41 protein-coding genes are annotated in these 42,088 nt (G+C 62.3%); 15 read left to right on the top strand and 26 right to left on the bottom strand.

Annotated features, from left to right (window positions below):
- From FN835_RS18230 to FN835_RS18275, 10 genes are all read right to left on the bottom strand, one after another.
- The coding region (locus FN835_RS18230) for an electron transfer flavoprotein subunit beta/FixA family protein (protein WP_142664670.1) at positions 1 to 698 on the bottom strand (698 nt) is incomplete at its 3' end.
- Positions 699 to 706: 8 nt separating this feature from the next.
- Positions 707 to 1,453 (bottom strand): amino acid ABC transporter ATP-binding protein, encoded by a 747-nt coding sequence (locus tag FN835_RS18235; RefSeq protein ID WP_142664671.1) that lies wholly within the window; start codon positions 1,451 to 1,453, stop codon positions 707 to 709.
- 24 nt (positions 1,454 to 1,477) lie between these two features.
- Complete coding sequence (locus FN835_RS18240) at positions 1,478 to 2,185, bottom strand: amino acid ABC transporter permease (protein ID WP_142664672.1); 708 nt, start codon at positions 2,183 to 2,185, stop codon at positions 1,478 to 1,480.
- Positions 2,186 to 2,223: 38 nt separating this feature from the next.
- Positions 2,224 to 3,066 (bottom strand): ABC transporter substrate-binding protein, encoded by an 843-nt coding sequence (locus FN835_RS18245; protein ID WP_142664673.1) that lies wholly within the window; start codon positions 3,064 to 3,066, stop codon positions 2,224 to 2,226.
- A gap of 89 nt (positions 3,067 to 3,155) precedes the next feature.
- Entirely contained in the window at positions 3,156 to 3,476 is a 321-nt protein-coding gene (locus tag FN835_RS18250; RefSeq protein ID WP_142664674.1) for a DUF4286 family protein, read from the bottom strand.
- A 3-nt stretch (positions 3,477 to 3,479) separates the two neighbouring features.
- Complete coding sequence (locus FN835_RS18255) at positions 3,480 to 4,424, bottom strand: dihydrodipicolinate synthase family protein (protein WP_142664675.1); 945 nt, start codon at positions 4,422 to 4,424, stop codon at positions 3,480 to 3,482.
- A gap of 12 nt (positions 4,425 to 4,436) precedes the next feature.
- The gene (locus FN835_RS18260) at positions 4,437 to 4,874 is read right to left on the bottom strand and encodes a MaoC family dehydratase (protein ID WP_142664676.1); all 438 of its coding nucleotides are present in this window, start codon (positions 4,872 to 4,874) and stop codon (positions 4,437 to 4,439) included.
- Positions 4,867 to 5,280, bottom strand: a complete 414-nt coding sequence (locus tag FN835_RS18265) for a MaoC/PaaZ C-terminal domain-containing protein (RefSeq protein ID WP_221930476.1) — start codon at positions 5,278 to 5,280, stop codon at positions 4,867 to 4,869. The genes FN835_RS18260 and FN835_RS18265 overlap by 8 nt, the downstream gene beginning before the upstream one ends.
- Positions 5,281 to 5,282: 2 nt before the next feature.
- The gene (locus FN835_RS18270; protein ID WP_142664678.1) at positions 5,283 to 6,455 is read right to left on the bottom strand and encodes an acyl-CoA dehydrogenase family protein; all 1,173 of its coding nucleotides are present in this window, start codon (positions 6,453 to 6,455) and stop codon (positions 5,283 to 5,285) included.
- Between the two features lie 33 nt (positions 6,456 to 6,488).
- On the bottom strand, positions 6,489 to 7,670 hold the full coding sequence (locus FN835_RS18275; protein WP_142664679.1) for a CaiB/BaiF CoA transferase family protein: 1,182 nt from the start codon (positions 7,668 to 7,670) through the stop codon (positions 6,489 to 6,491).
- 202 nt (positions 7,671 to 7,872) lie between these two features.
- Here FN835_RS18275 and FN835_RS18280 point away from each other — a divergent pair, with 202 nt between their 5' ends.
- A complete protein-coding gene (locus FN835_RS18280; protein ID WP_142664680.1) occupies positions 7,873 to 8,793 on the top strand; it encodes a LysR family transcriptional regulator in 921 nt (306 codons plus the stop codon).
- Between the two features lie 3 nt (positions 8,794 to 8,796).
- On the opposite strand, the gene FN835_RS18285 is transcribed toward FN835_RS18280, so the two are convergent.
- The 6 genes from FN835_RS18285 to FN835_RS18310 all read right to left on the bottom strand — a co-directional run bounded on the left by FN835_RS18285 (position 8,797) and on the right by FN835_RS18310 (position 14,565).
- Positions 8,797 to 10,323 (bottom strand): AMP-binding protein, encoded by a 1,527-nt coding sequence (locus tag FN835_RS18285; RefSeq protein WP_142664681.1) that lies wholly within the window; start codon positions 10,321 to 10,323, stop codon positions 8,797 to 8,799.
- Between the two features lie 172 nt (positions 10,324 to 10,495).
- Positions 10,496 to 11,587 carry an LLM class flavin-dependent oxidoreductase gene (locus FN835_RS18290; RefSeq protein ID WP_142664682.1) on the bottom strand — a complete coding sequence of 364 codons (1,092 nt, stop codon included), beginning with the start codon at positions 11,585 to 11,587 and terminating at the stop codon, positions 10,496 to 10,498.
- Positions 11,588 to 11,599: 12 nt separating this feature from the next.
- Entirely contained in the window at positions 11,600 to 12,055 is a 456-nt protein-coding gene (locus FN835_RS18295) for a cupin domain-containing protein (protein ID WP_142664683.1), read from the bottom strand.
- 19 nt (positions 12,056 to 12,074) lie between these two features.
- The gene (locus tag FN835_RS18300; protein ID WP_142664684.1) at positions 12,075 to 12,806 is read right to left on the bottom strand and encodes an ABC transporter ATP-binding protein; all 732 of its coding nucleotides are present in this window, start codon (positions 12,804 to 12,806) and stop codon (positions 12,075 to 12,077) included.
- Entirely contained in the window at positions 12,779 to 13,609 is an 831-nt protein-coding gene (locus tag FN835_RS18305) for an ABC transporter permease subunit (RefSeq protein WP_142664685.1), read from the bottom strand. Before FN835_RS18305 ends, FN835_RS18300 begins: the two co-directional genes overlap by 28 nt.
- Complete coding sequence (locus tag FN835_RS18310; protein WP_142664686.1) at positions 13,606 to 14,565, bottom strand: ABC transporter substrate-binding protein; 960 nt, start codon at positions 14,563 to 14,565, stop codon at positions 13,606 to 13,608. The genes FN835_RS18305 and FN835_RS18310 overlap by 4 nt, the downstream gene beginning before the upstream one ends.
- A 332-nt stretch (positions 14,566 to 14,897) precedes the next feature.
- Here FN835_RS18310 and FN835_RS18315 point away from each other — a divergent pair, with 332 nt between their 5' ends.
- The 6 genes from FN835_RS18315 to FN835_RS18340 all read left to right on the top strand — a co-directional run bounded on the left by FN835_RS18315 (position 14,898) and on the right by FN835_RS18340 (position 21,582).
- Entirely contained in the window at positions 14,898 to 15,734 is an 837-nt protein-coding gene (locus FN835_RS18315; protein WP_221930477.1) for an ABC transporter permease subunit, read from the top strand.
- A 1-nt stretch (position 15,735) separates the two neighbouring features.
- A complete protein-coding gene (locus FN835_RS18320; protein ID WP_142664687.1) occupies positions 15,736 to 16,413 on the top strand; it encodes an ABC transporter ATP-binding protein in 678 nt (225 codons plus the stop codon).
- 71 nt (positions 16,414 to 16,484) lie between these two features.
- Positions 16,485 to 17,462: an NrtA/SsuA/CpmA family ABC transporter substrate-binding protein gene (locus FN835_RS18325; RefSeq protein ID WP_142664688.1), complete on the top strand. Its 978-nt coding sequence runs from the start codon at positions 16,485 to 16,487 to the stop codon at positions 17,460 to 17,462.
- A gap of 3 nt (positions 17,463 to 17,465) precedes the next feature.
- A complete protein-coding gene (locus FN835_RS18330) occupies positions 17,466 to 18,815 on the top strand; it encodes an NtaA/DmoA family FMN-dependent monooxygenase (RefSeq protein WP_142664689.1) in 1,350 nt (449 codons plus the stop codon).
- 3 nt (positions 18,816 to 18,818) lie between these two features.
- A complete protein-coding gene (locus tag FN835_RS18335) occupies positions 18,819 to 20,036 on the top strand; it encodes an acyl-CoA dehydrogenase family protein (RefSeq protein WP_142664690.1) in 1,218 nt (405 codons plus the stop codon).
- Position 20,037: 1 nt separating this feature from the next.
- Positions 20,038 to 21,582: a rhodanese-like domain-containing protein gene (locus tag FN835_RS18340; RefSeq protein WP_142664691.1), complete on the top strand. Its 1,545-nt coding sequence runs from the start codon at positions 20,038 to 20,040 to the stop codon at positions 21,580 to 21,582.
- Positions 21,583 to 21,715: 133 nt separating this feature from the next.
- Here FN835_RS18340 and FN835_RS18345 read toward each other — a convergent pair whose 3' ends face one another.
- The 4 genes from FN835_RS18345 to FN835_RS18360 all read right to left on the bottom strand — a co-directional run bounded on the left by FN835_RS18345 (position 21,716) and on the right by FN835_RS18360 (position 26,174).
- A complete protein-coding gene (locus FN835_RS18345) occupies positions 21,716 to 22,159 on the bottom strand; it encodes a VOC family protein (RefSeq protein ID WP_142664692.1) in 444 nt (147 codons plus the stop codon).
- A gap of 102 nt (positions 22,160 to 22,261) precedes the next feature.
- Positions 22,262 to 23,317 (bottom strand): ABC transporter ATP-binding protein, encoded by a 1,056-nt coding sequence (locus FN835_RS18350; protein WP_142664693.1) that lies wholly within the window; start codon positions 23,315 to 23,317, stop codon positions 22,262 to 22,264.
- Positions 23,318 to 23,329: 12 nt separating this feature from the next.
- Entirely contained in the window at positions 23,330 to 25,060 is a 1,731-nt protein-coding gene (locus FN835_RS18355; RefSeq protein ID WP_142664694.1) for an ABC transporter permease, read from the bottom strand.
- A 67-nt stretch (positions 25,061 to 25,127) separates the two neighbouring features.
- A complete protein-coding gene (locus tag FN835_RS18360) occupies positions 25,128 to 26,174 on the bottom strand; it encodes an ABC transporter substrate-binding protein (RefSeq protein WP_142664695.1) in 1,047 nt (348 codons plus the stop codon).
- A gap of 142 nt (positions 26,175 to 26,316) precedes the next feature.
- On the opposite strand from FN835_RS18360, the gene FN835_RS18365 reads away from it, so the two are divergent.
- From FN835_RS18365 to FN835_RS18385, 5 genes are read left to right on the top strand one after another with little or no spacing between them, the layout of a single operon-like run.
- Positions 26,317 to 27,243, top strand: a complete 927-nt coding sequence (locus FN835_RS18365) for an isocitrate lyase/PEP mutase family protein (RefSeq protein WP_142664696.1) — start codon at positions 26,317 to 26,319, stop codon at positions 27,241 to 27,243.
- A 24-nt stretch (positions 27,244 to 27,267) separates the two neighbouring features.
- The gene (locus FN835_RS18370; protein WP_142664697.1) at positions 27,268 to 28,404 is read left to right on the top strand and encodes a 2-methylaconitate cis-trans isomerase PrpF family protein; all 1,137 of its coding nucleotides are present in this window, start codon (positions 27,268 to 27,270) and stop codon (positions 28,402 to 28,404) included.
- Positions 28,398 to 29,759 (top strand): MmgE/PrpD family protein, encoded by a 1,362-nt coding sequence (locus FN835_RS18375; RefSeq protein WP_185958745.1) that lies wholly within the window; start codon positions 28,398 to 28,400, stop codon positions 29,757 to 29,759. Before FN835_RS18370 ends, FN835_RS18375 begins: the two co-directional genes overlap by 7 nt.
- Positions 29,744 to 30,307 (top strand): chromate transporter, encoded by a 564-nt coding sequence (locus FN835_RS18380; RefSeq protein WP_142664699.1) that lies wholly within the window; start codon positions 29,744 to 29,746, stop codon positions 30,305 to 30,307. The genes FN835_RS18375 and FN835_RS18380 overlap by 16 nt, the downstream gene beginning before the upstream one ends.
- A 2-nt stretch (positions 30,308 to 30,309) precedes the next feature.
- Complete coding sequence (locus FN835_RS18385; protein WP_142664700.1) at positions 30,310 to 30,840, top strand: chromate transporter; 531 nt, start codon at positions 30,310 to 30,312, stop codon at positions 30,838 to 30,840.
- A 6-nt stretch (positions 30,841 to 30,846) separates the two neighbouring features.
- Here the strand turns inward: FN835_RS18385 and FN835_RS18390 are convergent, their stop codons facing one another.
- The 5 genes from FN835_RS18390 to FN835_RS18410 form a co-directional block, all read right to left on the bottom strand.
- Positions 30,847 to 32,307, bottom strand: coding sequence for an MmgE/PrpD family protein (locus FN835_RS18390; protein ID WP_142664701.1), 1,461 nt, complete (start codon positions 32,305 to 32,307; stop codon positions 30,847 to 30,849).
- Between the two features lie 12 nt (positions 32,308 to 32,319).
- Positions 32,320 to 33,816 carry an FAD-dependent tricarballylate dehydrogenase TcuA gene (tcuA, locus tag FN835_RS18395; RefSeq protein WP_142664702.1) on the bottom strand — a complete coding sequence of 499 codons (1,497 nt, stop codon included), beginning with the start codon at positions 33,814 to 33,816 and terminating at the stop codon, positions 32,320 to 32,322.
- A gap of 134 nt (positions 33,817 to 33,950) precedes the next feature.
- On the bottom strand, positions 33,951 to 34,625 hold the full coding sequence (locus FN835_RS18400) for a GntR family transcriptional regulator (protein WP_221930478.1): 675 nt from the start codon (positions 34,623 to 34,625) through the stop codon (positions 33,951 to 33,953).
- A gap of 117 nt (positions 34,626 to 34,742) precedes the next feature.
- Entirely contained in the window at positions 34,743 to 36,239 is a 1,497-nt protein-coding gene (gene tcuA, locus FN835_RS18405; RefSeq protein ID WP_142664703.1) for an FAD-dependent tricarballylate dehydrogenase TcuA, read from the bottom strand.
- 72 nt (positions 36,240 to 36,311) lie between these two features.
- Positions 36,312 to 37,076: an SDR family oxidoreductase gene (locus tag FN835_RS18410; protein ID WP_142664704.1), complete on the bottom strand. Its 765-nt coding sequence runs from the start codon at positions 37,074 to 37,076 to the stop codon at positions 36,312 to 36,314.
- A 317-nt stretch (positions 37,077 to 37,393) separates the two neighbouring features.
- Between FN835_RS18410 and FN835_RS18415 the strand changes: the two genes are divergently transcribed.
- The 3 genes from FN835_RS18415 to FN835_RS18425 are packed head-to-tail and all read left to right on the top strand — an operon-like array spanning position 37,394 to position 40,611.
- Positions 37,394 to 37,894, top strand: coding sequence for a putative pterin-binding protein (locus FN835_RS18415; RefSeq protein WP_142664705.1), 501 nt, complete (start codon positions 37,394 to 37,396; stop codon positions 37,892 to 37,894).
- 7 nt (positions 37,895 to 37,901) lie between these two features.
- Positions 37,902 to 39,869 (top strand): putative bifunctional diguanylate cyclase/phosphodiesterase, encoded by a 1,968-nt coding sequence (locus FN835_RS18420; protein WP_142664706.1) that lies wholly within the window; start codon positions 37,902 to 37,904, stop codon positions 39,867 to 39,869.
- A gap of 52 nt (positions 39,870 to 39,921) precedes the next feature.
- Positions 39,922 to 40,611, top strand: a complete 690-nt coding sequence (locus FN835_RS18425) for an FkbM family methyltransferase (RefSeq protein WP_142664707.1) — start codon at positions 39,922 to 39,924, stop codon at positions 40,609 to 40,611.
- A gap of 46 nt (positions 40,612 to 40,657) precedes the next feature.
- On the opposite strand, the gene folE2 is transcribed toward FN835_RS18425, so the two are convergent.
- Positions 40,658 to 41,689, bottom strand: coding sequence for a GTP cyclohydrolase FolE2 (folE2, locus tag FN835_RS18430; protein WP_425467486.1), 1,032 nt, complete (start codon positions 41,687 to 41,689; stop codon positions 40,658 to 40,660).
- Positions 41,690 to 42,088 lie beyond the last annotated feature (399 nt).

A 42,088-nucleotide genomic window follows, 5' to 3' on the forward strand; every position in this document is an offset into this window, starting at 1 on the left:
CCCGCCTTGCGGCCCTCGGGCTCGCGCGTCGAGACGATTTCCAGCCGCGGCGCGACATCGACGCCGTAATCGCCGGGGGTCTTTTCCTCCAGCGGCTTCTTCTTGGCCTTCATGATGTTGGGCAGCGAGGCATAGCGCGGCTCATTCAGGCGCAGGTCGGCGGTGACCACGGCGGGCAGGCCCACCTCGATCGTCTGCAGACCGCCATCGACTTCGCGCGTGACGCGGACCTTGCCGCCGTCGAGTTCCAGCTTGCTGGCGAAGGTCGCCTGACCCCAGCCCAGCAGCGCCGCCAGCATCTGGCCGGTGGCGTTCATGTCGTTGTCGATGGCCTGCTTGCCCGCGATGACCAGCTGCGCGCCTTCGGCTTTCGCCACGGCGGCCAGGATCTTGGCCACGGCCAGAGGTTCGATATCGGTCGCGGCATCATCGGCGGCGACCACCAGGATCGCGCGGTCGGCACCCATCGCCAGCGCGGTGCGCAGCGTTTCCTGCGCCTGTTTCACGCCGATGCTGACGGCGATCACTTCTTCGGCCTTGCCCGCCTCTTTCAGGCGGATCGCCTCTTCGACCGCGATCTCGTCGAAGGGGTTCATCGACATCTTGACGTTCGCAAGATCAACGCCCGACCCATCCGCCTTCACGCGGGCCTTCACGTTGTAGTCGATCACGCGCTTCACGGGCACGAGGAGTTTCATCAGGGGCCTCAGTGGATGATTTGCGACAGGAATTGGCGGGCGCGGTCAGTCTGGGGATTGCCGAAGAATTCGTCCGGGCGGCCCTGTTCCATGATGCTGCCGCGATCCATGAAGACCACGCGATCCGCGACTTCGCGGGCAAAGCCCATTTCGTGGGTGACGCAGATCATCGTCATGCCTTCGCCCGCCAGCGTCTTCATCGTTTCCAGCACTTCCTTGACCATTTCGGGGTCCAGCGCCGAGGTGGGTTCGTCGAACAGCATGATCCCCGGCTGCATGCAAAGCGACCTTGCGATGGCCGCGCGCTGCTGCTGACCGCCGGACAATTGCGATGGGTATTTCCCGGCCTGATCCCCGATGCGGACCTTGGCCAGCAGTTCCATCGCGCGGGCCTCGGCCTCGGCACGGGACAGTTTCAGCGTGGTGCGCGGCGCGATGGTGCAGTTGTCAAGGATCGTCATATGCGGGAACAGGTTGAAGTTCTGAAACACCATGCCGGTCACCGAACGGACCTGCGCGATGCTGTCGGCGCTGCGGTCCAGCTTGATGCCGTTGACCACGATCTGGCCGCCGTCATGTTGTTCGATATGGTTGATGCAGCGGATCAGGGTCGATTTCCCCGAACCCGAGGGGCCACAGATCACGACCTTTTCGCCTGCCGCAATCTCAAGGTTGACGTCGTTCAGGGCCGCGAAATCACCGAAGCGTTTCATGACGCCAGCCAGTCGGACGGCAGGAACGGGAGGATTGTTCATAGCTATATTCCTTGTCCGGGTGGCTTAGCGGCGCAGAAAGCCAAGACGTTTTGCACTGGCGGCGGCAGGGACCGAGCGACCGAAATGGCTTTCCAGTCGGGCCTGCACAATGTCCCACAGGCTGGTCAGGATCAGATAATAGATGGTCGCTGCGGCATAGACCTCAAGCACTTGGAACTGCTCCTGCATCAGCAGATCGCTGCGGCGCATGATCTCCTCGACCGAGATGACCGAGGCCAGCGAAGTGGCCTTCAGCAGCCCATTGATCGAGTTGCCCAGCGGCGGGACCATCAGGCGGAACGCCTGCGGCAGTGTCACCCGCCAAAAGATCGTGCGGCGGCTGAGGTTCAGTGACCAGCCCGCTTCGGTCTGGCCCTTGGGGACGGCCAGAAAGCCGGTGCGGACGATTTCGGCCATATAGGACGCTTCGTTCAGAATAAGGCCCAGCAGCGCCGATTGCAGAACGCTTAGCTTGATGCCGAACAGCGGCAGCCCCGCATAGATCACCACAAGCTGGATCAGCAGCGGCGTGCCGCGAAAGAACCAGATGTAGAAGCGGGCCGGGAATGCCAGCAGCGGTTTGCCGGACATGCGCATCAGCGCGATGATCATGCCCAGGCAAAGGCCGCCGATGACGGCCGCCACGGTCAGGCCGATCGTGACTCCGACGCCCCCGATCAGGAAGCTGTTGAAAAGATAGTTCACGAAGGCGTCGAAGTTGAAGATCGGCATCTGCAGGGCTTTCGTTCAAAGGTTCCGCGCGTTCGGCATCACTGAGCCGGACCGGGGCCGGCGATTTCCAGCGGTTCGTCTTGTGCCAGCGGCGTCAGGCTGAATTTCTGAAACAGCGCATCATAGCTGCCATCCTTGCGCATGTCGTTCAGCGCGGTGACGATCGCATCGGCCACCGCCTTGTCGCGGAATGCCAGCGTGGCACGGGTCTTGCCCAGTCCCGACAGCACCTCTTTGACCTGACCGCGCCCGACCAGATCGCGGGCCACGCTATCGACCAGCACGGCATTGTCCACCTGACGCGCGCGCAGGGCGGCGACGACATTGCTGGCGGTCGGGAATGAGCGGACCTCGACGGCGGACTTGCCCTCGGCGGCGGCCGCGTCGCTGAATTTCTTCAGCCATGCCATCTGGTAACTGTTCACCTCGACCGCCGAGGATTTGCCAAGCAGGTCCTGATCGCCCGCCATCTGCACATCGCTGTCGGGCAAAACCGCGACCGAGATCGATTGCTGGCTATAGGGCACGGTATACATCAGCTTGGAGCGTTCTTCGTTCCAGAACATGCCGGTGTTCAGCCCGTCGATCCGGCCTGCATTCATCGCCGGGATCATGGCGGGGAAATCCATGCGCACCAGTTCGATCTGGATGCACAGCCGCTTGGCGATCTCGGCGGCCAGTTCGACGTTAAGGCCCTGCAATTCGCCTTTTTCATCGACGAATTGCTGCGGCGGGTTCGTCGGGTTGATCGACAGCATCAGCTTGCCCGGCTCGACCAGATGTTTGTCGGAAATGGCCGGGGTGCAGGTCTGCGCGGCGACAGGCCCCGCGACGGCAAGAAAGGCGGCGGCCAGCACAGCGGCGCCAAGGGTCGGTTTCATCTTCATATCTCCATGTCGGGTCATGCGGCCGTTGTCCGGTCCGTCATCTGCTTTGGAAAACCCTGGCGGTGCGCCCGCCAGGGGGCAGTTCAAACCGCCTCGTCGAATCTTTCCGAGATAGGACGAAGCTGGATCCGGGTGAAGTTCCTTACATGCGGGGTAAAGGGACCAAAGCCCTTTACCCGGTGGAACTCGGGCGTGTCGAAGGCCCATTCGCCATCGACTTCGTAAAGTGCGGCATAGCGCGGCCCGTCACCCAGCGAAAGGAAGCGGCGGGCGCTGCGCCAGCCGGGGCAGGCCAGCAGGTCCGGGAAATGCTGTTCGACATACCAGCGGCTGAAGGCGTCTTCGTGTTCGGGATCGATGTCGACCCGGACGATATGCCAGAAGCTTTCATCATCGGCATCCATCGCCTACGCCTCCTGCCGCAGCAGACCGGCCTGTTCCAGACCGGCAAGGATGCGGGCCTCGACCTCGGGCAGGATCGGCATCAGGGGTGCGCGGGGGTGGTCATGCGCGATGATGCCCATGGCCTTCAGGCCGGTCTTCATGCGGGTGTGCATGTCCATGACGGGCGCTTCGTGATAGATCGCGCGGACTACCGGATACAGCCGGTCATTGGCTTGGCGCAGCGCCGCCAGATCGCCCGCGCGATGGGCCGCCCACAGATCCGCGAACAGGCCCGGCACAAGGCTGATCAGCCCCGACAGGATACCCTGACACCCGATCGCCAGTTGCGGCAGGAACCAGTTGTAGTTCGAGGCCAGCACCGCCACATCTGGCGCGGCCTTGGCCAGCGCGCGGACGTTTTCGTCATAGGCCAGGATCGTGTCGCTGCCTTCCTTGACCGCGATGACCTGCGGAATGGTGGCAAGTTCGGCCAGCACCTGCGTGCCATAGCCCAGCCCCGAGGTTACCGGATACTCGAACAGCGACACCGGGATCGAGATCGCGTCGGCAATCGCCCGGATATAGGCGCTGGGGGCGCGGGCCGTCAGCGACGCGCCGCCGCCCAGCGGAATGGCCGGGAAGATCACGGCGCAATCCGCGCCCTCGGCCTCGGCCAGCTTGGCCTGCGCGATGGCGTCGGTGGTGCAATGGGCGATGACGCCTGCCAGCAGGGGTTTGGCACCGATGCGGGCGCGGGTGCGGCGGATGACCTCGCGCCGTTCGTCGTCAGACAGCGCGCCGCCTTCGCCCGCATGTCCGTTCACCAGAACCGCCGCGATGCTGTCGGGGGTGGCGCAGTAATCCAGCACGGCATCGTAGCCGTCCCAGTCGATGGAAAGATCCTGGTGAAACGGCAGCACGGTCGCGACCGTCAGCCCGTGCAGATCCTTGCCTGTCAGTTTCGTCATCGGCTTTTCCTTTCAGGCAGCAGCAGGTTTGCGGCGGGGGAATTTCAGGGTGGCGCGCGCCTTCAACACCTCGGTGCCCTGTTCGTTCGTGGCGCTGGCTTCCCAGATGATGGTGCGGTTTTCCTCGATCTTTTCGGCGATCCAGACCGAAAAGCTGATCGTGTCGCCGTAAAAGACCGGACCGGTGAACCAGAAGCGGTCCTCGATGGACACGCCGATGGTGCCGACCAGTTCCGCCGTCAGGATCGAGGTGCAGATGCCCGCGACCATGATCCCCGGCGCCAGCCGCTGGCCGAAACGGGTGGCACCCGCATAGGCCTGATCGACATGGACCGGACCGAAATCGCCGGTGGCTGCGATGTACAGCGCGCCGTCCGCCTCGGTTACGGTCTTGGCCAGCACCACCCGATCGCCGACCGACAGATCGTCGAAGGAAATCGGGTCATACATCGGCACGGTCCCCGGCAAAGGGCACCAGCACCGCCTCGCCGGTGGCGACGATTTGGGCGTCGGGATTGCGGCGGATCTCGATGCTGCAGGTCGCGGTCCCGCCGTCCAGCGCGGTGACGCGGGCCAGTGCTTCGACCGACTGGCCGACGCCCACGGGGGTCGCGAAATCAAAGGCGATGCGCCCAATGCGGCGACCCGATCCGCCAAGGCGGCTCAGCGCGGTGGTGGCCAGCGCCCCCACAGCCAGTTCGAAAGCGACGGGGCCGTCAGCCCCTTCGGCGCGGGCGCGCAGGGCATCGACGTAAAGCCCGCCCATATTGCCGCTGATGCCGGTGAACATGGCCTGTTCGGCCACCGTCATGGTCTTGCGAAAGGAAAATTCCTGTCCGACGGTCAGTTGATCCATCGTCATGCCTCCAGAAAGTCGAAACCGTGTTTGATCGTGGCGCGGGCGACCAGCATCCGGTGAATCTCGGACGTGCCGTCATAGATCCGCGTCACGCGGGCGTCGCGATACATCCGCTCCAACGGCATTTCCTTGGTAAAGCCCATGCCGCCAAAGACCTGAATGGCGCGGTCCACCACGCGGCCCTGCATCTCGGACGCGGCGATCTTCACGGCGGACACCTTGGTGCGCACATCGCGGCCCTGATCCAGTTCCCATGCGGTGTTCAGCACCATCATCTTGACGCCGAAAATCTCAATGGCGCTGTCCGCGATCAGCTTTTGCACCATCTGGAAATCGCCGATGGGCTTGCCGAATTGCTGGCGGTCGGCCGCATAGCGGCGCATCAGGTCCAGTGCACGGGTCGCCATGCCGACGGCACGCGCGCCGATATGGGCCAGCCGGATTTCCTGCACGCTGTTCATGATCAGGCCAAAGCCGCCGCCCACCTCGCCCAGGACCGCATCTGCGGGGATGCGGCAGTCCTCGAACGCCAGTTCGGCGTGGCCATAACCGCGATGGCCCATCATCGGCTGGGTCCGCGCGACCTTGAAACCGGGCGTGCCCTTATCGACCAGGAACAGGGTGATCCCGCCGCGCGCCCGCTTTTCCTTGTCGGTCAGGGCCATGACGATGACGTAATCGGCAATGTCGCCATCGCTGATGAAATGCTTGGTGCCGTTGATGACCCATTCGTCACCGTCCAGCCGCGCGGTCGTGGAGATCGAGGCGGCGTCGGACCCGGCCCCCGGCTCGGTGATGGCCATGGCGCAGATCTTTTCGCCGCGGACGGTCGGCAGCAGATATTTCTCGCGCTGGTCGCCCTTGCAGGCCATCAGCATCGGGTAGACCTGACCAAAGACCCGGCGGATCAGCGCGTCCGAGGTCTTGCCCAGCTCTTCCTCGACCAGGCAGTGATCGACGCAGCTCAGGCCACCGCCGCCGACCTCTTCGGGCATGTTCATCGCAAACAATCCCAGGGATTGCGCCTTGGACTTGACGGTTGCCAGCTTGTCTGCGGGCACGCGGGCGGTTTCCTCGACCTCGGTTTCCAGCGGCTGGACTTCGGTTTCGACAAAGCGGCGAACCGTGTCGATCAGCAGGCGGGATTCCTCGGGCAGCGAAAAGTCGATCATGGATGGATTCCGGTCTTGGGGGTGTCGTGGCGGTCAGGCGACTGCGCGGTCCGCGATCAGGCGGGCGATGTCGTCGGGGCTGTAGCCGGCTTCGGCCAGAATTTCGGCGGTCTGCGCGCCCAAGGGCTGCGGCGGCAGCCGCACATCGGGCGATGCGCCGTCATAACGCGCGGGGTGCATGACCATGGTGATCGGCTGGCCCGAGGCGCTGTCGCAGGTCTTGAACGCGCCAAGGTGGCGCAGTTGCGGATCGTCCTGCAGTGCGTCGTAATCCTGCACCGGCGCGTGCCAGACGCCCGCCAGTTCCAGATCGGGCAGCCATTCCGCCGTGGTGCGGGTGACAAGGCGGGCAGCGACCAGCCGCGTGATGTCTTCGCGCCGGGCAAAGCTGTCCTGTGGGCCGAAGGCTGCCAGTTCCGGGCAATCCAGCCCATTGGCCAGCGCGGCGGGGGTCGCCATGGAAATCGCGATATGCCCGTCCGCCGTGGCGTGGATGCCATAGGGGCCGGGGCTGAACCACGACGCGATCCCGGCGGTGCCGCGCGAGGTGGGGCTTTCCGCCCCGTTCAGCCAGGCGGTCAGCGGTTCGACCTGCAAGTCCAGCGCGGCTTGATACAGGTTCACCTCGACCAGACGGCCTTGGCCGGTGGCGTTGCGCGCCACGACTGCGGCAAGGATGCCAAGCGCATAGATGCTGGCCGCGTGCTGATCGACGATGACCGAGCCAACGGCAGTCGGCGCGCCATTGGCCTGACCCGTCCGCGCCGCCAGTCCCGACAGCGCCTGCAACAGCAGATCCTGTCCGGCGCGGTCCTTCCACGGACCATCGGTGCCGAAGCCCGAGGACACCGCATAGATCAGGCGGGGGTTGATCTTCTTCAAATCCTCATAGCCCAGACCCAGCCGTGCCATGGTGCCGGGGCGGAAATTCTCCATCACCACATCGGCGTCCTGCACCAGCTTGCGCACGGCGGCGACGCCTTCGGGGTTCTTCAGGTCGATTACGATGGAACGCTTGTTTCGGCCTGTGGCGATGTGGTTGACGCTGTCATCGCCGACAAAGCGGTTGGCGACGGCCCAGTTGCGCTGGAACGCGCCGCCCGGCGGTTCCACGGCGATCACATCGGCGCCCAGATCGCCCAGAATTTGTGCCGCCAGCGGCCCCGCCAGATAGTGATTGAAGCTAAGGACGCGCAGCCCGGACAGCAGTTCCATGTCGTTCTTCCCTGTGCTGCCCCTTGTCGGTGGGGCTTTCTTGGGACCGACTATCCGCCCGCCATGCCATTCCGGCAATATGCATATTGATTATGTTTAATGCCGTATGTATTTGTTGGATGAATACATTTCGCTGTAATCAATCCGCTTTTTTAACAGGCAGTTTGATAAGCTTCGTCATCACGCAGCCAAAGGAACAGGCATGAACCTACGCCAGTTGGAGATTTTTCGGGCGGTCGTGCGCTATCGTTCGACAGTTGCCGCAGCCGAGGCGCTTGGCATGTCCCAGCCTGCTGTCAGTAATGCCTTAAAAAGCATCGAGACCTCGCTTGGCTTTCTGCTGTTCGAACGGGCGAATAAGCGGATGACGCCGACGCCCGAAGCGATGATCCTGCTGAACGAGGCCGAACCGCTGTTCAGGATGCAGGAGGTGATCAACCAAACCGCTGCGCATCTGCGTTCCGGCAAGAAGGGATTGCTGCGTGTGGCGGCCACGTCCGAGCTTTCCGAATCTCTGCTGCCCCGCGTCATCTCGCGCTTCTGGAGCGGGCATGAGGGGGTCGAGCTGTCTTTGGAAACCCAGCGGCTTGATACGATCATGGAGCAGGTCGAAAGCGGCATGGTCGATCTGGGCCTCGCGATGGAGCCGCATCCACGCGCCACGCTGGAAATCACGCCTCTGGCCCGCCTTGGCATGGTTTGCGCCTGTCATGAGACCAGCCCGCTGGCTGCATTGGATCAGGTCCGGCCTGCGGATATGGCGGGGCAGACGATGATCAACGCCCGCACCTCCAGCCGCATCCTTGGGCTGGTTCTGGACGCATTCCGCGCCGAAAGCGTGCCTTACCAATCCGCGATGGATGTCCGCTTTATGAACGTCGCCGGGCATTTCGTCGAGGAGGGGCTGGGCGTGACCATCATGGATGAACTGACCGCCTCCTCGGCCCGGTTCATGGCGCTGCGGGCGATCCCGTTTCTGCCGCGCGTGGAAATCGAATTGTCGGCGATCATCCAGCTGGATCGCAGCCATCACGTGCTGATCCAATCGTTCCTGTCCCATATCCGGGCCGAGATTGCATCGCGCGGGATCGCCGTGCCCGATCCCCGGACACGGCAGGGCTGATCGTCAGGCCGAGGCCAGCGCCGCGTTTTCGGCCATCTGCAACGCCTTGCGGCGGATCTTGCCGAAACCGTCGCGCGGCAGCGCGGGCAGGACGCGGATGCGCTTGGGCAATTCGCTGCGTTCCAGCCGGTCGGTCAGGAACCGCGTCAGATCGGCGGGGGCTTCGGTCCGGGCCGGATCGGCCAGCGCGATCAATGCGGTGACCGCCTGTCCCCAGTCGCGATCCTCGGTCCCGAAAACGACGGCATCCACGATCTCGGGATGGGCCAGCAGCGCGGCCTCGACCCGTTCGGGATGGACCTTCAGCCCGCCGGTGTTGATCACATCATCGCGGCGTCCCGCAAGGTAAAGATAGCCTTCCGAGTCCAGCCAGCCCATGTCGCCCACGCATTGAAAGCCGTCGGCATCCCGGCGCGGTTGGGCGGCGTCCTTGCCGATATAGCGGCTGCGTCCGCGAATATCGTCGGGATACATGAACACCTCGCCCAACTCGCCGGGGTCCAGCAGGCGGCCATCCTCGGGGTCGCGGATGCGGATCTGCGTCTCGAACCCACGCCCGACCGAGCCGCGATGTGCCAGCCATTCAGGGCCGGTGATGACGGTCTGGCCGGTATTCTCGCCCGAGCCATACATCTCGAACACCCGGTCCGCGCCCATGATGTCGATCCATTCCTGTTTCAGCCAGATCGGGCAGGGGGCGGCGGTGTGGTAAAGCGCGTGCAGCGACTGCAGGGGCGTGGCATCAATCACACCCGCCGCGTCGCGCGGCATGGCATCCAGCAGCCGCACCAGCATGGTGGGCACGGTCAGCAGGAAGCCGACCTTGAAACGCGCCACCGTCTCAATCACGCGGGCGGCGTCGAAACGCTCCATCAGGATGGTGGTATTGCCTTCGAAAATGCCGTTCTGGGTCCATGTCAGCGGCGCGTTATGCGACATGGCCGCGCAGGTCAGCTGCACCTGATCGGTGCGGAAACCCAGCGACGGCGCGACCCGCCCCCAGCTGCGCCCCGGCTGGCGCAGATAGGGCTGGTCGTCGGCCATCAGCTTGGGCAACCCCGTCGATCCGCCCGAGGTATAGATCTTGCCCGGTCGCGAAATCAGGTCGGGCAGCGGGTCCGCCGCGGCAAGCGCCGCCCGCGTCTCAAGCTGGGCGCGATCAAGGATGCCTTCCCCGGCGGTTTCCTGAATGCATAGTTTCGCGCCGATGCGATCAATCAGGCCGTCCCGCGTCGCGGCGGGCAGCGATGGGTCCAGCCCCAGTGTCGTGGCACCCAAACGCCAGATCGCCAGCGTGGTGAAGATATGGGCGGGTATATTGCGAAGACCAAAGGCCACGACATCGCCCTGACCGACCCCTTCGGCCATCAGAACGCGGGCATAGCGATTCACATGGTCGTCCATGTCGCGCCAGGAAAAACGCTGCTCGTCCCCTTGCGCGGGCAAAAAGACCAAGGCAAGCCCGGTCTCGCGCGTGGTGGCGTGATGGGCCAGTCTTTGGCCATAGCTGAACAGGTTTTCCTGCGACATCGGTCTTGATCCTTGCATCCACCGCCGCCGACAAAGCAGCAGCCGTTTTGCGAAGGCCTGTCATTTTCCGCGGACATAGGCAACCAATCAGCCGCCAAGGTCAGGGGAATATGTCGAACGCCGCGCAAATCGCCACAAGGCGCTTAGCGCGGCGACCGATCATGCCACGATGTCACTCGGCGGCGATGGATGCGCTTTCGCCCACCAGTGCCCTGACGCGCGGAATCAGGTCACGGCCATAGAGAAAGGCATCTTCAAGTGGATCGAAGCCCCTGATCAGAAAGGTGTCGATGCCGATGCGGTGGTAATCCAGCATCGCCTCGGCCACCTGATCGGCGGTGCCGACAAGCGACGTGGAGTTGCCCGCTGCGCCCGTCAGCTTGGCCATGCCCGTCCAAAGCCGCTTGTCCAGCCGCGCGCCCTTGTCTGCGGCGGCCAGCAGGCGCCGCGACCCTTCGTTCGGAGGATTGCTGCTGCCGCCGGTCGCAATATGGCGTGTCGGTCCTTCGGCTTCGCGCAATTCGGTGGCGCGGGCCAGCAGGCGTTCGGCCTTGTCCCATGCGGCCTGTTCCGTATCGGCAAGGATGGGGCGCAGCGACAGGCTGAAGCGGGGATGACGTCCATGGGGGGCCGCTGCGGCACGGATGGCCGCGATGGTTTCGGCCACCTGCTCCAGCGTTTCGCCCCACAACGCATATGTGTCGGCATGACGCCCGGCCACCGCCACCGCAGCAGCGGAGGAGCCGCCGAAGAAGATTGGCAGATTGCGCGGCTTGACATCCGACCTTGCGCCCGCGACCCGGTAATAAGCACCGTCATAGTCAAAGGGCTCGTCGGCCTGCCACTGCAGGCGCAGGATGTCGATATATTCCGAGGTGCGGGCATAACGTTCGTCCTTGGTCAGCCAATCGCCGTCCCGCGCCATTTCGGCATCCGCCGCGCCAGTGATGATATGGACCGCCACGCGCCCGCCGGTCAGATGATCCAGCGTGGCCAACTGACGCGCCGCCAGCGTCGGCGCGACAAAGCCCGGACGGTGCGCCAACAGGAAACCCAGCCGCTCGGTCACGCTGGCAGCATATTGACCGACCAGCAGGCTTTCGGGCGAATGCGAATGAAACGCCAGCAGAACCCGGTCAAAACCGCCGTTTTCGTGGATCGAGGCCGCAGCACGAATGTGTTCGCGGTCGATGACCGGCCCGGAATAGGGGATGGTTTCGGACCCATTGCGGTTGCCGATATAGCCGATGAATTCGATGCTCATGTTGCGCCCCTTTCAGAAATACATCCATTCCGGGTCGTCCACCGCGTCCAGATCGGGCAGGTTGACGACAATTTCCTCGGTCCCGCTGCGCACCAATGCGCAATGCAGATCCTCGGTATCCGAGGCGTTCAGTTCCTGATGCGGCATATAGGGCGGGACCAGCAGGAACGAGCCCGCCTCGGCCTTGGTGATGAATTCCAGCCTTTCGCCCCAACGCATCAGAGCCGTGCCGCTGATGACGAAGATGATGCTTTCCAAGGGGCCGTGGTGATGCGCACCCGTGATTTCGCCGGGGCGGATATGGTTCGTGCCGGCCCAAAGTGCGCTGGACCCGGTGCGCCTGCCCGAAATCGCCACCTGCCGGTTCATCCCTTGCGTTTCGGGCGTGTCCTTGTCACGACCGCGCGGAGCGATGACGCGGATACCTTCGGTTTTCCAGTTGCGGGTGACTGCGACTTGTTCGTTCATAAGCCATTCCTTTCGATCGTCAGTGATGGACGCCCAGCCAGTCCAGAAACCGGCCGCGCAAATTCGCGATTGCGGGATCGGCCACATCGCGCGGGCGCGGCAGGTCGATGCGATGTTCATGGGCGATGACGCCATCCTTCATCACCAGCACGCGGTCGGCCAGAAGGGCTGCCTCCTCGACGTCATGGGTGACCAGCAGGACGGCACAGCCGTGGCGTTGCCACAATTCCGCGACCAAAGTTTGCGCCTTGATCCGCGTCAGCGCATCCAATGCGGCGAAGGGTTCATCCAGCAGCAACAGTTCGGGCGAGCGGACGAGAGCGCGCGCCAACGATGCGCGCTGCGCCTTTCCGCCCGAAAGCACCTTGGGCCAGACATCGGCGCGGTGGCTTAGCCCGACCTCGGCCAAGGCGCGTTCGGCCAACGCACGGTCCGCATTCGGCAGGCCAAGCGTGACATTGCGCCACACCTTTTTCCACGGCATCAGCCGGGGGGCCTGAAACGCCACGGCGCGGCGGGTCGGGACCTCGACCTCGCCCTGAAAATCGCGGTCCAGATTGCCAAGGATGCGCAGCAGCGTGCTTTTCCCGCAGCCCGACGCGCCCAGCAATACGATGAATTCGCCCGCGCCGATGGACAGGTCCAGATTTTGGATGACGCGCCGCCCGTCGAAGCTGCGGCTTAGCCCGGAAATGCGGACGGCATCGGGGGCCGTCGCCGCAGTTATGTGCCGGTGAACGAGGGACGCCATGACAACAGGCTCCTTTCCAGAAAGCGGACGATGAAATCGACGGCAAGGCCCAGCAGCGCATAGACGACAAGACAGACGACGATCACATCGGTCTGAAAGAACTCGCGCGCGGTGGCCATCAGATAGCCGATCCCGGCAGTGGCATTGATCTGTTCGCCAAAGACCAGCGCCAGCCAAGCCACGCCAAGCGCATAGCGAAAGCCGGTCAGGGCATTTGGCAGCGCGCCCGGAAGGATGACATGGCGCACCATGGCAGTTCTGCCCATGCCAAGCGTTCGCGCGGCTTCGACCAGATTCTGATCAACCCCGCGTATCCCAGCGTAAACATTGATATATAGCGGAAAGGCCGTCGCCAGTGCGATCAGCGCGATCTTGGGTGCCTCGCCGATGCCGAACCAGATGATCAGCAGCGGGATCAGCGCGACATTCGGGACGGTGCGCAGCATCTGCATGGGCGCATCGACCAGATCCTCGCCCAATCTTGTCAGCCCGGCTGTCACGGCCAGCAGGATCCCGATGCTGCCGCCAAGCGCCAGCCCTGCCACCACCCGCTTCAGCGAGACAAGGATCGCAGCCTGCAACTCTCCGGTTTCAAGCAGGGTGGCGGCACTGCCGATCACCGTGGACGGGGCGGCAAGGACTTCGGCGGGCAGCACGCCTGTCACCGATGCCAATTGCCACAGCACGACCATCAGCAGCGGACCCAAGGCGCGTCGAAACCCGCGCGGCACGCCGGTTCGCGCGACTGCGGGGTGCAATCGCTCCAGCTTTGGGGCGGGGCGTAAGGGCTGCATCAATGTCATTGCGAGACCACCTTAAGCGGCTCGCGTTCAATGTATTTGGACAGGTCCAGATCGCCGGAAAGCACGCCCGCTTCGACCCATGTCGCAAAGACCTGCTGCAGATCCGCCGCCAGCTTGTCGTCGATGGGCCGCCGGGTATACGAGGTCTGCTCGTCGAACATAGGCTCGACCACCTCGCGCTTTTGCTTGGTAAAGGCGGCGTAGAAGTCCAGAAACTCCTCGCGGTGGTCGCGCGACCATGCATAGGCCCGTTCCATACGATCCGCGTAATCCGCGATGGCGGCACTCCGGGCCGGATCGGCCAAGGCCTCCTCGGTCGCGGCATAGACCGAGTAACCGCTGTTTATCCCTTGGCCGTCCAGCAATATCCGCGCGCCCAGCACTCCGGTCGTGCGTGCGGTATAGATGCCCCACGTTCCCCAGGCATCGATGCTTCCCGCCTGAAACGCCGCCGAGGCATCGGTGGGTGCCAGAAAAGCCAACGTGACCTCGGACGGGGTAATACCCGCCTTTTTCAAGGCACCCAGCACCAGATAATGTGAAACGCTACCGCGCGTAGTCGGTGATATTGTCTTGCCGCGAAGATCGGAAATTGTCTGAATATCGCTGTCCTTGGGAACAAGTATGGACGTGCCCTTGCCGCCATTATTGAACGCGGCGGCAATTCTGATCTTGGAGCCGCCGGCAATTGCGCTGACGGCGGGCGAATCCGCGGAACTGCCGATGTCGATTGCGCCAGCCTTCAACGCTTCGTGCAGATTCACAGCGGCAGGATATACCGACCATTCAATGTGATAGGGCAGGTTATCCAGCAGTCCAGCAGCCTCTAGTCGCGCGCGTTCCGCGCCGACCTGATCGCCCACGCGCAGCACGACTTCTTGCGCGGACGCGGGTGCGCAAAGGCCAATCGCCATCGTCAGCATTGCACCAAATCGAGAAACTGCGGCCGCCAGCATCATATTATCCTTTCCAATGCCCTGAAGATTGCGGGTGAATGCTAGCAGTCTGCGCGGTTTATGCCGTTCCAAAGTCGCATCGGTTTAGGGAACGGTTCCTTCACGGATTCGCGGTGGGCAGATAATCTGTGCCAGCGTAAATTCAGACAAATTGCAGCACGGGAATCGCTGATAGGGGGGAACGCTACGTTCGTTCCTTGTAGCTTTTTCCAGTGAGAAAATTTCGTCTGCCCACGGGCCGGAATAGAGAATCGCGAACGCCGGAGAAATCTGTTCTATTAAAAACGATAAAGTTAGTCGTGTAAGACGAACGGACGGAAGGAACGGGTGTCGTGACCATTCAGCTTACGGAACGAAATACGATCACAGCCGCACCGCGCAAGCGCGAAAAGGCCAAGCTGACTTCGTTGCAGCTTAACGTCATCTCATGGTTGGCACCCCTTGGTTTCCTGCTGATCTGGGAGGCCGGATCGCGGCTGGGCCTGATTTCGCCGCAGGTCATGCCCGCGCCCAGTGCGGTCGCGGCGACCGGCTGGCGTCTGATTGCAAACGGCTTGCTGTTTCAGCATCTGGGGGCAAGCCTTGCCCGCGCCGCCGTAGGCTTTGCCATCGGGGGCAGCATCGGCTTTGCCCTTGGCGTGCTTGTGGGCTTTTCGCGCCTGGCCGAAGCGGTGCTGGACAGGTCCATCCAGATGATCCGCGCAATCCCTTTCCTTGCGATGCTGCCGCTGGTCATCGTCTGGTTTGGCGTGGATGAGACGGGCAAGATCTTCATGGTCTCGCTGGCCGTAATGTTCCCCATATATATCAATACAGTGCTTGGCATTCGTCAGGTGGATCCGAAGCTGCTTGAACTGGCGCGCGTGACCGGCTTGTCGTGGAAAGCCACGATCCGCCGGATCATCCTGCCGGGTGCGATGCCGTCGATCCTGACCGGCGTGCGCTATGCGCTGGCGGTAGCATGGCTGGCGCTGGTGATTGCCGAAACCATTGCGACCACCCGCGGCATCGGTTTTCTGGCGATGGACGCGCGGGAATTTCTGCAGACCAACGTGATCGTGCTGACCATCCTGATCTATGCCGCGATCGGGGTAGGGGCCGACAGTCTGGCCCGCCTGCTGGAGCGTCAGCTGCTGCGCTGGCATCCCAATTACGCCAAGGAGAGCTGATATGAGCGCCGTTTTCGTCCGTGGCCTGCGTCGTCAATATGGTGACCGCGTGGTGATCGAGAACCTGGACCTTCGCATCGGAGAAGGGGAATTCGTGGCGCTGCTGGGGGAAAGCGGCTGCGGCAAGACCACATTGCTGCGCGCGCTTGCCGGGCTGGATCCCATCGACGGCGGCCATATCGATGCGCCGGGCAAGCCTGCGGTGGTGTTTCAGGAACATCGCCTGCTGCCGTGGACGCCGCTGTGGCAGAACGTGGCACTGGGCATGGAAACACCCGAAGGCCGCAAGGCTGCCATTGCCGCGCTGCGCGAAGTCGGTCTTGCCGGACGCGAAGAGGACTGGCCGCGCAACCTGTCCGGCGGTCAGGCGCAGCGGGTCGCCCTGGCACGGGCCTTGGTACGCGAACCGAAACTGCTGCTGCTGGACGAACCCTTTGCCGCGCTGGATGCGCTGACCCGGATCAAGATGCACGTTCTGATCCGCGAACTGGTCGCCCGCCATCGCCCCGGCGTGCTGCTGGTGACGCATGACGTAGACGAAGCCGTGGCGATTGCCGACCGCATTCTGGTGATGCGGGAAGGGCGGATCGCGGCCTCATACCAAGTCGAGGGCAGCACCGGCCTTCGTGACACTTTGCTGCAGGAGCTTGGGGTCGAAAGCGACACCCGCGCCGCCTGACGCATCAAAACCAACCCAGATTTCAAGACACGGGACCGCCCGAATGGCGGAGCCATGCCGCGGAGACAGACATGACGATCAACAGACGCAATCTTATTCAGGCGACCGCCGCTTTTGGGGCCGCAGCCCTTGTCGGTCTGCCTCCGCTTGCCGTGCAGGCGCGGACCACCGACACCGTGCGGCTTGGCTGGGGCAGGGGCGGTCTGCCGCTGATCGCCAAGCAGCGCGGAGAGTTCGAAAAGCAACTGGCCGCGAAAGACATCAAGGTCGAATGGGTCGGCCCGTTCCCGAACCACGCGCCGTCCTTGCAGGCTGTGGTCGGCGGCAGCGCCGATTTCGGTTTCTGGGGCAGCACCACCCCCGCACTGGCGGCGATCCTTGCCGGATCGAACTTGGTCTTTACGCAGTTCAACGTCTACAAACCGCGCTCGACCGCGATCATCGTCAAGAAAGACAGCGGTATCGACAGCGTGGCCGATCTCAGGGGCAAAAGCATCGCCGTCAACCGCTCGGGTCTGGGCGAGTTCTTGTTGATCGCCGCGCTGGAGAAGCATGGCCTGAGCCGCAGTGATGTGACGGTGGTTTATCTGAACCCGCCGGACGCCGCCCCTGCCTTTGGTCAGGGCAAGGTCGATGCGTGGTCGATGTGGACCCCGGCGGTCGATATCGCCCGCGATCAGTTCGACGCCAAGGACATCTTCTTTGAAGGCACTGATCTGGATTTCCTGATCGACTATTCCAGCCTGGTCACCACCCGCGATTTCGCGACCGAGAATGCCGATCTGGTTCGCGCGACCATCGACGCCTATCGCACCGAGGGGCAGTGGATCAGCGAAAACCCCACCGAGGCCGAAACCATCGCGCAGGCCGAAGGGCAATATAGCGACGCCGTGCGCGACCATCTGATCGGCTATAACCGCCAGAACATCTTCTATGAGGCGGATGACGCGGCCTTCCTGACCGAATTCCAGCGCGCCGCCGACTGGTTGTCCGAGCGGGAAATCCTGCCCGGCCGCATCAATGTCGCCGACCATGTCGTAAGGGTTTAAGCCATGAACAGACCTGTCCGCCTTGGCGTCAATGTGCTGGCCTCGGGCCGCCACGATGCCGCATGGAAGACGCTGCCGGATGCGGCGACGCTTTCCACCGATATCGATGCCTTCATCCGTATCGCCAAGGTCGCGGAACGCGGCCTGATCGACGCGCTGTTTCTGGCCGACGGCCCCGGCGGGCTGGTCGAGGAAAGCTTTACCCGGCCATGGCGCGCGCTGGACCCGGTGACGCTGCTTTCCGCGCTGTCGCAGCAGACCGACCATATCGGGCTTGTGGCAACCACCTCGACCATCTTCGGCCATCCCTATGTGGTGGCGCGGCAGATCGCCTCGCTGGATCATATCTCCAAGGGGCGGGCGGCTTGGAACATCATCACCAGCCAGACGCCGGTGGCGCTGGACGCCTATGGATTGGATAAGGGCTTCAGTCAGGACGAACGCTATCAACGCGCCAAGGAATTCGCCCAGATCGTGACCGGCCTTTGGGATTCCGTGCCGCAGGATGCGGTGGTCGCCAGCGGCGATGTATTCGTCGATGAAAGCCGCCTGCGTCCCATCGACGTGCAGGGCCAGCATTTCCGTGCGCGCGGCAGCCTGTCTGCAACCGTGCCGCCGCAGGGCCGCCCGGTCATCTTTCAGGCAGGCCAGTCCGAGGACAGCAAGGCATTCGGCGCGCGCTATGCCGATGCGCTGTTTACCGGACAGCGCACCATTCAGGGTGGCCAGAAATTCTTTGCCGACGTCAAGGCGCTGGCCCGCGCGAACGGGCGCGATCCGTCGCAATTGCTGGTCATGCCGGGCCTGTTCCCGATCCTTGGCAGCACCGAGGCCGAGGCACAGCAGCGCAAGGCCGATCTGGATGCCGGGCTGGACATCGCCTTCCTGCACGGCGAACTGGCGCGGCATTTCGGGCTGACGCCGGACGACATTCCGCTGGACCGCGTTCTGCCGTTCGATCTGATCGACCGGGCCGAGCCGAATGTGCCCATCGCCTCGCGATGGCCGCGGGCGCAGATCCTGTCCGAAGCGCGTCCGGCGAACTGGACCGCGCGGCAGGCGGCGCTGTCAAATATCATCGGCGGCCATCGCATGGTGGTCGGCACGCCCGAACAGGTGGCTGACGACATCCTGAACTGGATTGATGGGGATGCGGCAGACGGCTTCAACCTGAATATCGACGTGCAGACCTCGGGGCTTGAGGACATCGTGGATCACCTGATCCCGATCCTGCAAAAGCGCGGTCGTTTCCGCACCCGATACCAAGGCCGCACGCTGCGCGACCATCTGGGGCTGGACCAATATGTGGACCCGCGGGACGTGGCCACGCGCCGCACCGGAACCAAGGATTAAGCCATGCGACACACGAATTTCGTCACTGGCGTCACAACGCCTGACTGGGCACCCGTCACGCGGCGACTTGGCTTTGACGCGCTGTTTCAGGAATTCGCTGATGGGGCTGCGGCGCGTGACGTCGCCCGTCGCCCGATTTTCGATGAAACCGCCGAATTGAAGCGGCGCGGCTTTGCCGCCGTGCGTCTGAACGGCGCGACACTGCCGGAGCTTTTCGCGCTGGCGCGCGATCTGGCGACGGCGGACCCGAATATCGCCCATGTCTTCCGCAACCACTTCTTTGCGGTCGAGCAGCATCTGAAAACCGAAAGCGACGGCTTTTCGCAGCACGTGCTGGCGCTGGCGCGTGACAATCGCATGTTTGGCGTGGCGTTTTCCGAACAGACGTCCAGCGCCGCAGGCGGGCGCAGCCAGATCCCGGCGGCGACGCTGGAACCCGATGGTGACGGCTATCGCGTGTCAGGGACCAAGATCTATTCGACCGGCAATATCTATGCCGACCATCTGTTCGCGACCGCGATCGATCCGCAAGGCGCGGTGCGGCAGTTCTTCATCCCGACAAACGCCCCCGGCGTCGTGCTGGAGGATGACTGGGACGGTTTCGGACAAAAGCTGACGGGTTCGGGCAAAACGGTGTTTGACCGGGTGGTCATCCGCCCCGGCGACCTGTTCGAACTGCCGGTGGCCGATCCCGATGAACCCTATCTTTACCACTACACATTCCACCAGATTTACCTGACCACGGTGATTTCTGGCATTGTGAACCGGGTTCTGCTGGATGCGCTGAATCTGGTGCGCGGGCGCAGCCGCAACTATTATCACGCGCTGGCCGAACGCCCCGCAGATGAGCCCGAGCTGCAGACCGTGATCGGGCGCATCGCCGGTTACCGCGCAGCCATCATCGCCGTGACCGACCGCGCGATCGAGGCGCTGGACCTTGCCTGGCGCCACGCCGCGTCCCCGGATGCACAGCGCCTGTCGGTCGCGGCCAGCATCGCCGCAGCCGAGGCAAAGGTGGTGGTGGACGAAACCGCAGCGCAGCTTGCCAGTCTGCTGATCGACGTATCGTCGGGCAGCGGTGTTTCGGCCTCGCGCGCGCTGGACCGGCACTGGCGCAACATCAAGGTGATCGCCGCGCATAACCCCCGCATCTACAAAGAGCGGATCATCGGCGATCATTACCTGAACGGGGCTTTGCCCCCCACCGGAGCGTTTTTCTGAGATGACAAGAACGATGACACCTGCCGAATTGCGCGCCCATTGGACTTCTGGCCATGAAATCGCGCTGATTGACGTGCGCGAGGAAGGCCCCTTTGCCGCCGGACACCCGCTTTTCGCCCTGACCATCCCGGTCAGCGAAATCGAGGTCGGCCTGCCGCCGCTGGTGCCCCGCAAATCCACATCTGTCGTCGTCTATGACGACGGCGAAGGTTATGCGGAACGCGCCGTCCCCCGGATCAAGGCGCTGGGTTACAGCGATGTCGCCATTCTTGCAGGCGGGCTTTCCGCCTATGCCCGCGAGGGTGAGGTTTACATCGACGTCAACGTGCCCTCGAAAGCCTTTGGCGAGTTGGTCGAGTCGATCCGGCACACGCCTTCGTTGCCCGCCGAAGAGGTCAAGGCGATCATCGAAGGCCAGCAGGACGTGGTCGTTCTGGATGCCCGCCGATACGAGGAATACAACACCATGAGCATTCCGCGCGGCCAGTCCGTGCCGGGGGGCGAACTGGTCTATCGCATCAACGACATCGCGCCGTCGCCCGACACGTTGGTCGTCGTGAATTGCGCAGGACGCACGCGCAGCATCATCGGCACGCAAAGCCTGATCAATGCCGGCATCCCGAACCGCGTGGTCGCATTGCGCAACGGCACCATCGGCTGGACGCTTGCGGGGCTGTCGGTGGAAACCAAGGCCAGCGCACGCGGCGGTGATCCCTCGGCTCAGGGCCGCGAAATTGCACAGACGAACGCGCGTCGCTGGGCCGATCATGTGGGCGTGCCTATCGTCAGCGCGGCTGTCGTCGAAAACTGGCGCGTGCAACAGGACCGGACGCTTTACCTGCTGGATGTGCGCAGCCCTGACGAATACGCCGCCGGTCATCCGCCAGGTTTCATCTCGGCGCCCGGCGGTCAGTTGGTGCAGGCGACGGATGAATGGCTGGGCGTTCGCGGCGCGCGCGTCGTGCTATTCGACGATGACGGCGTGCGGGCGCGCATGGCTGCAAGCTGGCTGCGGCAGATGGGCTGGGACGTTGCGGTGCTGGAAGATGCAGCCGGGCTTTCGCAAGTCGCGCCGCCCAAGGAATGGCAATTCGACGGCGACACGGTCGCGTCTGTAGACGGGGCGACGGTCGCGGATCTGGCGCGGCACGCGGTCTATGCCAAAGGCCATATCCCCGGCGCGTGGTTTGTGTCCGGGCCTGAACTGGCGCGCGACATCGCGGGTCTGCCGGGCGATGGCCCCATCGTGCTGACATCGCCGGACGGACGAATTGCCGCAGCCAATCTTGCGGTTGCACGGGCCGCTACGGACCGTCCGGTGCACGTTCTTGCAGGTGGGACTGCTGCTTGGACAGAGGGGCTATCCACCGAACTGCACGAGGCATCGCAGCCGATCGACGCTTACAAGCGGCCATATGAAGGCACGGATAACGCGCGCGAAAAGATGCAGGCCTATATCGACTGGGAACTGGGTCTGGTTGCGCAACTCGCCAATGATGGGGTGTCGCGGTTCCATGTCGTCAGAGCCTTGGTTGATCGGGAATGATCGAACGACCAGCGACGGTTGCACGCAAAGCGCAACCCGTCGCTGGGAACCGTATCCCAGCGCATCGAAAGAAAAATAACATAATTCGTGTTATCTTTCTTTCAGCACGTTAGATCCACAAAGCGACCGGGCATCAACCCTGCGGCGGTGCCCAGTCCTTACCCGGAACCGTATTGATCATCCACGGTATGCCGAAACGATCGATCAGCCCGCCGAAACCGGGCGACCAGAAAGTCGCTTCGAACGGCATGGTCTGTTTGCCGCCATCGGACAGTGCGTCGAACCATCGCCGCGCCTCGGCGCTGTCTTCGGTGTGCAATGTCACGTCGAAGCCGTTCTTGGGCCTGGCGATATTGGGCGCCCATTCTTCGTCCATATCTGCACCCATCAGCGCCTGATCCCCGACCTCAAGCCAGCAATGCATCAGCCAGTCCTTGTATCGGTCGTCGCTGAGCATCCCCGGCGGTGCTTCTCCATAAGGGAACGCCGCCGTGATCTTGCCGCCCAGAACCTTGGCGTAAAATTCAAACGCCTCGCGGCACTGTCCCTGAAAACTGAGGCTGGTCACGATCTTCATGGTTGTCTCCTGACATGAGTCGCTAAGAGTTCCGTGAGAGGTCTGACCGCAGTTTAGATGAACAGGCACAGGCTGCGTGGGGAAACTGGTGGCATGGGCGCATTATCGCGCGACGATGCGGCAATCGCCCGAACGGAAAGACAAACCGACGACCTGATCTGTTCCCAGATCAATGGGCGAATGGACCCGCACCTCGCCGCCCAGTGCCTGAACCAGATATTCTGTCACGGCGCCCAGATATTGCGCCGACAGAACCCTGCCGGGCACCGAGATATTGTCCGAGGCAACGTGCTGCGGGTCCAGCAGCAGCGATTCAGGACGCAGCATCAGCTGGTGGGCGGTCCCCTCGGGGGAATGCAATGTGCCGGGCAATACCGTGCCATCCGGCGTGCGCCATGCGCCCGAGCCTTCGCGCACAACATCGACAAAGCTGGCCTTGCCCACGAAATCCGCCACAAACCTGTTCACTGGGGCGCGGTAGAGTTCCTGCGGCGTGCCGATCTGCTGGATCTGGCCCTTGTCCATGACGATCACGCGGTCGGACATCGACAGCGCCTCTTCCTGATCGTGGGTCACGTAAAGCGATGGCACGTTCAATTGCTTCTGGATGCGCCGGATTTCGGTCCGGGTCGATTCCCGCAATTTCGCGTCCAGATTGGACAAAGGCTCGTCGAACAGCAGGATCGAGGGGCGGCCGACGATGGCGCGCGCCAACGCGACGCGCTGTTGCTGACCGCCCGACAACTCGGACGGGTAACGGTCGCGCAGATGCGCCAGCTCCACCGCCGACAGCGCCCGGTCCACCTGTTCGGCAATGCGGGCCTTGGGCGCGTTGCGGGTGCGCAGGGGAAACGCGACATTCTCGGCCACGGTCATATGCGGCCAGATCGCATAGCTTTGGAACACCATGCCGATGTCGCGCCCGTGGCTGGGGACCGAAATGCCACGCGCCGGATCGGACACCACCTTGTCGCCGATGCGGATCACGCCACCGCTGGATTCCTCAAGCCCCGCGATGCAGCGCAGCGTCGTGGTCTTGCCGCAACCGGACGGCCCCAGAAGCGAGATGAACTCACCCTCGTGCACATCAAAGGACACATCGGGCACGACGGTCAGCGCGCCGTAAGCCTTGCAAAGATTCTGGACTTGGATGCTCATGCCAACCTCATGTCATTTGCGGCGCGCGGCCGGGTAAAGGGCGGTAATCAGCGCCATGGCGACAAAGATGATCAGCGTCGCGATCACCGACAGCGCCGAGGCCAGCCCCCAGTTCGCCTGTTCGAAAAAGGCCCAGATCGAGATCGAGATCACTGCCGTCGCCCCGGTATAAAGCAGGATCGCAGACGAGATTTCGCGGAAAAAGGCCATGAACATCAGGAAATACGCGCCCTGAATCGAAGGCGCGACCAAAGGCAGCAGGATGCGCCGGACGCCCTGCGCCTTGGTTGCGCCGGACACCCACGCGGCTTCCTCAAGGCTTTTGTCGACCTGCACCATCTGGCCGCCGATCGTTTCGGTCGCATAAGGCAGGTAACGGGTGACAAAGCTGACGATGATCAGCGTCAGCGTGCCGTAAAGCGGCAGCGGCAGATAGGCATAGGCCCAAAGCAGCCCCAGCCCCAGCACGATGCCGGGGACGCCAAAGGGCAGCGTCGCGATGAAATCCAGATAGCGCGAGCGCGTGGCCGTGGACCGCACGGTGAAATAGGATGTCAGCAGACCCAGCATGACCCCGAAGGCCGCACCCACGCCCGAGACGATCAGCGTATTGCTGAAGCTGCGCATGGTGGAACCTGACGAAAAGATCGCCGCGTAATGCTGGAACGTATAGGCCGCCTGCATGGGGTTCGCGTTGAACCATTTGATCAGCGAGGTGTAGATCAGCATCAGCATCGGTGCGACCAGCCCCAGCGCGATAAAGCCGAAACAGAACAGCGTGGCCAGCCAGTGCCAGCGTCCCAGCCGGATCGGGTTCAAGCGGCTGGTCTTGCCCGTCACCGTGGTCAGACGGCCCGAATGCGTCACGCGCCGCTGCGCCCATATCGCGGCGCCGGTGATGACCGACAGCGCAATGCCGATGGCAGCGGCAAGCCCGTAATCGGTGGGCGAGAACCGCACCAGTAAGTAAAGCTGCGTCGCCAGCATGTTCACCTGCGCCGGGATACCTAGCAGCGCCGGGATGGCGAATTGCTCGATGGTGATGATAAAGGTCAGGATGAAGCTCGACAGCAGCGAAAAGCTCAGCAGCGGCAGCGTCACCTTGAACAGCACCCGGCGCGGCGGTGCGCCTGCGACGCGGGCAGCTTCTTCATAGATGCCATCCATACCCATGATCGGGCCGCGCATCGTCAGATAGACGAATGGCACCTGATGCAGCACCATGACAAAGACGATGCCCGCCAGCGAATAGACGTCGATGCGCAGCCATTCCAGGCCCAGCCAGGTGCCCAGCACGACGTTCCAGATCCCACCCGGCGCGCCGATGATGATCCATGCCATCGCAAGGATGAAGGACGGGAAATAGAATGCCAGCCCCACCATCATCGTCACCGCCTTGCCATATCGGAAATCGGTGCGATGCACGATCAGCGTGATGATCGTCCCGATCACGATACACAGGGCCGAGGTCAGCAACCCCACCGCCAGCGTGATCCCCATGGTCCGCACGACGCCCGGTGAAAACAGCGCCCAGTAATTGCGCAGCGTCCATTCCCCCGGAGCGCCCGGCGCGGCAGTGCGAAAGCTGCCATAGACCAGCGCCAGAATTGGCGTCAGCACCATCAGCGTGACGATCACCGTGGTCGCAAGCCGAAGATAGCGGAACTCGTCGCGCTTTCGGGCCAGCGCTGTTGCTGCCTTGCTGCCGGACATGACCCCCGGCTGTGTCGTCGTGTCGGACATGTCTTATCCCCTCCCCTTTCGGATCGGGTCGCCTTTGCGGCGATCCCGTTGGCGTCTGGTCAGACGGTCACTGAATGTCGAACACAGTGCGCCAGTGCTTGACGATCTCGGCCTGTTTTTCCGGCGATAGCAGCTTTTCGCCATCGACCACGTTTTTCAGGTCCGAGGTGGCGGGCAGCTTGCTTGGTGGCGCGACACCCGGTCGGGTCACGGCAAGGCCGCCGAACTTGACCAGTGCGGCCTGCCCCGTCTCGGTCATCAGCCAGTTGGTGAACACCATGGCGGCGTTGGGATGGGGCGCGTTCTTGGCCACGAAGATCCGCGAGGCCGAGGTTGTCGTGCCGCTTTCGGGGTAGACGAAGCCGATCGGCGCACCTTCCTCCAGCAGAGGGTTCAGGGGAATGTCGCTGAGTTCGGCCACCACAACGTCGCCACGGATCACGGCCTGAATGATGCCGCCCGACCCCTCGAAAAAGCGCACGTCATTGGCTTTCAGTTGCTCGGCCGCATCGGGAATGCCCAGTTCCTGCCAATAGGTCACGATCTGCTGGATCGCCAGTGACCGCCATGGCGGGTTCATGCCGACCTTGCCTTTCCACATCGGGTCGAACAGGTCTTTCCATTCGGTCGGCGCGGGGTTCGCGCCCAGCAGATTGGTGTTCCAGATGATCGCTTCGCGCGTCTGCTGGATGGTGAACATCATGTTCTGATAATTCACCTCGGCGGGATAGGTGGCCAGTTCGGGCGGGGTCCATTCGGTCATCCAGCCGTTCTTGGCGCCGTTATAGACCCGTTCGTCGGCATAGGTGACCACCACGTCTGCAAGATTGCGCTTTGCATTGAATTCGGTCTCGAACCGCTCGATCAGCGGGTTCGATCCCAGCCGCACCTGTTCGGTCGAGATGCCGGGATATGCCGCGCGAAATTCGGCCAGCAGCGGTTCGATGCCGTTGGGCTGAAGATTGGAATAAAAGACCAGCGCGCCTTCGTCCTTTGCCGCAGCCTCGACCAAGGCCCAGTCCTGCTGCTGTGCGGATACCGGCCCGGCCAGACCCAATACGATCAGTCCAGCGAATCGTGAAATCTGGGAAATATTTCCCGTTATCATCGTCATGCCCTCCCAAACCTGACTGTGCTGCACTGAACGGCAACGTCAGGAAGCGTAACATCTGACGTTCACAAGTCAACTGTTGACAATATACATAATTGCGAACAGTTTGAGCCTTAACCTGACTTGCCAGGAAGGAAAAAACATAATGAATATATGTTCCAACGAAACCGGGGGCGGCAGGAGTCAAGGCGATTGCACCGGATCGCTTTCAGCGCGTCGCAAGGCATTGCGCCAATTGGTCGAACAGCGGCAGGCCACGCTTTTGCCGGGCGCGGCGAATGCGCTGGTCGCCCGCATCATCGAGGAACTGGGCTTTCAGGCCGTGTATCTGACGGGCGCGGGGCTGACGAATACCCATCTGGGAATGCCCGATCTGGGGCTGATTACGCCGACCGAGATCGCCGAAACCGCAGCGCGGATCACAGATGTCTGCGCCCTGCCCCTGATCGCGGATATAGATACCGGCTTTGGCAATGCGTTGAACGCCTATCGCACCGTGCAGATGATGGAACGCGCGGGCTGCGCGGCGCTGCAGATCGAGGACCAGATATTTCCCAAGAAATGCGGCCATTTCTCGGGCAAGGGAGTCGTCCCGATCGAGGAGATGACGGGCAAGCTGAAAGCCTGTCTGGACGCACGCTCGGACCCTGACCTCATGATCATCGCGCGCACGGATGCCCGCGCCGTGCTGGGTTTTGAAGCGGCGCTGGACCGTGCCTTCGCCATGGCCGAGGCAGGTGCGGACATCATTTTCGTCGAGGCCCCGCAGACGCCCGAAGAAATCCGCCGCATCGGGCAGCTGCCGCAACCGCAGCTGATTAACATCGTCATGGGCGGGCTGACCCCGATGCTGACGCTGGATGAATTGCGCGATGCCGGATTTTCGCTGGTGCTTTACGCAAACGCCGCGTTGCAGGCGTCGGTCCTGTCGGTGAACCGCGTGCTGGGCCATCTGCGCGACCACGGCTCGCTTCACGGGGCCGAGGACATGCTGGCCAGTTTCGAGGAACGCCAGCGGGTGGTGCGGAAAGATCATTACGATGCCCTGCAGGCCCGCTATACCGGCGCCTGAACGGCCAGGAGAAGGAACTTAGTCATGTCGCAAGCCAGCATACCCGCGCAGTTCTGGCGCGGCGGCACATCCAAAGCACTGGTGTTTCGCGAATGTGACCTGCCGACTGACCCTGCGGCGCGCGATGCCATCTTTCTGGGCGCGATGGGTTCGCCCGACGATAACGGTCGCCAGTTGAACGGCATGGGTGGCGGTATGTCGTCGCTGTCCAAGGTCTGCATCCTGGGTCCGTCCAGCCATCCCGATGCGGATGTGGATTATACCTTTGTTCAGGTGCCGGTCGGTGCGGGTGCGGTGGATTATTCCAGCAATTGCGGAAACATGTCTTCGGCCATGGGTCCGGCGGCGCTGGATCTGGGGATGGTCCCCCCGCCGCAGGGAAACGAAGCGGTCGTGCGCATTCACAACACCAATACCGGCAAGGTCATCGTGGCGCGCTTTCCCGCAGATGGCGGACGGTTCGATCCTCGGGGCGATTTCCGCATCGATGGCGTGTCGGGCAGTGGATCGGCCGTGCGGCTGGAGTTTCTGGCACCCGGCGGCGCCAAGACGGGACGGCTGCTGCCGACGGGACGCGCCGTTGATATGCTGACATTGGCCGACGGAACCAATTGCGCGGCCAGCTGCATCGATGCGGCTAATCCCTGTGTCTTTGTTGACGCTGCAACGCTGGGCAAGACCGGGTTGGAACTGCCCGACGCGCTTGAAGGCGATGCCGCTTTCCTGCACCGGATCGAGCAGATCCGTCAGGCGGCAAGTGTCGCCATGGGCCTGACGCCGGATCTGGGCGCGGCGGCGGCGGGCCAGTCACTGCCCAAGGTCGCCATGGTGTCCGCCGCGGCAGATGGAGCGGTTCTGTCGGGCGCCTTGCTGGCGGCAGCCGATCACTCCATTGCGATCCGAATGATGTCGATGGGCCGCCCGCACCGCGCCGTGCCCGTGACCGGCGCGATATGTCTGGCGGTCGCAGCCCGTCTGCCGGGAACGATCCCCGCCATGATTGCCGGGGCGACGCCCGGTGCGCTGGTCGTCGGTCACCCTTCGGGCACACTGACGGTCGATGCCGATGTCACCAGCGACACAGACAAGGTAACGGCACGTTCCGGCACCGTCTATCGCACCGCGCGCAAGCTGTTCGCGGGCGAGGTCTGGCATTGCTGACGCGCGATTTTTTGCAGGCGGTCGGTGCCGTCCCGATCACTGACACCGCGCGGGATGTGGCGGCGCTGGCCGTCGCAGATGCGCTGGCCATCGGATGCGCCGCAGTGGAAGAGCCGGGGCCGAAGCACCTGATCGCTTTGGCCAAGGACCAGCCCGGACCCTGCCATGTGCTGGGCCATCGGCTTCGATTGGCCCCAGCAGCGGCAGCACGGATCAACGGCGCGTTGATCCACGTGCTGGATTATGAACCGATGTGGAACCCGGCCAATCATGCGATCTCGACCACCCTGCCCGGCCTGCTGGCCTTGACGGCGATCAGGGATGTCGAAACGCCCGATCTGCTGGATGCTTTGGCCCGAGGGATCGAGACGCAGGCGCGGCTGCGCCTTGCGTCGCGCCAGTTCGAACCGGGCGATCTGGTGCTGCATCCGCCGGGTGTCGTCGGCCCGATCGGTGCCGCTGTGGCCTGCGGAACGCTGATGCGCCTTACGCCCGATCAGATGGCGACGGCTGTAGGTATAGCCGCATCATCTGCGGGCGGTATTCTTGCCAATGTCGGGTCGATGACCAAGGCATTGCATTGCGGACGCGCCGCTGCATCGGGGCTTGAAGCCGCGTTGCTGGCTGCGCGTGGATTTTCGGCCCATCCCGATGCGCTTGCCGGGCCGCGCGGCTTTGTCGCGGCCTATTTCGGGGCGCACGCCGACCTTGAGGCACTGACCAGCCGCACCCCATTGCACCTGCTGGACCCCGGCCCTGCGTGGAAGCTTTATCCGGCGCAATACGGCACGCAGTTCCTGATCTCGGCCGGGCTGAAGCTGTTTGGCCAGATGCAGGATCTGGGGCTGGACGCGGACCGGATCGTGGCAGGGCGTATCACCGCCCCGGTCATGCCCTATGTGGACAGACCTGCGCCGGTGGACGGGTTGGACGGTAAGTTCAGTATGCAATACGGTTTTGCGCTGGCATTGCTGGACGGTCAGGTCGGGCTGGCCAGCTATTCCGATGCCGCGCGCTTTCGCCCGCAGATGCAGGATTTGCTGCCGAAAATCACGCTGCACCCGGACCCAGAGCGCCAAGGCCGGTTCGACCGGATGCGGGTTGAGGTCGAGATTGCGTTTGCCGATGGTCGCCGGATGACTGCAGGCTCGGACGGGCCTGACGGTATCTGGTCCCGTCCATTGCAACCGGGTCGCCTGCAGGAAAAACTGCGCGACTGCCTGACCGCAAGCCATGGCGCCGACGCGGCACAGAAACTGTCGCAGATGCTTTTGACCCTGAACCACACCGGCGGGCCAAAGCTGCGCGCTGTGATCGATCGACTAGAGGAGGACTTGCCATGTCCGAGCAGGTGAATTCCGATGCGCCCGCCCCGCAAGCGACGGTGACCGAGCTGTTCCTGCGCTTTGGCATGATCGGCATTATGGGCTTTGGCGGCGTCGGGCCTTGGGTTCGCTGGCTGCTGGTCGAACGCACCGGCTGGTATACCGAAGAGGAATTCGTCAACACCTTCGCGCTGGCCAATTTCATCCCCGGCGGCAATGTCATCGCGCTTGCGACCATTGCAGGGGTGCGGCTGCGTGGATGGCCGGGTGCTCTGGCCGCCATTCTGGGGCTATGCCTGCCGCCCGCAATTCTGGTCTGCGCCGCGGGATCGTTATATCTGCGTTATAGCGAAACCGAAATCGCGCAGCGCATTCTGGGTGCGATGGCTGCGGCGGGCGCGGGCCTGATCGTTGCGATGGCAATCAAGCTGCTGAAACCGATGCGCGGCTCGGTTCGTGGGCTTGGGATGACGGCGGCCGTCTTTTCGGCGGCATTCCTGCTTCAGCTGCCACTGACCACGATCCTGCTTGTCCTTGGCCCGGTCAGTCTGGCGCTGGCGCTGGTGATGCGGAGCTGACCATGGGTGACGATCCGGTCCTTTTGCTGGCGCTGAAAGTTGCGACGCTGGCTTGCGTCGCGGTCGGCGGCTACATCACCACCGTTCCCGACCTGCAAAGGTTCGTCGTCAGCGAACACGGCTGGATGACGGCGGAGCTGTTCGTCACACTTTTCGCCGTGGCGCAGGCCGCGCCGGGACCAAATTTTCTGGTCGTGACGCTGCTTGGGTGGAGCGTGGGCGGCATATTCGGCGCCCTGCTTGTCACGTTGGCTGCGATCCTGCCGACGACGCTTGTGGCCTATTTCGTCGCCGGGCCTTGGGAACGGCACAAGCAGGCGCGGTGGCGCATCGTCGTGTCGCGCACCATCGCCCCTATCGCGGTGGGGATGGTGCTGGCGACGGGCGCGCTGCTGACACATTCGGCATGGGGCGGCGATTGGCGGCGGCTTGCCGTGACGGCTGTGACCATCGGCATCTCGCTGTTTACGCGCTATAATCCGCTGGTGCCTTTGGCACTGGCCGCCGGTCTTAGCGTGCTGGGTGTGCTGTGACCGATTTCAAGGCACCCAGGTCGTTTCTGGCACATCCTGATCCGAGGCGGCGGCGAAGCTGACCTGATCGGCGCGCGACTGAGGGCGCTGCAAATGCGAGACCTGCATCTGCCGCACGACCTGCGCCATGTCCTTGGCGCCTTCCAGTGTCATCAGCCGCTCGAACAGCGGGGCGGTCTGTTCGCGGGTCAGGCTGCGGCTGGCGCAATCCTCGAACTTGGACCAAAGCTCCCGCTCGGTCATTGGATTGTCGCCGCCGCGACCGACCATCTGATCCAGTCTGGCGCGCAGCACAGCCCCGTCCGTGCGGGTCACGATCACCTCGGCCCCCCATTGCTGCGGGGCGTCATCGGCCATATCGGGATGCGCGCGGGCTGTAGTCCGATCCAGCAAGGCAAGAACCGCAGGCTCCAGATGCGCCTCGCCTTCGAAATCCTTCAGCCGCACGGTCCCGTCCAGCAAGGCGCGGGCCACGACATATTGGACCGAGAACTTTGCCTGCAGCGGGGTCTGGGGGCGCGGCGTATCGGTGTGGCGCAGGCGGCGCGCATGGGGCAGCACCTCGACCTTAGCGATGTCCTCGGGGCGCAGCGCATGTTCCGCCCGCAGTTTCAACGCCATCATGATCGCCGGATGCGTCGAGCCGCAGCAGGGGAACTGCTTCAACCCGATGTCGTCATGCGCGATCTCCCAAGGCGCGCACCAATCCGCAAACAGCCGACCTTCGTCATAGGTGCCCGCGCCGTTGAAGACTTCGAAAAAGCCCTGACGATGTTCGAAAACCCCGGCGGCTGCGGTGAAATCCCGCGCGGCCAGCAGGCAGGCCAGCAATGCCGAGCGATTGGTCAACCCGACATGCAAGGGCTTGGTCATCGTGCCGAAATTCGCCTTCAGCCCCGAAGCCATCGAAGCAGCGATCGCCAACGCCGTCGCGGTCCTGTCGGTATCCAGCCCCATCAAGCTGCTTGCCGCCGCAACGCCACCAAAGATGCCCAGCGTGGCGGTCGGATGCCAGCCTTTGTCATAGTGATGATGATTGACCGCGCGGGACAGCCTGATCTCGGCCTCGACCCCCACGGCATAGGCATGGATGAAATCCCGCCCCGAGCTATGGTGCTCCTCGGCCAGTGCCAGCAACAAGGGCACGACAGGCACGGATTGATGCCCGCCCAGAACGCCGGTGAAATCGTCGAAATCCAAGGCATGAGCGGCTGTGCCGTTGACCAATGCCGCATCCAGCATCGAGGTGCGGCGCGAGGTTCCAAGGATCAGCGCCCCACCGGGGCCGTCGGCGATGCCGGGGGTTTCAAGCAGGATCTGCGCACAGGGTTCCGGCATCCCCGCCAATGTCACGCCCACGGTGTCAAGGATGCAGGACCGCGCGACCTCCATCGCGCGCCGGGGTAAAGGCGCCTCACGGGCGGCGCAGATCTGACGGGCAAAGCGCAGTGCAACCGGATCGGTCATTGCGGCCTCCGCCTAGTTGCGCGCGCGGGCGGCGTTCCGCCCGGCGATGCGTCCGAAGGTTGCGCCTGACACCAGCCCGGTCCCGGCGGGGTAGTTATCGTAAAACAACCCACCCAGCATCTCGCCGCAGCAGTAAAGGCCGGGGATGACGCGCCAGTCTGTGCCCACAACCTGCGCGTCGCGGTTCACCCGCAGCCCGCCAAACGTAAAGGTGATGCCGCCCGTGGCGCTGTAGGCGTAGAAGGGTGGCTTGTCGATGCGGATGCCCCAGTTGGTCTTGTCCAGCGCCAGCCCCGTGGTGGAAACCCCATCAGGCCGCGTGGCGTCGAAGCCCTCGGCCGCATCCTTGGCAGCGGCATTGTATTCGGCCAGCGTGCGCAGCGCCTGCGGCTTGTCCTCGATGTCCAGCTGCGCCACCAGTTCCTCAAGCGTGTCCGCCACGATCGGATCCGAGGTCTGATAGCGCGGTTCCAGCAAATGCACCGTCTGGCTGTCGAAGATCTGCCACGCCTTCGCCCCCGGCTCGGCCAGAATCGAGCGGCCGAACTTGGCATAGGTGAACAGCGCCGCATCCTCGCCCTCATCGACAAAGCGGCGGCCTTTGCGGTTCAGCATCACCGAATAGACATAGCTGAGCCGGTTCGAGCGGTCGGTCATTTCGCGCGGGGCAAAATCGCCCCAATCGGCGCTGATGGGCGTGGCGTGGCAGCCGCTCCACTGGCCCCAGGGCATGGCGCCGATGGCCATGGCCATGCGCAGCCCGTCGCCCTGATTGTGTGGCGTGCCGCGCACCTTGGCCGCGCCGATCAGCGAACCCAAATATTGCGTGCGCATCTGGACATTCGCCTCGAAACCGCCCGCGCCCAGCACGACGCCGCCAGCCTCGACCTCCTCATAGCCATCATCGGTGCGAAAGCGCACGCCGCGCACCCCGCCATCGCCGCCGGTGATCAACTCGGTCGCGGCGGCGCCATAGCGGATTTCGATGCCGCGTTCGCCCGCCGTGGAAAACCATGACCGCGACAGGCCCACCCCTTCATGCGCGGCGCGCACGATCAGGCCGCGCGCCCAGACCATCGTATTGCCCTTGCGCACGGCAGATAGCGTGACGGCTGGCTCCATCTCGATCTTGCCGACCGATTGCATCCAGCGCACCGTCGCCTGCGAACTGCTCACCAGCAGTTCCGACATTTCGGGATCGGTTCGTCCGCTGGATACCCGGCGCAGATCGCCCAGATAGTCGTCCTTGGTATAGGGCGAGATGCCTTCGTAGAAATTGTCGAACTGCTTATGCGCGTCGGGCAGGATCTCACCGACCTCCTGGGGATCGTCGAAGGCAAAGCGCAGCACGCCGCCGGACCAATGCGTGTTCCCGCCCCGCATGTCGCGCGGCGCCTTTTCCAGAACCAACACCCGCTCGGCTCCGTTCTCATGCGCCGATATCGCTGCGGCCAGCGCCGCATTCCCCGCCCCGACGACGACAACGTCGTAATGCGTCCCATTGGACATGATTCGACCTCCTCCCTGTTGGCTTGGCTTGACCGTAATGCCAACTGGCAACTGTTGACAATATACATATGCGCCGCAAATGCAAAACCCGGCGCATCGCTGCACCGGGTCCATTGCCGTCAGGCTGTCGCGGATCAGTCGTGGGCGGCGGGCGGCATCATCTGTTCGACCGACAGGCGCGCATTGCGGATATGGTCGCGCATCACCGCCTCGGCCCGGTCGGGATCGCCCGAGCGCAGGGCCGCCACGATCTCGACATGCTCGTGCCAGGCCTTCTGCGCGCGGCCTTCCGCCTTGGACGAGCGCGCCCGATACAGCCGCAGCAGATCGTAAAGATCGTTGATCAGGCTTTCCTCAAGCTGGCGATTACCGCTGGCCTTGATGATGCGGAAATGGAAGTCGTTGTCATAGCTGGCCTGAAGATAGGCCTTGCCGTCGCGCAGCTCTTCCTGATCGGCATGTTCATGCAGCAGACGCTCAAGCTCGTCTATTTCGGCGGGCGTCATGCGCTGCGCGGCCAGCCGGGCGGCCATGCCCTCCAGCGCCTCGCGCACCACCAGAAGGTTCGACAGATCGCCGGGCGAGAGTTCGGCCACGCGGACGCCGATATTCTGCCGCCGCTCGACCAGCCTGCGCCCTTCCAGACGGCGGATCGCCTCGCGCAGCGGGCCGCGGCTGACCTGCAACGAGGCGGCCAGCGACTGTTCCAGAATGCGGCTGCCCGGCGCAAGCTCGCCGCTGACGATGGCCTCCTCAAGGCGCTTGGTCACGATGTCCACAAGGGATTCGGAACGCACCGGTTCGGACAAGCTGGGGATCATACAAAGCCTCGGCAACTGTGAATTGTCAGCAAAAGACTAAGTATCGCGCCAGCGGCGAAAAGGAAAGAATTGCCTTTCCCGCCCCCGGCGCGATCATCTGACAGGTCACGCCGCAGCGCGGGCCGCCACCGAATAGCTGGCGGCCGATTCCCCTGCCCGCTTGCCAAAGACCGAGCCGGACATCAGCCCGGTGCCGCCGGGATAGTTTTCATAAAACAGACCGCCCACCAGTTCACCCGCTGCATAAAGACCGGGAATGGATTGATCGGTCATGTCCTGAACCTCGGCACGGGTGTTCACCTGCAAACCGCCAAAGGTAAAGGTTATGCCGGTCGTCGTGACAAAAGCGACATAAGGCGGCTTGTCGATCGGCAGCGCCCAGTTCGATTTCGGCGGCGAAATGCCGGTCGTGGCCTTACCATCCAGCACCGCCGGATTATAGGGCTGATCGCCGCAGGCGGCATTATATTCTGCGATGCAGGCTTCCAGCCTGACGGGATCAAGCTCCAGCAGTTCGGCCAGACCGGCGATGGTGCCGGATTCGGCCTTGGTCACCTGCTTGATGCGGTATTCGTCGCGCAGCATGCCCACGGTCTGCTGGTCAAATATCTGGATCGCGGTGCGCCGCGGTTGCTTCATAATCTCGCGCCCGAACTTGGCATAGGTCAGGTTGCGGTAATCCTCGCCTTCATCGACAAAGCGTTCGCAATCCAGATTGACCATGATCCCCAGCGGGTAAGAATGCTTCTGGAAATTGTCCAGCACCCAGCGGTCGCCGTAAGGCGGGGCCGAGATGTCCCATTCACAGGCATGGCAGCTGGACCAGTTGCCATAGGGGCGCGCGCCGATGGCCAGCGCCATGTTGATGCCTTCGCCCATGTTGTGGCGCGTGCCGCGCACCCGGCACAGATCCCAGCCCGGCCCCAGATAGCGAACCCGCATTTCCGGGTTTGATTCAAAACCGCCGCACGCCAGAATGACCGCCTTGGCCCCGATTTCGGCATAGCCCGAAGGCGTGCGGACCTTGACGCCCGACACCACGCGGTCCTGCCCCTGCAGCAGCCCGATGGCCGCGGTGTTGTAGCGGATTTCGATGCCCAGCTTTTGCGCGCGGGCCAGTTCGGCCTCGACCAGACCTGCGCCACCGCCGACAGCTTCGATGTTCACGCCGCCGTAGAAATGGTGCTTGCCATCGACCAGATAGGATTGCCGCCCGAACATCGGCACGAAGCGGATGCCGTGGCTGCGCAGCCAGGCCATGGTCGGGCGCGAATTGTCCACCAGCAGATTGGCCAGATCCTCGTCCGACTGGTGATGCGTCACATCCATCAGCTGATTATAAAAGAACTCGCGGCTATGCGGTGGCAGTACGATCATCTCGGTCTCGACCGGGGAAAGATCGGTCAGGATGTCTTGCGCCACATCCTCCAGCCCTTCATGCGCAAAGCGGAAGCCGCCTGCGGTGAAATAGGAATTCCCCCCCTTTTCCTCCTCGGGCGCGCGTTCCAGCACCAGCACCCTTGCCCCATTCTCATGCGCCGAAAGCGCCGCGCATAACGCAGCATTCCCGGCACCCACGACGATCACGTCATATTCCGGCATGTCATCCTCCTCCCGTCTGATACGGGAAAAGTCATCATGACGCGTGTCTATTGTCAACAGTTTACGGGCTTGCTATTCCGCAATCATAACGTCCGGGGTCTGCCACACCAGATGTTGCCCGCCATCCACGCAGATCATCTGCCCGGTCACCGATTTTGCCCGCAGCAGATACAGCACGGCATCGCAGATTTCCTCGGGCGAGGAGCCGCGTTGCAGAATCGTCGCCTGCTGCTGTGTCGCGAAATCCTGCTCGCTTTGCCGGCTGCCTTTCAGGGTAGGACCGGGCGCGATTGCGTTGACCCTGATATGCGGCGCCAGCGCCTGCGCCGAGGTCCGGGTCAGCCACCAAAGCCCTGCCTTTGCCAGCGAATAGGTCATGAAATCGGGGCGCGGCTTCAATACGCGCTGATCTATCATGTTGATGACATTCGACGCCTCGACCTCGCCGCCATTTGCGTGTTCGGCGCTTTGGGCGGCGAACTGCTGTATCAGCATGAAGGGGGCGCGCAGGTTGGAATTGATGTGGCGGTCCCAGCTTTCGCGGGTCGCGGAATGGATGCTGTCTTCCTCGAATGTCGAAGCATTGTTGACCAGAACCGACAGCGCCCCCATTGCGGCATTCACCTGCGGGACCAGTGCCTCAACCGCGTCAAGGTCCAGCAGATCGGCCTGGAATACCTGTGCGCGGACGCCCAACGCGCGAATTTCAGCGGCAGTCGCTTCGGCTTCGGCGACCGATCGACCGCAATGGATCGCGATGTCATGGCCCTGACGCGCCAGTGCCAGAGCGATTTCGCGACCGATCCGCTGCGCCCCGCCCGTTACAAGTGCCGTCATTTGCGCAAACCGGGCGAAAACACCCGCTGATGAAGGGCTTGCTGGAGGAAATTCATGATTCTCGGCCTATGCGATAAATGTCTGAATGCTGCCTTCACCATCGAAGTTTCCTGCTGCATGGACAAGCCGCTTCACGCCACAAGCTGCGACAGGCTGCCTGTGACCTGCCGGATTGTGCGTTGTTGGCCGCAGTCTGCACGGCTTGTCAGCGCCGATAGAAATTCCGCTGGACACAACTAAAAGCTGAGGCATAAGTCCTTAACAATAGTGTTTCTCGATCGTTATGTCTGCCCGGATTCTTTAAGGAGAGATCAACGATGATCCGCTCATGTGCCGTTCTGCTTGCCGCTGTCTGCTTTACAAACGCCAGCTGGGCAGATGCGCTGCCAAAGCCGACCGGTCCCGTTATCCTGACCATCACCGGCAACATCGAAAACACGAATGATGGCGACATCGCCCAGTTCGATCGCGCCATGCTGGAGGGTCTGGGGCTTAAGGAAATCAAGACCAACACCCCTTGGTATAACACGCTGTCCACCTTTGAGGGCGTGCCCTTCAATGAGGTGATGAAGTATGTCGGCGCCAACGGCGAGACCGTGCGGGCCATCGCGCTTAACGATTATGAAACCGAAATCCCGATGAGCGATGCCGTCGGCCCCGATGCCATCCTGGCGATGAAGCTGAACGGGCAATACATGGACGTCCGCGACAAGGGGCCGATCTTCGTCGTCTACCCTTATGACTCGTCGCAGACCTATCAGACGCAGACGTATTACAGCCGTTCGGCGTGGCAAGTCACCCGCTTCATTGTCGAATAGGTGAGCAGTGACCCGCCTTCTTGGCATCCTGATCGCTGCCTTCGTCATAGCGACCGTCTACATGACGACCACAGTGTCACAGCGCCAGGAGGTGCTGCGACACGTCGCGCATCATAACGACGCATGGGCCGTCAGCCAGTCGGTCGCCGAGTTCATGCGGCTTGAGGCGATGCTGGCATCGCATTTCATGTCAGATGAAACCGCCTCTCTGGATGAGGTGCGGTTGCGATTGGACATCGTCTTCAGCCGCCTCGCGTCTTTCGATGAGGACAAGCTCAAGGCATTTCTGGAAGCCAGCCCGAAGCGGCTGGAGATCGTCACCAAGCTGCGCAGCGTTATCAGCGATCTTGATACCGAACTTGATCAGATGGACCGCGCCAGCGCGATCGCGATGATCAACCGGATGCACGAACTGAATGGCCCGCTGACGCAGCTTTCATCGCAATCCGTGCAGCAGGGTTGGGCCGACATCGAAGCCAATCTGGAATCGCTGGAAGAACTGCACCAGATTTACGGGATCGTCGTTGCCTTCCTGATCTTTGCCTGGTGTGTGCTGATCCTGTTGCAACTGCGGCAAAATCGTCTGCTGACCAATTCGCAAAAGCAGGCAGAGGTTTTGAACAGCGATCTGGTATCAGCCAGCAAAGAGCTTCAGGAAAAGAACCGCAGTCTGGAATATGTCGCCCATCACGACGCGCTGACACAGCTTCCGAACCGGATACTGTTCTGGGCCGAACTGGAAAATGCTTTGCGTGAATCGCGTGGGGCGGTCAATCTGATGCTGATCGACCTGAACGACTTCAAATCGGTCAATGATACGTTGGGACATGATTTCGGCGATTTGCTGTTGAACCAGGTCAGCCAGCGGATGCGCGAATTTGACGACAAGGTGCATATTTTCTGCCGCCTGGGCGGCGACGAATTCGCATGCCTGATCGTCGGCAAAGACGACGCCGGCGCTGAGAATATTGCCCATGAACTGGCCGCCCGCATCGCAGCGCCGCATTTTCTGATGAACCGCAAGCTGGAAATCAGCTGCTCGATCGGCATATCCAGCGCGCATGATCCGCAATCGACCGACGCGCAGACCATGTTTAAACAGGCCGACATTGCATTGTATCGCGCGAAAGACGCGACGGGCCAGCGGATATGCCTGTTTGAAGAATTCATGCAGCGCGAATTCGACGACCGCAAGGCGTTGGAAAATGACCTGCGGCTGGCCGTTCAGCGCAATGAATTCGAATTGCTTTACCAAGCGCAGGTCGATGTGATGTCGCTGGAATTGCGCGGGCTAGAGGCGTTGGTGCGCTGGAACCATCCCACCCGCGGACAAATCCCGCCGGGTCTTTTTGTCTCGCTGGCCGAGGAGTTGGGGCTTATCAACGAATTGGGCCATATCATTCTGGTCGCCGCCTGCACCGAGGCAGCGACATGGATGCGCCCATTGAAGATCGCCGTAAACCTTTCGCCGCTGCAGCTACAAGCACCAGACTTTGTTCAATCTGTGGTCGATGTGCTGAAAACCACCGGACTGCCGGCCGAGCGGCTTGAACTTGAGATTACCGAAACGGTATTGCTGGATAATCGCGAACGTGTTGTTAAAATCCTGAATGAACTGCGGGCATTGGGCCTGACGATCGCGATGGATGATTTCGGAACAGGCTATTCGTCACTTGCCATTCTGCGCGATATCCCGTTCGATACGATCAAGCTGGACAAATCATTCGTTCGCGACATTGCCGAAAATCCTCAGGCGGCATCGCTGGTCAAGCTGGTGGTGGACGTGGGCACCAGCCTGAACAAGACGGTGATTATCGAAGGTGTGGAAACCCGCGCCCAGCACGAACGCATTCGGCAGCTAGGCGGACCTCTGAGCCAAGGCTTCCTTTTCGCACGTCCAGTGCGCGCATCGAAGCTGGGTTTTTTGCATCAAGCGGAACAGCACGCTGACTTGATCGACGATTTCTCGCATTAAGCAATCGCCCGAACCCCCAGAACCGATACGCAATAAAGCGGTGGCACACGATATGATTCTGCATGGCATCAACCTTCCGATAACCCCGGATGATGTATCGCCTATTATCTGGGAGGCGCTGGTTTCTGGCAAATACGAAGCGAAAGAGGCGATACAGGTTCGCCGTATGCTGCGCGCGGGCGATCGGGTGCTGGAACTTGGTGCGGGGATCGGAGTCATCACCACCGTCATGGCGACGGCTGCGGATGTCGAAATCTGGTCCTTTGATGCAAATCCGCACACTATCGCGCTGGCAAAGCGTGTCGCAGCTGCGAATTCCGTAGGAAATGTAAGTTTTGGCCATGGCTTGATCACCGCCGGTCCGCCAGCGGAATATACCTTCTACATCCGCCGCGATTTCTGGATGTCGTCAATGATCAAGGAACAAGGCCCTTATGAGGGTGAGATTCCTCTTTTATCCCGCAATATCGAAGAATTTATAGCAGAACATGCCATCAATGTTCTGGTGATGGATATTGAAGGTGCTGAACGCAGCCTGTTGGGTGCGGCGGTGCTTGATGGCATCGACCGGGTATTTCTGGAACTTCACGATCATCTTTATGGCCTAAGCGGTATCCGCGATATATTCACCGCTATGGCCGCACGCGGATTTGCTTATGATCCACGAAATTCATCGGGCCCTTGCGTGCTGTTCACGCGTGACGACGGGACCATGCGCGAATTCTGCGCGGACGAGATTTGACAACCGGCTGCTGACGTCCGAAAGGACGCCAGCAGTCAATCTGTAATCAGCTGTGGATCAACGATCCGAACATGCGTGGGTCAAGGCTTTGACCGATGAAAGTTGTTCCTTCGGAAAGCACAGCCACAGCGTCATGGCTATGCAGGCTTTCCTGATGGCTGGCGACGACCCGAAAATCGCCCACACGCGGATCAGCAATAAGAGGCGCTGCAAATGCGCGAACTGCATCTTCGACAAAAATCGGATTGGCCGCGTTCAGTTCGGCAAAGGCCTGTTCATCTTCGCGCTTGACCATGACTTGGGTTTCAGTCGGAACGGCGAACCTTGCCATTTCGATCAGGTCTTCGAACCATAGCGGATCATCAACACCGTCGTTCAGAACCACCGAAATCCGGGCAACCGAGCGCTGCGAATGCGGCGTTGCCAACTGCCCGCGTTCACGCCGCGCATGCTCCGACAATTCAAGCGAGCATGGACAAGTCGAGGAATAGACATAATCCAGATGAATGATCTTGCGCCGCGTTCCCGCAGTTTCGACCAGTTCCAAAGCGATTTCGTAATATTGCCAGCCTTTCAAACCCGACCGCAGGCTTGTGACTTGCGCTGGAAAACTGAAGCGCATCATCAGGCGGGCATCGAAACTGCCCAGATCCTTTTTATAGGCATCGATCGCGGCAGCCATCACTTCAAATGAGAACTGATTTTCGGCATAATCGTAAAACGAACGCATGATCCGGGACATGTTGATCCCTTTTTGGTTCGCTTCAAGGCTGACGGTTCCCGTAACCGAAGTTTCCAGCATGATCGAGCCACCCGCGCGCAGCTTGTAGCCAATCGGCAAGCGGAAGTTCGAAATACCGACATGCTCGATCCGGGTATTCGCGCCGACAATCAACGATGCCGGGCCGTTCTGCAAATCCGGCAGTGTCGCGCGGTAGTTTTCCCCTACGCGAAAACCGGGATCATAGACACGCTTCAGATCGGGATAGCTTTCCTTGCTACCCGTCTTTGCGGGTTTTTCTTCGCCAGTTTCTCGGGACAGAGAGCCGGAGAGCGCGGTCATATCTTCAAAACTCATAATTGCCTTTTCAAGCTCTCGTAAAAATTTCCGCATGGAAATATGGGAATGAAACTGGTTGGATTGATCAGATGGGCGGGTGCGCCCCTGCCCTTCGCCTACTGCGTTGATTTACATGGTGCGAAGTTACCGCATTTCTTATCTGCGATCCATCCTGACAACGTGCCGGTCAGCACATAGCTTAAGAAAGCGGGCGAAACGTGTCGTTCCGGCCACCGCTTTCCAGCATTGTCAAGCTATTGTTACGTGGAAACTATCGCCACATCGCCCGAGTTCCCTCGGGCGCTGTGTTTTCGCGATCTCGGCTCACATCCCGCTATATAGCGGGAACTTCGCGCAAAGTGCCTCGACCTCGGCCTTGACCTTGGCTTCGACGGCGGCGTTGCCCTCGTCGCCATG

Source organism: Paracoccus laeviglucosivorans, assembly GCF_900182695.1.
Classification (GTDB): domain Bacteria; phylum Pseudomonadota; class Alphaproteobacteria; order Rhodobacterales; family Rhodobacteraceae; genus Paracoccus; species Paracoccus laeviglucosivorans.

Bases quoted from the DNA above. Each gene is read 5' to 3' on its own strand.
- FN835_RS18240 (WP_142664672.1), bottom strand. From the start codon at position 2,185: ATGCCGATCTTCAACTTCGACGCCTTCGTGAACTATCTTTTCAACAGC.
- FN835_RS18415 (WP_142664705.1), top strand. From the start codon at position 37,394: ATGATCCGCTCATGTGCCGTTCTGCTTGCCGCTGTCTGCTTTACAAAC.
- FN835_RS18410 (WP_142664704.1), bottom strand. From the start codon at position 37,076: ATGACGGCACTTGTAACGGGCGGGGCGCAGCGGATCGGTCGCGAAATC.
- FN835_RS18310 (WP_142664686.1), bottom strand. From the start codon at position 14,565: ATGCTGGCGGCCGCAGTTTCTCGATTTGGTGCAATGCTGACGATGGCG.
- FN835_RS18295 (WP_142664683.1), bottom strand. From the start codon at position 12,055: ATGAACGAACAAGTCGCAGTCACCCGCAACTGGAAAACCGAAGGTATC.
- FN835_RS18250 (WP_142664674.1), bottom strand. From the start codon at position 3,476: ATGGATGCCGATGATGAAAGCTTCTGGCATATCGTCCGGGTCGACATC.
- FN835_RS18280 (WP_142664680.1), top strand. From the start codon at position 7,873: ATGAACCTACGCCAGTTGGAGATTTTTCGGGCGGTCGTGCGCTATCGT.
- FN835_RS18335 (WP_142664690.1), top strand. From the start codon at position 18,819: ATGCGACACACGAATTTCGTCACTGGCGTCACAACGCCTGACTGGGCA.
- FN835_RS18300 (WP_142664684.1), bottom strand. From the start codon at position 12,806: ATGGCGTCCCTCGTTCACCGGCACATAACTGCGGCGACGGCCCCCGAT.
- FN835_RS18330 (WP_142664689.1), top strand. From the start codon at position 17,466: ATGAACAGACCTGTCCGCCTTGGCGTCAATGTGCTGGCCTCGGGCCGC.
- FN835_RS18345 (WP_142664692.1), bottom strand. From the start codon at position 22,159: ATGAAGATCGTGACCAGCCTCAGTTTTCAGGGACAGTGCCGCGAGGCG.
- FN835_RS18285 (WP_142664681.1), bottom strand. From the start codon at position 10,323: ATGTCGCAGGAAAACCTGTTCAGCTATGGCCAAAGACTGGCCCATCAC.
- FN835_RS18270 (WP_142664678.1), bottom strand. From the start codon at position 6,455: ATGATCGACTTTTCGCTGCCCGAGGAATCCCGCCTGCTGATCGACACG.
- FN835_RS18245 (WP_142664673.1), bottom strand. From the start codon at position 3,066: ATGAAACCGACCCTTGGCGCCGCTGTGCTGGCCGCCGCCTTTCTTGCC.
- FN835_RS18380 (WP_142664699.1), top strand. From the start codon at position 29,744: ATGTCCGAGCAGGTGAATTCCGATGCGCCCGCCCCGCAAGCGACGGTG.
- FN835_RS18390 (WP_142664701.1), bottom strand. From the start codon at position 32,307: ATGACCGATCCGGTTGCACTGCGCTTTGCCCGTCAGATCTGCGCCGCC.
- tcuA (WP_142664702.1), bottom strand. From the start codon at position 33,816: ATGTCCAATGGGACGCATTACGACGTTGTCGTCGTCGGGGCGGGGAAT.
- FN835_RS18235 (WP_142664671.1), bottom strand. From the start codon at position 1,453: ATGAACAATCCTCCCGTTCCTGCCGTCCGACTGGCTGGCGTCATGAAA.
- FN835_RS18370 (WP_142664697.1), top strand. From the start codon at position 27,268: ATGTCGCAAGCCAGCATACCCGCGCAGTTCTGGCGCGGCGGCACATCC.
- FN835_RS18365 (WP_142664696.1), top strand. From the start codon at position 26,317: ATGAATATATGTTCCAACGAAACCGGGGGCGGCAGGAGTCAAGGCGAT.
- FN835_RS18290 (WP_142664682.1), bottom strand. From the start codon at position 11,587: ATGAGCATCGAATTCATCGGCTATATCGGCAACCGCAATGGGTCCGAA.
- FN835_RS18260 (WP_142664676.1), bottom strand. From the start codon at position 4,874: ATGTATGACCCGATTTCCTTCGACGATCTGTCGGTCGGCGATCGGGTG.
- FN835_RS18255 (WP_142664675.1), bottom strand. From the start codon at position 4,424: ATGACGAAACTGACAGGCAAGGATCTGCACGGGCTGACGGTCGCGACC.
- FN835_RS18340 (WP_142664691.1), top strand. From the start codon at position 20,038: ATGACAAGAACGATGACACCTGCCGAATTGCGCGCCCATTGGACTTCT.
- folE2 (WP_425467486.1), bottom strand. From the start codon at position 41,689: ATGAGTTTTGAAGATATGACCGCGCTCTCCGGCTCTCTGTCCCGAGAA.
- FN835_RS18360 (WP_142664695.1), bottom strand. From the start codon at position 26,174: ATGACGATGATAACGGGAAATATTTCCCAGATTTCACGATTCGCTGGA.
- FN835_RS18425 (WP_142664707.1), top strand. From the start codon at position 39,922: ATGATTCTGCATGGCATCAACCTTCCGATAACCCCGGATGATGTATCG.
- FN835_RS18385 (WP_142664700.1), top strand. From the start codon at position 30,310: ATGGGTGACGATCCGGTCCTTTTGCTGGCGCTGAAAGTTGCGACGCTG.
- FN835_RS18325 (WP_142664688.1), top strand. From the start codon at position 16,485: ATGACGATCAACAGACGCAATCTTATTCAGGCGACCGCCGCTTTTGGG.
- FN835_RS18265 (WP_221930476.1), bottom strand. From the start codon at position 5,280: ATGGATCAACTGACCGTCGGACAGGAATTTTCCTTTCGCAAGACCATG.
- tcuA (WP_142664703.1), bottom strand. From the start codon at position 36,239: ATGCCGGAATATGACGTGATCGTCGTGGGTGCCGGGAATGCTGCGTTA.
- FN835_RS18275 (WP_142664679.1), bottom strand. From the start codon at position 7,670: ATGGAACTGCTGTCCGGGCTGCGCGTCCTTAGCTTCAATCACTATCTG.
- FN835_RS18350 (WP_142664693.1), bottom strand. From the start codon at position 23,317: ATGAGCATCCAAGTCCAGAATCTTTGCAAGGCTTACGGCGCGCTGACC.
- FN835_RS18305 (WP_142664685.1), bottom strand. From the start codon at position 13,609: ATGACATTGATGCAGCCCTTACGCCCCGCCCCAAAGCTGGAGCGATTG.
- FN835_RS18320 (WP_142664687.1), top strand. From the start codon at position 15,736: ATGAGCGCCGTTTTCGTCCGTGGCCTGCGTCGTCAATATGGTGACCGC.
- FN835_RS18355 (WP_142664694.1), bottom strand. From the start codon at position 25,060: ATGTCCGACACGACGACACAGCCGGGGGTCATGTCCGGCAGCAAGGCA.